Below are 50,183 nucleotides of genomic sequence, written 5' to 3'. Positions count from 1 at the left end.
GGCGACGCAGGCGCAGACGATACCGGAAGCGTTCGTCAATGTCCTCTGATGCGAAACTTGAGTTCTGCTAAGCGGGACAATAGCGTCTGGTGATGTGGAGTGGATGTAACACCAGCGCTGAGAGCTGAGCACTCCTGTCGAGGACCGGTGAGCCGGTCGGATATGTGGAACCAGCCCTTGGTCGGGGTGAGGAGGACCTGTGTGACAGAGCGGCAGCTTTCGTCCGAGCCGCAACCTCGGGCTCCTACTTCCCTCACCGTGCTGACCCCTTCCGCTCCCGTGTCCGCGGCGGCGATGACCTCTTCGTCATGGGTGGATCGGAGGCACTTCCTGCTGACGCCGGGTGTCGTGGCGGCGGCCCGCTTTCGCCGAGGCGGGGGAAGCAGGCCGCGCCCGGTCAGGCGCATGCGTGTTTCTCCGTCAGGAGGTCACCCCTCACCTGTGTGTCTCGGTCGCCGACCGGTCAACGGTTCAGCAGGCTTGATGTCGTTGTCCCGACAGGGCCAGGGGCGTGCTCCCTGCGGTGTCCAAAGCAAAAGTCCTGTATCAGCGCTGTTTGGGAAGTAGGTATCCGCATGCCTTACCGGTGGAAGGTCGCCCCCGAGGACCTGTTCGTCGAGCGGTACTGGCAGATGGTGAACAACGGTTTGCCTTCCGCGGACGTCGACACCGTCCGATCGACGGTCACTGACATGTGGCTCGACGAGCCGGGCGGCTGGGTGTACGAGTGGTCGCGACTGGCCGCCGGATATGCGGAGCTTGGTGAGCATCAGCTTGCGGCGCTGGCCTACGGATGGGCGAAGTTTCCCACGCTGGCCGACGACGCCAAGCGCACGGCGCTGGAGCGGCAGCTCAAGCAATACCTGCTTGCCGCTCCCGGTTTCAAGGTCGGGTTTCAGCGCCGGGCCGTCCAGGTGCCCTGCGGCGAGGGGGTCACCGCTGTACCCGCGCACTTTCTCACTCCGCCGGGCTGGTCAGGCGATGCCCCCGTCCTGCTCGCCAGCGGTGGAGTGGACACCTGGAAAATGGATCTCCACGGGCTCTTCGAGGCGGTCGCCCTGCGAACCGGTATGGGCGTGCTGGCCTTCGACATTCCGGGCACGGGTGAATGTGCCGGCCCCATGGACTCGGAGGACGGCGCTGACCTGGTGGGCGCCCTGGCCATCGAGGCACGGGCGCTGGGCAACGGGCGCGTCCTGCATCTCGGCATATCGATGGGCGGTCACTTCTCGGCCTGCTCGGGCCTGGCGGGGGATGTCGACGCGGCGATCGTCATCGGCGGTCCCATCGAAGCGGCATTCGCCCGGGATCGGACCTTCGCGTATGGCATGGAAGGCAGCGTCGGCAATGCGTTGGGGTTCGACCATGAACCGAATGATGCGCAACTGGCCCGGATCTGGCCGCCGTTCGACCTGCGCCCGCTGCTCAACCTGAACACGAACGTGCCGATGCTGGTCATCAATGGTGCCGGTGATGTCCATGTTCCACGGCAGGACACCCTTGTCTTCGTCGGCCGCCGGGACACGGAAGTCCACTTGCTTCCGGACACCGGACACTGCGCCGCTTCCAAGATGCCCCAGGTGCTTGAGTTGATGTTCGAATGGATCGACCGCTACCACCTGTCGTCTGCGGGCAGGTGACGTGTTGGACCTCGACCTGGCCGTGCGTCCATAGCCCCTGTTTGCGGTTGCCCGCAGTGTTGCGAGTAGTTGTCCTGCTTCATTGACGGCGCGGAGCGGGGCTCCAAGTCAGCTTGTCGGCTGAGCCGTGACAGATGGCCTCGCCGGCCCCTAGATGGAACGAGTTGCACAGTGACAAAGGTTGTACTGATCCATGGAGCTTGGCACGGAGCTTGGTGCTGGGACGGCGTCGTCGCCGAGTTGCAGCATCGCGGTGTCGAGGCGGCAGCCGTCGAACTGCCACTGACCGGCTTTGCCGAGGATGTTGCCGCAGCCCGCTCAGCGATCCAGGCTGCGGGAGGCGACGCGATCGTCGTCGGGCACTCCTACGGTGGGCGGGTGATCACCCAGGCTGCGACCGGCCTTCCTGTGGCCCGGCTCGTCTATGTCGCGGCGTTTCTCGGCGATCCGCGCGATGAGGACGTGCCGGCCACAAGCAGTCTCCTCGGCGCGTCACTCCTCATCGACGGACTGGAGCTGAGGGTGGATCCGCAGGCGGCCGCCGCCGTGTTTTACGGCGACGCCGACGCGCAGGCGGCCACCGCCTGGGCCGCGCGCCTGCGTCCCATGCCGCTGGAGGGCCCCAGCGTGTCGGACGCCGAAGCTGCGTGGCGCTCGATTCCGAGCACCTACCTAGTGTGCACGAACGACCAGGCTCTGCCGCCGGTGTCGCAGCGCAAGATGGCAGCGAACGCATCCGAGGTCATCGAGTGGCCCACGGACCACTCGCCGTTCCTGACACGTCCGGCTGAACTCGCGGAACTGATCGTCGGAGGTACGCCTGACGGTCGCGGCCGCCGCTGAAAGCAGCGTGGTGGCACAACGGAGTGGTGGGGGGCGATTGCCGAGGTAGGGACTTCCCCGCGGTTGTGGCCACACGAACGTCCCCAGCTGTCCTGCGGCTTCGGTCTCCCGCTAGAGGCCGACGCCGTTCCCGGCACGCGTCGTGGTGTGCTTCGTGCTCGCCCTGGCCTTCTTCGGGCGATCCTCCTGCCAGGCGGCGTCGGCCAAGATCGCGGCCAGTCCTGTGGGTCGTACCGTCCACGGCGACCAGGTGTAGGCCCCGATAGAAGACGACAGAAGGCGCGAGAAGGCGCCTACCTGGCACTTTCGCAAACAGAGCGGAAGGGTCTGCACGTTCGGCCGCCCCTTGGTTCGCACGGTGGCCCTCGTGGAGTGCGGGCACACGGGCTCTGGTGGACGCGGTCTTCGGAGCCGAGGACGTCGATGAACTCACTTACGCGCTAGGTCTGTTGGTACACCTGCATGCATCGATGATGCTCCTGCCGACCGACGCCGACCACTACGCGCCCGACTTCTTTCGGGCCGTGCAGGACACTGGGGCCCGTTCCGTGCCGCGCTCCAGCCGCAAGCGGCGCCCGACTGTACGCCGCCCGCTGCCCGACGGCTCCTACTTCACCGCGGTCCTGCCGCGCCGCCACCGAGCCACGGGCGATGGGTACGGTCGGCGCCCACGCGGACAACGCGGCCTGTGAGAGATCCACGCGTCCCTGTAACGCGAGACGCTCCCGGGCACCCGCGCCTACGGCGAAGCCGACACAAGCCACGAACGCCGACGCCTGCCTCCCCAGCCGCAAGCGGTGACCTACGCACTGTGCACTTCCAGCGGTGCTGTCCTGGGTGTGGGCGGCTGTGGCGAGGGACCGGAGCATCGCGGTGGCCCGCTCGGTGATCTTGTTTCGGCGTCGCCGCCAGCCTGTGAGGCGGGTTCCGTGTACGTGGCGCTGGGGGCACTCATCAACGAGATGACCGCCGTGCGGGACGCACCTGTCCCGCTTAACGGTCATACGCCCTTGACTTGCCGGCTCCCCTCGGCTTCACTTGTCCTATCGAGCAACATTACAGTTCTACTATTCAGGACATGATGGGGTGCTTGGTGAGGAGGCCATGCACGATGAGAGATGTTGCAGGCAAGGTCGCGTTCGTTACCGGAGCGGCCAGTGGCATCGGTCTGGGAATAGCCCAAGCCTTCGCGGAGAGCCGTATGAAGGTCATCGTCACTGACGTCAGTGACGATCACCTGGCCAAGGCCCGCGACCTGCTGACGCAGGCTGGCGGCTCCTTCCACTTCATCCCTCTGGACGTAACCGATCGCATCGATTGGCAGCGGGCGGCGGATGAGGCTGAGCATGTGTTCGGGCACGTCTATGTCCTGGTGAACAATGCGGGGATCAGTTCGCTCGGGCGGATCGCGGATGCGGGTTACGACGACTGGGACCGGATTCTCGGGGTCGACCTGGGTGGGGTCGTGAACGGCGTGCAGGCTTTCCTGGGCAGGATGCTCGCGCACGGCGAGGGCGGCCACATCATCTCTACGGCGTCCATGGCGGCGCTGACGCCCTTGAGCATCTCCGGCATCTACTCGGTGGCCAAGCGTGGAGTGCTGGGCATGATGGAGGCCCTGCGCGCCGAACTGCTCGATGCAGGCATCGGCGTATCGGTTCTCTGTCCGGGCCTGACACGCAACAACACCTGGGGAGCCCGCTCCCCACTACCGTCAAACAGCCCATGTGGCCCGCCGCTACCGCCGCGGGGCTCGCCGATGGATGCGGGGATGGAGGCCGTCGAGGTCGGGCGCCGAGTGCTCGAAGGAATGCGTCGGAACGACATGTACGTACTCACCCACGCCGAGTTCCGCGAGGATATCGCGGTATTTCGATCCTCTGCTTACGGCCTGTGAGGCAGCGCCCGACCGCGCGCTGCCGGGCGGCGGTCCGCCGCCTGACCTGTGGGGCGCTGTCTACACAGCGCAGGGACGGACCGGAAACCGCGGTCCGGTCGGGGAGGGAGGCTGAGATGCGGGACCTTTCGGGAAAGGTCGCGTTCATCACCGGGGGTGCCTCCGGTATCGGGCTCGGCATGGCGAAGGCGTTCTCCCGAGCTGGCATGAAAGTAGTCGTCGTCGATATCAGGGACGACCATCGGGCGGCGGCCGAGGAGACTCTGGCGAGAGGTGGAGCGGAGTTCCACCTCATCAAATTGGACGTGGCCGACCGCGAGGCCTGGTCCAGGGCGGCCGATGAGGCCGAGCGGGTCTTCTCCCGTATCCACGTGTTGTGCAACAACGCGGGAATCGGTGTCCTCACCCCCATCGCACAGGCCACCTGGGAGGACTGGGACTGGTTGCTGGGGGTTAATCTCGGCGGCGTCATCATTGGTGTCACCACTGTTCTGCCGCGAATTCGTGCGCATGGGGAAGGCGGCCATGTGATGGCAACGGCCTCGCTCGGCGGTATCACGGTCGCTGGTAACGGCGGAGTCTATTCCACCGCCAAATTCGGTGTCGTCGCGATGATGGAGTGCCTGCGCGAGGACCTGGCGGCCGAGGACATCGGGGTCACGGTCCTCTGCCCTTCGGCGGTCAACACGAACATCCACGATCACGGCGACAGGCGCCCGGAGCGATACCGGGTCGACAGTTCCGACCTCGGACCGCACGACGCCGGCCTGGACCCCGAGATGTTGAAGGGCATGCTCGCGTCGTTCGGCAGCGATCCGTTGGAGGTTGGCCGTCAGGTACTGCACGCCATCCGCCACGACCAGCCCTACGTGTTCACCGAACGGATGGCCAAAGGCCTGATCGAACTCCGGCGGGAGGCGCTCCTCGTCCTGATACCGGATGAAGAACCCGATCTCGAACGCCTCGCGGCCGACAGGGCGATGCGCCGCGCCCTCACCGAATTGTTTGGCTGAAGCACCGGTCCGTTCTTGCCGACCCTGCTCTCAGTCTTCTCGCGTCGGGCTTACACGCGCGACAACCAGTAATCGATTTCTCGGAGGCAGCAGCATGCACATAGGAATAGCCACAGGTCTTCAGCACTATGGTCCGGACGGCGAGGAGGCCGACTACCCGGACGGCCAGTTCGTACGCGAGGAGGTCGAACGGTGGGTGCTCGCGGAGGAGCTGGGTCTGGACTCGATCTGGCTCACTGAGCATCACTTCACCCGCCACTCCCTCGCTCCGGACCCTCTGATGTTCCTGTCCTACCTCGCCGGCCGCACGCGGCGGATCCGGTTGGGTACCCAGGTGCTCGTCCTGCCCTGGCACGACCCGGTCCGCCTGGCCGAACAGATCATCACCCTCGACGAGGTGTCCAACGGCCGGGCGATCATCGGACTCGGGCGTGGCATGGCGCCGCGCGAGTACAAGGGCCTGCGCATTGACCCGGAGGCGGCGCGACAGCGCTACGACGAGATGCTGCAGCTCCTCGTGGACGGACTGGAGACGGGCGTGATGGAGGGCGGCGAGTTCTTCCAGCAGCCGCGGGTGGAGCTGCGACCGCGACCGGGCCGTTCCTTCAAGGGGCGGCTGTTCGCGGCCCTCGGCTCCCCCGACAGCCAGCGCCAGGCCGGCCGGCTGGGACTGGGGCAGCTGACGACCACCACACTTCCGTTCAAGGTGCCCGAAGGTGGGCTGCCTATCGACAGCTACCTGAACGCATGGCGGGAAGCGCACGGCCCCGACAACAAGCCTCCGGCGCCTTTCGCCTCAAGCATCATCGTGGTGGACGAGAGTGCGGACCGTGCGCAGGAGATCGCCCGCCTGTACGGGGGCAACGCGCAGCGCGTCGGCATCTGGCACTACCAGATGCGGGGCCGTCCCGCCTACGGGCCCATCCCGGCGATCGAGACCGACGAGGACGTGGAGCGCATGGTGGACGGCTTCGTCTCGCAGATCATCGCGGGCACCCCGGACCAGGTGCTGAAACGCCTGGAGGAGACGCGCGACCAGATCCATCCGCAGGGAATGTTCCCGCAGCTGTTCTTCGGCGGGATGCCTCACGATGAGGCGGTGCGCAACATGCGGTGCTTCGCCGAGCACTGCATGCCGGAGATCAAGAGCTGGCCGGCGTCCAGCAGCATCGACGGGGACGCCACGGAATCCGCGGCGGGCGCCAGTGAGGCCGGTCCGCGATGACGACATCCGAACCGGTCCAGGTGAGCGGGCTTGACGGGACGTTGTTCCGAGCGGAAGCCATCGCGCCCGAAACAGCCGAGTTCAACCTGCGACTTCGCGAGCTGGTGAAGGGCCTGCCCGGTCCAGAAGCGGGCGGCGGCATCCCGATGCCTCCCACACAGCCTTCGGAGCGGGCACGCACCATCCGGATAGAGGGACGGGACGGTCACGAACTGGCTTTGCGGGTCATCGCTCCGGACCGCCCCAAGGGCGTCTACCTGAACTTCCACGGCGGCGGTTTCGTCAGTGGCAGCGCGGCGCAGTCGGATCAGGAGCTGGAACGGATCGCGCGGAACACCGGGCTCGCCTGCATCGACGTGGACTACCGGCTGGCGCCCGCGCACCCTCACCCCGCGGCATGGGATGACGCCGAATCCGCGGCGCTGTGGCTGATCGAGAATGCGAAGTCGGAGTTCGGCACCGATGCGCTCGCGATCGGTGGCCTGTCGGCGGGCGCGACACTCGCGGCCTCCGTCCTGGTCCGGCTGCGCGAGCGACTTGGGTCCACCGGGTTCCAGGCGGCGAACCTGGTCTTCGGGAATTTCGACCTCTCGATGACCCCGAGCCAGACCCTGCTCGGCGCCGACGCGGTGCCGGTTTCGGTGGACATGATCCGAGCATGTACGAACGCGGTCGCGCCCCTGAGCGAACAACGCCAGGATCCGGATCTGTCGCCTCTGTTCGCGGATCTGCGGGATCTTCCGACGGCGTTGTTCACGGTGGGCACTCTGGATCCGTTCCTGGACGACTCGTTGTTCATGCACGCCCGCTGGATCGCGGCCGGCAACGAGGCCGAAATAGCTGTCTATCCCGGCGGCGGGCATGTCTTCACCGGAGCCCCCATCCCCCTCGCGGACCAGGCGAACGACCGCATCGATGCCCTCCTCCGCCAGGTCGGGCGCGGGCCGCAGGCGCCTCCCACCGAAGTCCGTCGGCAGTGACCACCTCGCTGTTGACGAGCCCAGGGCAGCCAACGACGAGCGCCCTGGGCAGGCTGTTCGGGCGAAGTCGCCCTTCTGCTCATCGAAGTGAGAGTGGAGAGCGGCAGTGGCTGCCTGGCCCGGCCGCTGACGCGGGGACCGGCCCCGCGCTCAGTTGCAGGGCGCGGCCCTCATGGGAGCCCGCGACAGGGCGGGGAAACGAGCACTCGGAGGTGTAGTGATGACGGCGATTTCCACGACGAGCAGCTCTGAGAGCAGCTTGGATTCGGGCGACCTGTCACGGATGTTCCGCGACGCGATGGCCCAAGTCGTCACGCCGGTAACGGTCGTGACGGGAATCCAGGAGGGATTTCCGCACGGTACAACGGTCAGCGCGTTCGCGTCCCTGTCGCTTTCCCCTCCGATGGTTCTCGTCTCCCTGGACCGGACGAGTGAGCTGTTGAGCATCGTGGGTCGGTCCGGCCGGTTCGGCGTCAACGTGCTGGGCTCGGCGCACTCGGATGTCGCCCTGCGCTTCGCCCGCAAGGGCGGGGCCGCCAAGTTCGCGGACACCCGATGGCTGCTCGACCATGGACTGCCGCGACTACCGAACGCGCTCGGCTGGCTGGCGTGTGAGATCGAGTCGATGGTCGACGGCGGGGACCATATGGTGCTGCTGGGCAAGGTCCTGCACGCCGACCATCGCGACGGCGCGCCCTTGACTTACCACGCGCGAAGCTTCGGCACCCACACGGTGCCGGACGGCGACCCGTAATCGTGGAGGAACCGAAGTGAACTCCGCCCAGACGGCGCTGAAGGCGGCTCACTCCGGAGTTCAAGGCCGAGATCGTCGAGCTGTGCCGACGCGGTGACCGCTCGGTGGGCCAGGTCGCCAAGGACTTCGACCTGACCGAGACCGCGGTGCGGCTGTGGGTCAGCCAGGCCGAGGTCGACGCGGGCGAGCGTGACGGGCTGACCAGCAGCGAACGCGAGGAGCTGGCCGCGCTGCGGCGGGAGAATCGCCGGCTGCGGGAGGACGTCTGGGTCCTCAAGCGGGCCAGGGCTTTCTTCGCGAAGGAGACCCGGTGACGGTGCACCCGTTCATCGAGGCGGAGAAGCGAGACGGTCACAGCGTCAAGCGCGCGTGTGAACTGCTGCAGGTCTCCCGAGCCGCCTTCTTTGCCCGCCGCACCGGCAGGCCCGGTCCACGGGCGGTCCGCGATGCCGAGCTGACCGAGAAGATCACCGAGGTTCACGAGCACTCCCGCGGGACCTACGGCGCCCCACGAGTCCATGCCGTCCTGCAACGACAGGGCGAGAAGTGCGGACGGCGCAGCATCGTCCGGCTGATGCGCAACGCCGGCCTGCAAGGGCGGCACCGCAGGCGACGGCAGTTGACGACGATCCCCGACCCGCGGGCCGCATCCCGGCCCGATCTCATCGTCCGGGACTTCGCTCCCGTCCCGGGCGGACTCGACACCCGCTGGTGCGGTGACATCACCTACATCCCGACCGAGGAGGGCTGGCTCTATCTGGCCACCGTCATCGACATCGCCTCCCGCCGCGTGGTCGGCTGGTCCACCGCCGACCACCTGCGCACCGAACTTGTCGCGGACGCACTCCGGTCCGCATGCCGCCGACGTCGTCCCGCTCGGCAGGTGGTCCTTCACTCGGATCGCGGCTGTCAGGGCGGATTCAACTGGTCGTCGCAACACCTTGATCTCGGAGGTGTGCGGCGTGGCCACGGCGGACTGGAGTTTGAAGACCAGCGATGTTCCTGAAGGGGCGCGTCGGCAGTGGCGTGCTGATCGAGCACTTCGGCCAGCGATGCGCTCGCCTGGCCGGCCGGACCCGTCACGGGTGGTGCAGCGCCAGTTCTGGCGGCTGATCGCCACGGGGGGCACGACGGTGGAGGCGTCGTTGGCGGTCGGCGTGTCCTGGCCGGTGGGTTCCCGGTGGTTTCGTCACGCTGGCGGCATGCCACCGATCTCGCTGGCTGGGCCCACAGGCCGCTACCTGTCGTTCGAGGAGCGCGAGGACATCGCGATCCTGCGCGCGAAGGGCGCCCGGGTGCGCCAGATCGCCCGCGCCCTGGGGCGTGATGCCGGGACGATCTCTCGTGAGCTGCGCCGCAACGCCGCCACGCGCGGCGGCAAGCAGGAGTACCGCGCGACGGTCGCTCAGTGGAAGGCGCAGCAGGCTGCCAAGCGCCCCAAGGTCGCAAAGCTCGTCACCAACGACCGCCTGCGCGAGTATGTCCAAGAGCGCTTGGACGGCACCGTGCGGCTCGCTGACAGCACAGCCGTAGCGGGGCCGGACGCTGCCGAGTGGAAAGGTCGCAAGATGAAGCCCCACCGAGCAGATCGGCGATGGGTGACGGCCTGGAGCCCGCAGCAGATCAGCTACCGTGTCAGGCTCGACTTCCCCGATGATGAGTCCATGCGGATCAGCCACGAGGCGATCTACCAGGCATTGTTCATCCAGGGCCGCGGAGCCCTCAAGCGTGAGCTCGTCGCGTGCTTGCGCACCGGACGTGCGCTGCGGGAACCACGAGCCCGGACGCGGAACAGGCCGCAGGGTCACGTCACCGCCGATGTGGTCCTCAGCGAGCGGCCCGCCGAAGCCGCGGACCGAGCCGTTCCCGGGCACTGGGAGGGCGATCTGATCATCGGCACCGGCCGGTCTGCGATCGGCACGCTCGTCGAGCGTTCGAGCCGCTCGACGCTCTTGGTCCGCCTCCCGCAGCTGGAGGGCTGGGGCGAGAGACCACCCGTGAAGAACGGCCCGTCGCTCGGCGGATACGGCGCAGCCGCGATGAACGCCGCCCTGACGGCGTCGATGACGCGCCTGCCCGAGCAACTGCGCAAGACCCTGACCTGGGACCGCGGCAAGGAGCTGTCCGGACATGCCCAGTTCGCGCTCGAGACCGGGACGAAGGTGTTCTTCGCCGATCCGCACTCGCCCTGGCAGCGCCCGACGAACGAGAACACCAACGGGCTGCTGCGCCAGTACTTCCCGAAGGGGACCGACCTGGCCAGGTGGTCCGCCGAGGAACTCGAGGCCGTCGCCTTGGCGATCAACAACCGCCCCCGCAAGGTCCTCGGCTGGAAGACCCCAGCCGAGGTCTTCGCCGAGCAACTACGCTTGATCCGACAACCCGATGTTGCAACGACTGATTGAACCCACCCAGTTCACCTCCTGGGTCTTCGGGGAAAGGATCCGCTCCGCCGGGCTCCTGCCATCGTTCGGCACCGTCGGGGACGGCCTCCATTGCCAGGGCATTCCCATCGGAGCAACCTCTTGACCACGGCATTCACGAGATCGCTGACAGAACCGCTTTCAACGAGCGCCATCAGCATTTCGTGGATTGCCCCCCACTACCCGAGAAGTGCAACAGCACTGTTGCTGCCACCTGCGGAACCGATGCCCTCCTGGCCTGGGGCGTCACAGTGAACTTGACGGAGCGCATCAGCTCTGATTTTGCGGCAGAACCGGCAGCTTGTAGGCGATCGCCCAGCGTGGGGCGCGCGTCCCGGATCCGGCGGCCTGCTGGTCGGCGGCCAGGTCGGCCTTGATGACGATCCCGTCGATCCCGAACGGCAACTCGGCCCGTAGCGCGGCGATCTCCTTCACCCGGGCCATGACCTGCTCGGCCGTCTCGGCGGTGACGCCGGGCACGGGGGTCGTGGCGGTGGTGTTCACCCCGTACGCGGCGACCTGGGCCATGAGGTCGCTGTGCGCGAGCTCGCCCAGTTGCCCGGCCAGGGCGGGCTCGGTGTCGGCAAGGGGCAGCAGGCCGTAGCCGAAGAACGTCATCGGCACGGTGTAGGCGCGATCCCTGGCACGCAGGCTGCCGGCCGCGGCGCTGCGCGGGTTGGCGAACAACTGCCCGCCGTGCGCGGTGCGCACCTCATTGGCGTGCTCGAACTGGGCGGTGGTCATGAGGACTTCGCCGCGCACTTCCACCGTGACCGGTTCCGCCAGCTCCTGCGGCAGGCCCTCGACCGTGCCCATGGCGTGCGAGACGTCCTCCCCGGCCGTCCCGTCACCTCGTGTGATCAGCCGTCTCAGGCGGCCACGGGTGTAGCGGGCTGCTATCGCGAGGCCGTCCAGCTTCGGCTCGACACTGAACCGCTCCACCTCGTGGCCGATCCGCCGGGCCAGCGACGCCGTCCACGCGGTGAACTCCTCCGGCGAGAACACGTTGTCCAGGCTCAGCATCGCCACCGTGTGCGGGACGTCGCCTTCCACGGCTCCACCGGCGACCTTCCCCGTGGGGAGTCGGGCAGCACCAGGTCGGGGTGCTCGGACTCCCACGCCGCGATGCCGCGCACCAGCCGGTCGTAGGCGTCGTCGTCCAGTGCCGACGTGCCGCCCCCGTAGTAGGCGGCCGACGCCTTCACCGCGTCCTCGACCGCCTGCGCGTAGGCGGCGGCATCCACGATCATTGTGGTAGGTGTTGTCATGCCTGTCATCCTGCACCCCACCACTGACAACGCCCCTGGCACGCGGGCGACGACGTCACACCCACGACCGCGCCGGGCCGCACTCCGGCGTTCTGCAGGGGGTAGAGGGGCACCGCTCTCGCGTCACGTGGGCTGTTGCAAGCTGCTCTGTGCGTGCAGGGCTTGTTCGGCAGTGCCGTGGGAGGACCCGGTGAAGTAGTTCGCGTCCTTGGGGCGAGCGGTGTCGTGGCTGGTGGGCCGGGGGGCCGGCTCCAGGTGGGGTATGTACTTGGAGCAGTGGATGTAGGCCTCTTCGACGCTCAGGTGGACCCACATCTCAGGGCTTCGCCCAGGAGCGACATCGGTGGGCAGGCCAGGATGGACGGAGCGCAGACCCGCGTCGGTGTAGAGCCGGGCCGTGCCGTTGACATGAAGTCCCACGTGGTGGTGCGTGAAGTCCACGAAAAGCATGCCGAGGTGGGGGTTCTCCGCCATGTTTCCGGCACTGGCGAGCACACCGTTCCCGCGGAATTCGGGGTACGCGAGCGTGTGGTCGTCGATCACGTGGACAAAACCCGGCGGCCCGGCGCGGAAGCTGGCATCACATTCCCCATGGGAGTCGGCGGTGGCCAGGAAGACCATTGCCTGGCGACCGATGAAGTCCCGCATCTCGGGCGTGAGGCAGGGACGTACCTGTTGATCGTAGAACCGGGCCGCGCGGTTGGCGGTGCCCAGTTCCTGCTGCAGCCGGTGTTCACCTGCTGATCCGAAGTGCGGCGGGGGGAAGGTCACGGGGCGTTCTCCTGGCAGGACGGGCAAGCGCTTGGCTCAGGGAATGGACAGGACGGGCGTCTCGAACGGGTCGTGATGGATGCGGTCGAGCGAGGTGCCGCCCAGCCTGAGCGTCTTGGTGGCGGCGACGACCATCGGGGCCGGGCCGCTGAGAAAGGCGTCGTGCTGGTACCACGGTCCGTACTCGGCCAGAACCTCCGGCAGGGACCCTCTGATGCCAGGGATGTACTCCTGGGAGACCGCACCCCTGATGGTCAGCCAGTGGTGCCGCTGGGCCATCCGGAGCATGTCGTCGACCCCGTACAGCTCGGCGCCGGTTCGGGCACCGAGGAACAGGTCGACCCGGTGGCGCTCGCCGCGACGGGCTACCTCTTCGACGAGCGCGCGGATCGGGGCGAGACCGGTGCCGCCGGCCACACAGAGCAGGTCACTGTGGGCCGCGGCGTCCAGAACCATGTCGCCCAGCGGGGGCCCCAGCTGGATCATGTCGCCCACCGCGGCGCGGTGCACCAGCGCGCCGCTGACGGAGCCGCCGGCCACCGCGCGTACGTGAAAGGTGAGCGTGCCGTCCTCACGGGGCGCGTTGGCGGGCGAGTAGTAACGCCACTGCTTCGGCCACCAGGGGGTCTCGACGCTTACGTACTGGCCGGCGGCGTACTCGTAGGGCATGTGGGGGCGCACGGTGATTTCGACGATGCCGTGTCCCCGCGAGACACGGTGTACGACCGTGGCGGGCCACACGGCCGGCCGCACCGCCTCGTCCTGCTCGGCAGCACTGATCATGAGGTCGGCGATCGCGCCGTACGCTTTGGTCCAGGCGGCGGCGAGGTCCGGGGTCCACGCGGGGCCGGCGTAGCGGGCCAGGGAGGCGAGGAGGCACTCGCCCACGGCTGGGAAGTGGGCACTGAGCGTTCCGAACTTACGGTGATCGCGTCCGAGGTGTCCGCAGAAGCGGGCCAGGCCCTCCGGGTCGTCGATCAGCTCCACGATGCGCAGCAGCGCGCGCAGCAGGCGGTCGCGCTGGGTGTCCATTCCCGGCGGGAACAGGGGACGGACCTCGGGGTACCGGGCGAAGAGGATCGCGTAGAAGTAGACCGTCATTTCTGTGGCGTACGGCTCGACCACCGAGACGGAGGCGCGAACGAGGTCCTGCTCGTGAGCCGACAGAGGAGCCTCGACGACCTCAGGCTCCGTCTTGTGCCCCGCCGGGGTGGGCGCTGAGGGCTCCACAGGCGGGTGCGGGGATTCACTGCTTGAGCGGTTGATCCGGAATTTCAAGGGACCAGAGCTCCCTCGTCCGGTATTCGAGGTTGCCTCCCGCCCCCGGGCCACCGGACGGCGTCACTCACGGGGCCACGTCCCCGACCAGGGCTACAGGTGGGGTCTTCACGTCGTCTTCGTCTCAGGAGAGCGGCGTTCGGGGCGGCGACTTCGGCGAGCATGGGTCCTCATCGGGGCGGCAGCGTTGAAACGGATCGATGGGTTCCGGACGCTACAGGACCGCATGGGTGACTCAAAAGTAGCTCTCGTCACACGATCTTGTCGAAGTGCCCGCCGTTCGTCGGAGTGTGAGCACTCGGCCGTGGATTGTGGACGACTTGTGGGCGCCGGCTGAGCCGCTGCCGCCACTGCTGCTGCCCTGGCCGGAGCGGTCGCCCGGGGTTCGTGGCCGGTACCGGTGCCGGGACGGTTGTGTCCGCAGGGCATCCTGTACGTCCTGCCTTGGCAAAATCTGTCTCACTGGAGCCGGGATCCGGCTCCGGACCCACATCCACCGGCGGAGGCTGGAGCGGTGGCAGCGGGCCGGCGCCTCCGACGAACCACCGCATGCACACGATGCGGGCCGTGGCGTCAGTGCTCAAAGCGGCGGTGATAGGCCTTGTTGGCGATGCGCCAACAGCCGTCGACACGGACCAGCAGGAAGATGTCGGTGAACGTGTCCGTGCCGTGCAGGAGCGTCATGGTCGCGGTCGCGACGGTGCCGTGGACGTCGATGGCGTCGATGCGGCGGGACCGGGTCGGCTCGTCCGAGGCCGGCCGGCCCTGGAAGAGAGCGCAGTACTCGTCCAGGGGCCACGAGACGAATGCGCCGTCCCGGATTCCCTCGATATGGGCGGTGGGCAGGAACGCGTCGCGGAAGTGAGCGGGGTCGCCAGTGGCGTGTCCCCGGATGTAGGCGCGGAGCGGCTCGAGCACGGTGTCGTCCACGGCGGGGGCCGTGGCGGCGACAGCGATATCGGCCTCGGGGGAGGCAGGGGTGTCGGCCAGGTTGGCCGCGCTGCGCAGGGGAGTGTCTGATGCGGCGGCCAGCAGAGCCATGTCCTTGGCCAGCGCACCGACTGTGAATTCGGCCGTGGCGGTGAGCGACTCGCCGACGAGGAAAGGTCGCTTGCGGGCCACGAGCCCGCCGAGCTGGCCGAGTTCGAGAACGTCCAGCACCTGGGCACGCGCCAGGCCGAGGGCGTCGGCCTGCCGCAGCGAGTCGCGCAGCGCGAGAATCGCGCCGGTCAGGCTGTTGTTGGCGATCAGCTTGAGCGCGGCGGCGGTGGAGGCGTCGTCGACGCGCCGCACGGTACCCAGGGTCTCCAGAACCGCTCGGACTCGGTCAAGCCCGTCCTGGTCGCCGGCGGCGAGAATCTGCAGGGCGCCGGCGGCGACCGCCGGCACAGAGCCGAGCACGGGCGCGTGCACGTAGGACGAGCCGAGTCGCCGGGCCAGTCTCGAGGCTTCGGCTGGGGCGACGGTGCTGGTGTTCAGCACGATCGTGTCCGCTCGCAGCGAGTCACGGACGTCGTCGAGGACCTGCCGGCAGGCCGGACCGTCGAACAACGCCAGGACCACGAGGTCGGCCTTCGCCACGGCCTCGTTCGGATCGCCGGTCGTCCTGACGGCGCCTGATGCGCGGCCGGAGCGTGTCCATCCGACAACGTCCCAGTCCTGGGCGGTGAGTCGTGTCGCGATCGCGTCGCCCATGCGCCCCAGTCCGAGGACGGCGATCGTGTGCGGGTTGGTCATGTCCGCCAGCGTGGTGGACCACGATGGTTGCGACAAGCGCAGATCTGGAAGGCCGGCTCCGCGACTTACGCATACCAGCTGGATAATGCCGTCATGGAACTGATGGTGTGGCGGGCCTTCGTGACCGTGTGCCGGCTCGGGTCGCTGTCGGCTGCGGCCGCCGAGCTCAATCACACGCAGTCGGCCGTCTCCCGGCAGATCGCCGGGCTGGAGCGGCAACTCGGCGTTCCCCTGGTGGAGCGCCATGCGCGCGGTGTGCGTCCGACACCTGCCGGCGAGGTGTTCCGGCACCACGCTCTGGCCACACTCAACGAGGCCGACCGCGCCGTTCGCGCCGTACGGGACATTCGTGACGGGGCGTTCGACCGGCCGCTGGCCGTCGGTGCGACACCCGCTCTGGCCGCAGGGATCGTCCCCGAGGCCATCCGTGCCCTGCTGAAACAAGCCGGATCCATCCGGTGGAGCCTGCTCCCCGGCCTGAGCGTACAACTGCACCACCGTGTGACCGTCGGCGATCTCGACATCGCCGTCGTCACCGACGCACCGCCAGGACTGCCCAACGACCCGCGTGTCGAACGCCGGTTCCTCGGGCTGGACGCCATGGTCGTCGCACTGCCCGTCGACCATCCACAGGCCGGCCGCGGCCCCGTGCACATGCGGACGCTGGCCGAACAGACCTGGGTGGAGGACAACGACGGCTCGGCCGCACTTCTGCGCCAGCATGCCGCCCGCGCCGGAACCAGCGCCCGCATCGACCTCACCGCGGCCGATCTGCTCGGCAAGCTGGCCCTTGTCGCAACCGGCCACGCCATCGCGCTGATCCCCGGAGTCCTGACGTGCGCACTGCGCAACGACATCACCACAGTGGCCCTCGTCGACCCTCCGACCCGCGGCATCTACACGATCACACCACGTCGTGACCCCCACCCCTCCGCGGCGCCCCTGATCGACCAACTCGCCAAAGCCTTCGCCTCGGTCCACCCGGACCAGGCCGCTCACCAGCCGTCAGAGAGGGGAACACGCCTGCGGGCGGAGCCCCGGCCGCGGGCGTCAAGGCCGTGCTGCGCGATCAGCAGTCCAGGTGATGTTGAGAATCCCGACGCGGCAGCGGGGGAGGGTATGCGGTGACTCGTCCCCGACCTTCCGACCCGGCCGAAGGTGTTCGCCCATGTCCCAGACCGCACCCGCGCTGCCCTCCGTCGACAAGCCGCTCCTGTCGCAGAGCCCCGTCGACATCCGCCCACAGGACACCGACTGCTCGGCCCTGCCTGCCTTGCGTTTCCACCACCCGACGGAACTCGCCCTGCGACTGCACTTCGACGCCCCGGACCGGCACCGGCCCGACGGCACCCGGTCCGACTGCACGCGGGACGACGAGGGCACCGTGAAGGCCGAGCCGCTCCCCGGACAGGAGTGTCTGCTGACAGTGGGTGCCGACACCTACCGACTGATCGACGTGCACTGGCACACGCCGTCCGAACACACCGTCGGCGGGGTGGCGTTCCCGATGGAACAACACATGAAGTACGCACGTGTGGTCCAGGACGCCGGCACGGCCGTAGGGGGAGTGGGCGAGTACGCGGTCATCGGCGTGTTCGTTCACCCGGGGCAGGCCAACGACTCCCTGGACCGGCTGCTGGGGTCGGCCCGCCGGTCCGAGGACTCCTGGGAGGTACCCGCGGTGGAGCTTGACGCACTGCTGCCGCCCTGCACCGAGTCCTACCGCTATCTCGGTTCCACCACCGTCTGTCCCTACACCCCGGGCGTGCGCTGGATTCTGCTGACCCATCCCGTGCAGGCGTCCGCCGCCGCGCTGGGCCACTATCGGGAGGTCTTCCCCAAGGGCAACGCCCGGGCGGTGCAGCCGCTCGGCGACCGGCGGATCACCAGTGACCGCCATCGCTGGTGGTAGTGCCCGAAGGGAGTGGCGGAGTCGAGCCGTAACCGCGTTGAGGTGACGGGTGGACGCTGTACCGTCGTCAGGGGGAAGGGCGTCGGACTCCGGGCCTTGCCCGTACGAGAGGGGAATGTGGAGACAACCACGCAGGCCGGCAGCCCCGCGCAGCCTCGCGCACCCTTGAGCAAGGAGCGGGTTCTGAGCGCCGCCGTCGCTCTGGCCGACGAAGGCGGAGTCGACGCGCTCAGCATGCGCAAGATCGCGCAGGCGCTCGGCGTCGTACCCATGGCGCTCTACAAGCACGTGGCCAACAAGAACGAGTTGTTGGACGGCATGATCGACGTCCTCGTCGGTGAGATCGATCCGCCGGCCGGCAACACCGACTGGAAGACCGCCATTCGCCGACGGGTGCTGTCGGCCCGCCGTATGCTGCTGCGCCACACGTGGGCGACTGAGGTCATCGAGTCGAGGATGAAGGCGCGCGCCACCCCGACGCCCGCGGTCATGGAGTACCTGGACTCGATGATCGGGATCTTCCGGGCCGGAGGGTTCTCGGTCGACCTGGTCCACCACGCGATGCACGTCATGGGCAGCCGCCTGCTGGGCTTCTCCCAGGAGCTGTTCGAGGACTCCTCCGGCCGCGAGCCGGATCCGGATGCGATGCCGCCCGAGGAGATGGCCGCACGCTTTCCCCACATCACCGAACTGGCCATGGCGGTCGCTCATGACCCGGATTCCGTCGTCGGATCGGGCTGCGACGACCAGTTCGAGTTCGAGTTCGCACTGGACCTGACGCTGGACGGCCTCGAGCGGCTCCTGCGTAGGAACTGACCCGCCGACGCGGGACCCCGGCGGCCCTTCTCCGCTCCCCTCCGCCTTCACCCCTTGACGGGTGTACGGCGTACACCTACCTTGCCATCAGTGAGGTGTACGCAGTACACCTCCATCGTCGGTCACGGTCGGCCGATGCCGTATCCGGCGAATACGGCGAGCGGCAATCGACTACGAGGTGATGGGGGAGACCCAATGAAGGCGATTGTTCAGGAACGGTTCGGCCCGCCGGACATCCTGCGGCTGGCGGACACCGACCGGCCCGAGGTCGGGGCCGATCAGGTGCTGGTACGGGTGCGCGCCGCCGCGCTCAACCCCTACGACTGGCACATGCTGCGCGGCGACCCGTTCGTGGCGCGGCTGATGGGAGGCGTGGGGCTGACCCGGCCGAAGTCGCGGGTGGCCGGCATCGACGCGGCCGGGCAGGTGGAGGCGGTCGGCGTCGACGTACGAGGGCTCCAGCCCGGTGACGAGGTGCTGGGCTTCTGCCAGGGCTCCTTCGCCCAGTACGCGCGCACCACCGCGGATCTGCTGGTGCCCAAGCCCGCGAGCCTGACCTTCGAGCAGGCCGCGGCCGTGCCGATGGGGGCGGTGACCGCTCTGCGCGGCATCCGGACGGTTGGCCAAGTGCAGGCCGGGCAACGGGTGCTGGTCAACGGGGCCGGCGGTGGTGTGGGCACCTTCGCCGTACAGATCGCCGTGGCCCTGGGCGCGGAGGTCACCGGGGTGTGCAGCGCCCGCAACGTCGATTTGGTGCGCTCACTGGGTGCCGCGCACGTCGTCGACTACACCAGGGAGGACTTCACCGGCGGGCGGGTGCGCTACGACATGATCCTGGACAACGTGGGCAACCACCCGCTGAGTCGGCTGCGCCGGGCGCTCACCCCGACGGGGACCCTGGTGGCCAACGGCGGCGGCTCGCCCGGCCGCCTGTTCGGGGCGGTGGGCTCCATGCTGCGGCTGAGCGCGGTCAACGCGTTCGTCCGGCAGCGGCTCCGCCTGATCCTCCCGTCGGCCCCGGCCGGACCGACCCACGAGGACCTGCTCGCCGTCACCGCGCTCATCGAGTCCGGCAAGCTCACCCCGGTTGTCGACCGGACCTACCCCTTGGCCGACACGGGCAAGGGCGTGCGCCACGTGGAGCAGGGCCACGCCCGTGGCAAGGCTGTGGTCACGGTGCCGTGAGCACACGTGGCGGCCATGGGCACCGGGTCGAGCACACCGCGGCCCCGCCACGGCGTCGGCCCGGGCATACCCGTTGCGGTGCGGAGGCCGGGCGTGTAAACCATGAGCATGGTTACGTACGACCGGCCTCGGCTGTTCATCGACGGGGCGTGGACGCCGCCACGTGACGGTGAGCCGCTGGAGATCCGGAACCCCGCTGACCAGAGTCTGGTCGGCCTGACCGTACTCGCCGGACCGGCGGACGCGGCGCACGCGGTGACCTCCGCGCGCACGTCCTTCGATGACGGCCGGTGGAGCGGGCTCACCGGAGCCGAACGGGCGCGGGTGCTCAGTCGCGCCGCGGACCTGCTGCAGGCGCGCTCGGCCCACCTGGTCGCCCTGCTCACCAGCGAGCTGGGCTGCCCCCGGTGGTTCAGCGAGCGGGCCCACGTGCCCAACCCGATCCGGCACCTGCGGTACTACGCGGACCTGGTCGCGGGCGACGACACGGACGAGGAGCGTACGGACGGCGTCAACCGCAGCCTGGTCGTTCGCGAACCCGTCGGCGTGGTCGCGGCCATCACCCCCTGGAACGGGCCGCTCAGCTCCCCGATGCTGAAGATCGCCCCGGCGCTAGCCGCCGGCTGTTCGGTGATCGCCAAGCCCGCCCCCGAAGCACCGCTGACCCTGTTCGACCTGACCGAGGTCCTGCACGAGGCGGGCCTGCCGCCAGGTGTGTTCAACGTCCTGCCGGCCGGCCGCGAGACCGGCGAACGGCTGGTCGCCGACGCGGGCGTGGACAAGGTGGCGTTCACCGGCAGTACCGCGGCGGGCAAACGGATCATGGCGGTCTGCGCCGAACGCATCGCCCGGGTCACCCTCGAACTCGGCGGCAAGTCAGCGGCGATCCTGCTGCCCGACGCCGACCTCGACGATTTCGTCACGCGGATCCTGCCGATGGCCCTGCTGGTCAACGGACAGGCGTGCATCGCCCAGACCCGCATCCTCGTGCCCGCCGAGCGGCACGACGAGGTGGTGGAGGCACTCGCCGCCGCGTTCCGCGCCGTACCCGTCGGCGATCCGCTGGCGCCGGAGACGGTGGTCGGCCCGCTGATCAGCGGCCGTCAGCGGGACCGCGTCGAGGGATACATCGCGGTCGGCCGGGCCGAGGGGGCCAGGGTGGTCACCGGCGGCGGCCGGCCCGTCGGCATGGAGGCGGGCTGGTATGTCGAGCCGACGCTCTTCGACCACGTCGACAACGGCATGCGCATCGCCCGTGAGGAGATCTTCGGCCCCGTCGTCGCCGTCATCCCCTACCGGGACACCGATGACGCGGTCGCGATCACCAACGACTCCCCGTACGGGCTGTCCGGCTCGGTGTGGAGCGCCGACCCGCGGGCAGCGCTGGCGGTCGCCCGCCGGCTGCGGACCGGCATGGTCAGCGTCAACGGCCGCCCCCAGGCGTACGGGAGCCCTTTCGGCGGGTACAAGCAGTCGGGGATCGGCCGGGAGATGGGACCGGAGGGGCTGCGCGCGTATCAGGAGATCAAGTCCATCGCCGTCTAGCGCGCTCGCGACCGACTCCAGGTTCTGACGTTCCGCGGTGGTGACCCGGTGGGTTCACCGGGCCCGGGTGTGCTGTCGGTGAGCCGTGCCCGTGTGTCCTCAACGGGACAGCGCGGTGTCCTCATCGGGGCAGCGCGACCGGGACGGCCTCGCCACCCTCCGGCCGTTCGAAGCCGATGCGTACCTGATATCCCTCGTGCAGGGCGGTCGGAGCGACGCCGCGCACGGCGACGGTGAGCCACGGCCCTTCAGCCAGTTCGACCAGCGCCACCACGTCGCCGCCGGGTGGCAGGACCGTCCAGGTGACGATCTCCCCGGTGCCCGCGACGGGGCGCCACTCCAGCGGGCTCAGCGGCGCGCTCGGGTCGATGTGCGCTGTCGGTGGCAGATACGCGCCGGTGGCGGGGGACCAGCGCAGGAGCAGGGTGCCCTGCGCCGCCGCGTCGAAGAACGCCGCCGAGCGCTCGTCGCGGCTGATGGGCAGCGGTGCCATCCGGACTCCTTCCTCAGGTGGCGGCGTGCGGGCTGAGCAGCAGCGTCGCGTGATGGTCGAGCACCCCGCCGTTGCCGCTGACCAGCACCACGTCGGCCTTGGGCGCCTGCCGGACACCACCGTCGCCACGGGCCTGGATGACGCCCTCGGACAGCGGCGTCATGCCCCACATGTAGTACGACGAGAGCTGCCCGCCGCCGGTGTTGGTCGGGTGGCTCCCGCCCGGCGCGATGGCGCCCGAGGCGACGAACTCGCCGCCCTCGCCCTTGGCGCAGAAGCCGTAGTCCTCCAGCGTCACCAGGGTGGTGTAGGTGAAACAGTCGTAGATCTCCCGCACATCGACGTCCGCGAGGGTGAGCCCGGCCATCTTCAGCGCCGCGGGTCCCGAGATCGCCGCACCGGTGACGAGACCGAAGGTGCTGCCCCTGGACATCGGGTAACCGGGGTGGCCCTGTCCCCAGCCGAGGACGTACACGGGCGGGCGGCGCAGCGCACGGGCGCGTTCGGCGCTGGTGACGACGACGGCGATGCCGCCGTTGCTGACCAGGCAGCAGTCGTACAGCCGCAGCGGGTCGGCGACCATGCGCGAGGACTGGTGGTCCTCCAGGGTCAGCGGCCGGTCCTTCATCTGGGCACGGTCGTTGAGCGCGGCCCACTGCCGGGCCGCCAGCGCCACCGCGCCCAACTGCTCGCTCGTCGTGCCGTACCGCTCCATGTGGCGCCGGGCGGCGAGCGCGTACTTGGCGGGTGCGCTGCGGAGCCCGGCGGCGGCCGGCAGCGCGTCGACGCCGGTGGCCCGCCGCCCCGCCCCGGTGTACGTGGCGCCCGCGCCCCGGTCCTCGCGCAGCGGGGCGTCGGCGTAGACGCATACGACGACGTCGGCCATGCCGGCGTGGACCGCGAGAGCGGCGTACTGCACCATCCCGTCGGCCGACGACCCGAAGCCCTGCATCTCCGTGAGCAGCCGCAACTCTCGCAGGCCCAGCGCGGTGTGCAGCGGCAGGCCGATGTCCCCGCCGACCCCGGGGTTGATCAGCAGGCCGTCGATGTCGGCCAGGTCGAGGCCCGCGTCCGCGGCCGCCAGCGTCACCGCCTCGACGGCGAACTCGGCGGCGCTGCGGCCGTACACCTTGCCCATCTCGGTGATGCCGAGCCCGGCGATCGCGGCCCGTCCCGACAGCTCGCCGGTCACGGGGCCGCCTCCCGCAGCGGCAGGGTCACCCGAACCGTACCCGGCCCGACGGTGACTCCTGCCGAGTTCTCGCAGTACACCTCGATGTCGACGGTGCCGGGGCCGGCGTCGGTCTCGGTGGACAGCACCCGGCCGCGCACCCACGTCGTGTCGCCCACCGTGTTGAACGCCCGCATCCGGAACCCCCTGATCGCGGTGATCGTGCCCGCCGGCCCCATCCAGTCCCGGACCAGCCGCTCCCACATGCCCAGCAGCAGCGAGGTGTTGGCGTACATCTCCGGGGCGCCGGTGGCCCGCGCGTAATCGGTGTTGTGGTGGATGGAGTTGAAGTCGCGGTTCGCCCCGGCGGCCATCACCAGCCGGTAGACCGGCAGCGGGTAGGCGACCGGAGGTAGCTCCTCGTCCGTCTTCACGTCCTCGAAGAAGCGGCTGACGGCGGTCATTCAGGACGCTCCCTCGGCTCGTAGGCGTAGGTGCCGGTGCGGATCCGCGCCACGACCTCACCGGTGTCGGTCACGATGTCGCTCTCCCAGGTCAGGAAGGCGCCGCGGCCCACCGAGGTCTCCTTCGGCGAGCAGCTCACCAGCCGCCGTCCCCGGCGGCCCACCCGTTCCCCGGCGGTGACCGGGCGGAGGAAGTCGAACTCGACGTCGGTGGCGAAGAAACCGGTGGTGCGCGGGCCGAGCGGCATGTCCTGGTTGTTGATCGGGCTGTGCTCCGGCTGCGCGTCGCGGTCGGCGGAGCCGAACAGCGACCTCCCCGGCTGCCACATGGGCGGCAGCGTCCACGCGATGACACCCGTGTACGGCATGGTCACGTCCGCGAAGCCGTGGTCCCGTGCGGCCCGCGGGTCGGTGTGCAGGGGGCAGTCCAGTTCCAGCGGCTCCAGATAGCGGCGGATGGCGCCGCGTTCGACCCTGTCGGCTCCGAGGGTGACGGCGCCGTCGGAGAAGTCCCGGCCGACGGCGTCGATCACGGGCTGCCAGGCGGACCGCCAGTCCCCGGCATCCTGGTTGACGGTCATGTCAGCACCTTCCGTTCGGTGAGCCGCTCGATGCGCCGCGCGGAGTAGCCGAGCAGTTCGCGCAGCACGTACTCGTTGTCCTGGCCGAGGACCGGGGCGGCCCGCCGTACGACGCCGGGTGTGTCCGACAGCAGGGCGCGCGGCCCCTCGACGACGGCCTCGCCGTGCAGCGGATGCGGCAGCCGGACGAAGTGCCCCCGGTGCCGCAGCGCCGGGTCGTCGGCCAGATCCGCGCTGGACGCCGAGACGTGCGCGGCGATGCCTGCGGCCAGCAGCAGCGCCTCGGCCTCGTCGGCCTTGCGCATCCCGGTCCACGCGGAGAGCGCGGCGTCGAGTTCGGCCTGCCGGGCCCGGCGTCCCGCGGCGTCGGCCAGGTCGGGGTCGGCCGCCAGGTCCGTTCGCCCGACGGCTCGGGCCAGCCGGGGCCACTCCGCGTCGTCGCGCACCGCCACCGCGACGAACCGGTCCCGGCCGCCCTCGGCCAGGCACGGGTACACGCCGTGCGGCGCGAACACCTCGTCGGCGTTGCCCCGGCGCCGCGCGATCGTGCCGTCGGCGGCGTACTGGGCGCAGTAGGGCGACAGGAAGTAGATGCCGGACTCGACCTGGGACACATCGAGGACGCACCCCCGCCCCGAACGTTCCCGCTGTTCGAGGGCGCCGAGCACCGCGACCAGGGCGAGCCGCGGCCCGACGTAGTCGGTGTACGGGCCGAAGGTGCCGAACGGCAGGTCGTCGGGCCGGCCGACCAGGTTCTGGAATCCGCTGAGCGAGGCGCCGGTGCTGCCGAAGCCCGCGAGGCCCGCGTGCGGACCGGTCTGGCCCATCAGTGAGCTGCTGACGACGATCAGCCGGGGATCGTGGTCCAGCAGGTCTCGCGGGGCCAGGCCCCACCGGGCCATCCGGCCGGGCGAGAAGGCTTCGATGACGATGTCCGAGCGGGCGATCAGGTCGAGGGCGACCTCACGGCCCTCCTCGGTGCCGAGGTCGAGGCTCAGTCCGTACTTCCCGGCGTTGGAGTTGCCGAACAGCGCCGAGTTCTCCGGCCCCGGCACACCTCTGTAGAAGGGCGGCATGAAGCGGGACGTCTCGATCCGCCGGGTCGACTCGACGCGGACGACCTCGGCGCCGAAGTCGGCCAGTGCCCGGCCGATCAGTGGGCCGGCCACCACCCATGACAGGTCCAGCACCCGCAGCCCGGCCAGGGGCGGCCCGGGACGCGGTTCGCGGTCACGGTGCCGGGGTGCCGGGGCTCCTGCCCCGGCACCGGGTTCCGCCGGTGCCGTCCACTCGGCCCGTACCTCGGCGTCGTGTTCGCCGGGCAGCGGCGCGGAGCGCCGGACGTTCGGGAACGGCGAGCCGGAGACCTGGGCGAAGCAGCCCGGCAGGGTGGTCGCGCGCGGGCCTTCGCCGACCTCGCTCCAGTAGTCGCGGAAGGCCAGTTGAGGGCTGGCGGCGATGTCGGCCATGTCCGCGATGCCTACGCACAGCAGCCGGTGTTCGAGCGCCGCGTCCAGTACTTCGGCCTTGGTCGTGCCGGCGAAGAAGGCGCTTACGTCGGCGCGGGCGGCGGCGATGTCGTCCGGGGTGATCTCGCCCGACTCGATCCGGCCGGGCACCAGCCGCCAGTCCCAGGCCGCGAACCTCGGATCGCAGGCGCCGCGCTCGTTCAGCCAGGCGAAGAAGTTGTTGGTGAAACCGCCCGAGGCGGGGCCCATCGCGAGGTGGAACTCGATGACCCCGTCCCGGCACCGCCACTTCTTCATCGCGCTCGTCGTGGCCGCGCCGCTGCCACTCTGGTCGGTGCGGGCGGTGGGCACGCGCTGCCATTCGGGGCTCTCGTCGCCGACCGCGTGTGCCAGAGCCCTGCCCAGCGTGGTGAGCCCCAGACAGGCCTGGACGGAGACGTCCACCACCTGGCCGCGACCGGTGCGCCGACGCGCGAGGTGGGCGAGCAGCGCTCCGCCGGCCGCGTCGGCCGCCGCGTGGAGATACGCCTGAGGGACGCTGATGCGCACCGGGGGCCGGCCGTCCTCCCGGTGCGGGTCGAGCGGTCCGCCGGCCGCCCACAGCACCAGATCGCTGTCCGGTCGGTCGGACTTGGGGCCGGTAAGACCGAACGGCGTGATCGCGGTGTGGACCAGATGAGGGAAGGCGCGCACCACCCGCTCCGGCTCCAGGCCCTGTGCTCGCAGCCGTCCGGGCGGCTGGGAAGTGATCAGGATGTCGGCGGCGGCGAACAGGTCCGCGAGCGTGGCCGGGACGTCGGGGGAGTCGAGGTCGGCGCTGACACCGCGTTTGTTCGCGGCGTACGCGTCCCAGTAGAACGAGCGCCCGCCCGACAGCGGCGGGTGCGCGCGGGCGGTCGAACCGCCGGCCGGTTCGACCTGGACGACATCGGCGCCGAGGTCGGCCAGGAGCCTGCCGCACAGCAGACCGCGCTCGTCGGACAGGTCCAGCACCCTGACGTGCTCAAGCATCGGACTCCTCCGGCTTCTCCCGGCGTGGGGTGCGCCGTCCGCCCTCGAAGATCGCCGAGGTGCCGGCGAAACGTTCGGCCAGGAAGGGCGAGGCGCCGGGTGCGCTGGTCATGCCGCCGTCGACGCTGATCGTTTCGCCGGTGACGAACCGCGACGCGTCGTCGGCGAGGAACAGCATCGTCTCGGCCACGTCCTGCGGCCGGACCGGTTCGCCCATCCACGCCGTACGGGTCATCGCGGCCGCGGCGCCGCCCAGGTCGGCGGCGTCGCCGGTGGTGAGGTCGGCCATCATCGGCGTGACCGTCGCTCCGGGCACCACGACGTTGACCCGGATCAGGTCGGCCCTCAACTCGGCGGCCACCGACCGGGTCAGTCCGATCACCGCGGCCTTGGTGGCACTGTAGACGTGGGGGCCCTGGCCGCCGGACAGGCCGGCAGGGCTGGACGTGGAGATGATCGATCCGCTGCGGCGGGGCCGCATCACGCGTGCGGCGTGCTTCATGCCGAGGAGGACTCCGCGCAGGTTGACGGCGATGGTCCGGTCCGCCTCCGCCAGGTCGCTGTCGGCGATCGGGCCGATCGCCCCGAGCACGGCGGCGTTGTTGACCATCACGTCCAGGTGCCCGAACCGCCGCACGGCGGTGTCGACCACATCGCGTACGTCGTCCTCGTCGGCGACGTCGGCGGTCAGCACCATGAGCCGCTCGGCCTGGTCCGCCGGAACGTCGAACGGACGGTCGGTCCTCAGGTCGGCGGCCGCAACGGCGGCGCCCTCGTCAAGGAAGCGGCGCACCGTCGCGGCGCCGATGCCCGACAGCCCGCCGGTCACGACGGCGACCCGGCCGTCGAGCCGGCCGTTCACGACGGCCGGCTCCGACCGGCGGACGGCGCGGAGGACCGCAGCACCCGGACCGCCCTCTCCGGGCAGGCCTGTTCGGCCTCGTCGGCCTGCCCGAGCAGGCCGGCGGGTACGTCGACCTCGTCGCTGCCGCGCTGGGCGACGAAGCCCTCCTCGTCGTCGCTGAGCAGGTCGGGCGCCATGGCGTAGCAGCGTCCGTGCCCGGTGCACCGGGCCGCGTCGATCACCAGTCGCGTGCTCACAGGTCCCACTCCAGGGGCAGGCTGGTCAGGGTCAGCTGGCCACCGCGCTCGACGAGGTCCGCGTCGGGCGCGATGCGGTAGTCGGGGATGCGGGCATGCCATTCGCGCAGCACGATGGCGAGTTCGACGCGTGCCAGATGCATGCCGAGACAGCGGTGGCGTCCGGCGCCGAAGCCGAGATGCTGGTTGACGCCCTTGCGGCCGAGGACGAACCGGTCCGGATCGGGGAACTTGCGCGGGTCGCGGTTGGCCGAGCCGATGCCCAGCCACACCACGTCGCCCGCCTCCATCGTCAGACCGTCGATGTCCACCTGCCGGGAGACCTCCCGCCCGGCCTGGATGACCAGCGGATACAGCCGGATGAACTCCTCGACGGCAGCCGGGATCAGGCCGGGGTCGGCGATCAGGGCGCGGCGGTCCTCGTCGTGCCGGGCCAGGTGCCAGAACATGTAGCCGAGGGCGCTGCGGGTGGTGTCGAGACCGGCCAGCAGCAGCGTCATGCAGACGGTGAGGATGTCGCGGTCCGGCATCGGCTCCTCGTCGATGCGTGCCTCGACCAGCCGCGACACCAGGTCCTCGCGTGGATCGAGCGGTCTGGCCCGGCGTTCGGCGACCAGATCGGCGAAGTAGTCCATGATCCGGTCGGAGGCGGCTCGTGCCTTGTTCTGGGCGCCCCCGAAGAACCCGCCGAAGACGTCCTCGACCCACGGCACGAAGAACTCCCCGTCGCTGGGCGGCAGGCCCAGCGATACCAGGAACACGTCGGTGGGGTAGCGCAGAGCGAACCTGGCGACGAAGTCGCAGGCTCCCCGGGGAGCGAGTTCCTCGACCAGTTCGGCGCAGCGGTCGACGGCGAAGCGTTCCATGCGGCGGACGGCGGTGGGGGAGAAGTACGGGTTGATGACCCGGCGCAGCTTGGCGTGTTCCTCACCGCCGAGCCGCTGCGGCAGCAGGTCGATGCCCCGCTGGGGGTTGAGCGCGCTGGTGATGTCGTTGGTGAAGGTCTCCGGGTTCTGGAAGCCCTGCAGCACGTCGTCGTAGCGGGTCAGCATCCAGAATCCGGTGTCGGCCCCGTCGTTCCACAGGAACCGGCTCTCCTCGCGTTCCCGGTCCAGGAACGCGTAGTGTCCGGCGGGAGGGGTGGCGAGACGGTAGTCGGTGTGGCTGACGGGGCACCGCCCAACGGATTCACGCATAGGGAGACTCCTCACCTGTCGCGGCCACCTCGCCCTCTCACACACTCCGGGAGGGCGGATCACGATGTCAATAACCATGCGCATGTTTTAGAGTGTGCTGGTGGTTCCGTTACGGACCCCGCGCCAGGCCGTCGTCCCGCCGTCGATCGTGTACACCCCGCCGGTGATGAACGCGGCGTTGTCGGACGCCAGGAAGCACACCAGTGCCGCGACCTCCTCGGGCCGGCCGGCCCGAGGGATCAGGTGGTTTCCGGTCATCTGCCGGAGCTGCGCCTCCGGGTCGGGGGCGGAGTCGAGGCGTGCGCGGGCCATGGGGGTGTCGATCGAACCGGGGCAGAAGCAGTTGCACCGCACCTGCGGCGCGAGACCGATCGCCATCGCCCGGGTCAGCTGGATCACCCCGCCCTTGCTGGCCGAGTAGGCCACCGCCGGATAGCCGGTGAGCCCGGCCACCGAGGCGGCGTTGACCACCGAGGGGCCCCGGCCGGAGCCGCGCAACCAGGGTGCGGCGAACTTGGTGGTCAGCCACATCGCCTTGAGGTTGATCCCGAGGACCGCGTCCCACACCTGCTCAGGGAGCGTCTCCAGAGTGGCGTCGGGGGCGAACGCCGAGTCGATCACCCCGGCGTTGTTCACCAGCGTGTCGAGCCCGCCCATCTCCCGCGCCGCGTCCGCGACCATGGCCTCGACCTGCTCGGACACCCCCAGGTCGACGTGGAGGGGCACCACGCCCGCACCCTGGGCGCGCACTTCGGCGGCCGTCTCGCGCAACCCGTCGGGGTCGATGTCGGCCACGGCGACGCATTCGGCTCCGGCCGCCGACGCCGCGAGGGCGATGGCGCGACCCATGCCCTGCGCGGCGCCGGTGACCAGGACCCGTTTGCCGTCCACTACGCCTGCTCGGAAGCCGGCTGCGGACGGATGCCGAGCGCACACAGCCCTCCGGCCACGGCCAGGCCCGCGCCGATCCACCAGCCCAGCTGGAAACTGTGCTCGGTGGGTATGGCCGCCTGGCCCACGACGACGACCTGCGCGGTGAGGACGGCGGTGATCCCGGCGCCCGAGACGGCGGCACCGATCGGGCCCGCGGTCTGGCCGATGCCGGCCGCGGTGGACACCTGCTCGGGACGGAGCGCCCCCATGAAGGTGACATAGGCGCCGGCCACCCCGATCCCGTAGCTCAGGCCGAACAGCCCCGGCCAGACCCACAGTTGCCAGGACGAGCCGTGAGCCACCGCCAGCAGCACCATGCTCAGCGTCGCGACACCGAACGCCACCAGACACAGCACCCGTACCGGGACCCGTCGGGCCAGCGCTCCCGCGCAGACTCCGCCGACGGTGATGCCGAGGCACATCAGCACCATGACCATGCCGCCGACCAGCGCGTCGTATCCGAAGCCGAACCCGGTGGAGGTGGGGGCCGAGACGAACGACGGAATGGTGAAGTCCATGATCCACACCAGCATCGCGGTCACCAGGAACACCCCGGCGCCGAGCAGGAAGTTGCGCTCCCGCAGCGCCCTGGTGTTCACCATGGGCTCCTCCGTGCGGTCCTCCACCATCCACCAGACGACGGCCAGCGCGACGCCGACGGCCAGCTCGATCCAGACCAGCGGTGAACTCCAGCCCCAGTGCGGGCCCATGCTCAGTGGCACCAGCATCATGACCAGGGCGGCGCCCAGCAGCGCGCCGCCGAGCCAGTCCACCCGGCGCACGACGCGCTTGCCGGCCTTGGGGACGGTGGCCACCACGGCGAGCGTGGCCAGCAGCGCCGCGACGGCGATGATCCAGAAGATGGCGCGCCAGCCGACGTGCACGGTCTCCCGCAGCAGCCCGCCGAAAACGAAGGCGAGGCCGGCGCCGATGCCCTCCGCTGCGGCGATGCACCCCAAGGCCAGGCTCAGAGCCTTCCCCGAGAGGTTGGTGCGGACGATCGCCAGCGACATCGCGATCGCGCCGAGGCCCAGGGCGCTGACCGCCCGGCCGATGAGCAGCACGGTCATGTTCGGGGCGATCGCGTCGAGTACGCTTCCGGCCGCGACCGCGCCCATGGCGAGGGCCTGGATCGCCCGCTGGCCGAAGATCGACGCCAGCGGGGGGAAGATGCCGGAGGCCGCCGCGCCGACCACCGAGCTGCTGATGAGGGTCCAGTTGAGAAGGGCGCCGGTGGCCTTGAGCTCGACGCTGATCTGTCCCAGAGCGGACAACGGGACGATCACCGACAGGGTGGCGAGGACTACGCACACCGCGATGGTGCCGACGAGAGCGGCGGCCGCGGCCGCGCGGCGGGCGCCCGTCGCCAGCCCTGGCGCCGGAGCGGATGGGGCGGAAGAGACTGCCATGGTCTTCCCTCTCTGGGAACAGAACCTCGGACGCACCGCGTCACGCCGGCGGCCCGGTCTGCTGGGCCACTGCCGTGCGGGAGACGGACGGATGTGAAGGAGCCCGTGGACCGTGCCGTGTGCCGTACCCGGTACGGCTGTGGCGTCCGTGCGGGGAGCCGTAAATTGCGCATATCATGCGACTGGTTTCAGGGCGAGTCAAGACTAGGTGCCACACCTCGAATGAGCCCCCATGGAAGGAGTCCTCATGGACCTCGTGGACCTGGAAGCGCGACTGCGGGCGGTGGAGGCGCGCCTGGCGCTCGGCGACCTCGTCGCCCGGTACTGCATCGCCATCGACGACCAGGACTACGAAGGGCTGGCCGAGCTCTTCGCCGCCGACGCGACCTGGCCGTTCCCGGACGGCGAGGCCCGGGGCCGCACCGCCGTCGTCGCCGCCCTGCGCGAACGGCGCTCCGGAAACGCCGGGTCCGTGCACACCCCGCACGCCTGCGTCGTGACCGACCTGGGAGAGCGGCACGCGTCGGGAACGGTGCTGGCGCACGTCGAGATGGGAATCGGCGGCACCACGCACATGGGGGCGCTGCGCTACACCGACCGCTACGCACGCGGCGACGACGGGCGATGGCGATTCCTGCGGCGCGAGATGACGGTCGTGCACATGGGGCCGTGGGCCGACATCGAGCGGTCACTCGTCTGAGGGTGATCCCGTGAGGGTGATCCTGCAATCCTCACCATCCACCCTCTAAAACATGCGCAGGTTTTATGGTTGACTTGACGCGTTGAGGTACGCGATGGCGCGCCGCGCGAACAGGAGTCCCGATGGCCAACCCTCAGGAACGCCCCTCTTCCCTCGACCTGGACGTCCTGATCGTCGGCGCCGGTTTCGCCGGCCTCTACGCCCTCCACCGGCTCCGGGAGATGGGCTACACCGTCCGCTGCTGCGACCGGGCGGAGGGCGTCGGCGGCACCTGGTTCTGGAACCGCTACCCGGGCGCCCGGTGTGACGTCGAGAGCATGGACTACTCCTACTCCTTCTCCCCGGAACTGGAACAGGAATGGCAATGGACGGAGCGCTATCCGGCCCAGCCAGAGATCCTGCGCTACCTCAACCACGTCGCCGACCGCTTCGCGCTGCGCCCCGACATACGGCTCGGCACCCGGGTCGCCGCGGCCGTCCTCGACGAATCCCAGCAGATCTGGCGGGTACGGCTCGAACAGGGAACCCGGGCGGAGACCGTACGGACCCGGTTCCTGGTCATGGCGTCCGGATGCCTGTCGGCCGCCCGACTCCCGGACATCCCCGGCCTCGGCTCCTTCACCGGGACGACGTACCACACCGCCGACTGGCCCCACGAGGGCGTGGACTTCACCGGACGCCGCGTGGGCGTCATCGGCACCGGCTCCTCGGGCACCCAGGCCATCCCGCTCATCGCCCGGCAGGCCGCGCACACCACCGTGTTCCAGCGCACCGCCAACTTCAGCCTGCCCGCCCGCAACCGGCCACTCGATCCCGACGCCGTACGCGAACTCAAGGCCCGCTACCGGGAGCACCGGCAGTTCGTCCGCTACACACCGAACGGCACGGCCCGCCGCAACAACGACGTGTCGGCCCTGACCGTGCCGCCACGGGAGCGCACGGCCGAGTACGAGGCACGCTGGCAGGAGGGCGGCGGTGGGTTCATCGGCGCCTTCAACGACCTGCTCAAGGACGAGGCGGCCAACGACACCGCCGCCGAATTCCTGCGCGGCAAGATCCGCGAGATCGTCCACGACCCCGCCGTGGCCGACGCGTTGACCCCCCGCGGCTTCCCCGTGGGATCAAAACGCGTGACGGTCGACACCGACTACTACGCCACGTTCAACCGCCCCGACGTCACCCTCGTCGACGTCCGCGCCGACCCCGTCCAGCGGATCACCGCGCCCGGCATCCGCACCGGGAGTGCCGACCACCACCTCGACAGCATCGTCTTCGCGACCGGATTCGACGCGATCACCGGCGCCGTCCTCGCCGTGGACATCCGGGGCCGTGACGGCCTCGCGCTGCGGGAGAAATGGGCCGCCGGACCGCGCGCCTACCTGGGGCTGGCCACCGCGGGCTTCCCCAACCTGTTCCTGATCACCGGACCAGGCAGCCCGTCGGTCATCAGCAACATGGTCGTCTCCATCGAACAGCACGTGGAGTGGATCTCCGACCACCTCGGCTGGCTGGACAAGAACGGCCTGTGGAGCACCGAGGCCGACCGGCGGGCCGAGGACGACTGGGTACGGCACGTGGCCGAGGTCGCCGACACCACCCTGTTCCCCCGCGGCGCTTCCTGGTACGTCGGCGCCAACGTCCCCGGCAAGCCCCGCGTCTTCATGCCGTACGTCGGCGGCGTCGGCACCTACCGGCGCGTCTGCGAGGACATCGCCGCCGGTGACTACCCGGGCTTCGTCACCCGGCCGCTGTGAAGTGCGGCAGCACCTCGTCACGGAAGAGCCGCAGCGTGGTCAGCACCTGCCGCTGCGGCAGGTCGAACCACTGGGCACGAAGGATCACCTGGCCCACGCCCAGCCGCTCCAACCGGGTCAGCCGCTCCACGGCGAGCCGCGGCGTGCCGAAGATGTACGACTCGTCGGCGACCTCGGCCGCCGCCCAGGTGCCGGTACGAGGCCGAGCTGTCCGGGGCGTTGTAGGCGCTGTAGGCACGAGTGAGGGCGCCACGGGCGCGCAGCCCGGTCTCGCGGGCCCGCTCGCCGTCGGTGTCGAGCACCAGCTCCCGGCGCACCACGTACTCGTGCCGCCGTCCGTCGCCGATCCGTTCGGCCTCCGCCCGGTGCCAGCCGAGCACGGTCGCCAGCCGTTCTTCGGAGACATGCGGAGGGACGATCCATCCGTCGCCCAACCGCGCGGCCCGCCGGGCGCCCGTACGGTGCGCCCCGGCGCCGACCATGATGGGCGGGCCGCCCGGACGTACCGGCGGCAGACTGATCCGCTCGCCGTCGAGCCGGAAGTGCACGCCGTCGTGGTGCACGGTGCGGCCCGACCACAGTGCCCTGATGACCTGGACGGACTCCTCGTACCTCGCCACGCGCTCGTCCATCGGGACGCCGAAGGAAGCGAACTCGTTCTCCCGGTATCCCATGCCGAAGCCCGCGATGACATGACCACCCGTCAGATGATCGAGGGTGGCGTAGGTCTCCGCGACCTCCACCGGATGCCGCAGCGGGAGGATGAGCATGTTCGTGCCGACGTCCATACCGCGAGCCTCCGCCGACAGCGCGGCCAGCGTCGGGACGGGCTGCAGCGTCGGCATGGAGCCCAGGTAGTGCTGGAGCATCCAGATGGACGACAAGCCCGCCTCGGCGGCCACGGCGACCTGCTCGCGCAGCTGGTCGAGCCTCTCGGCGGGCACGGTTCCGGGCGGGAAGTCGTTCATGACCGCGAGACCGAACTTCATGAGCACCCCTCCGCGAGCGTGCGGGCCTGCTCCCAGTCTCCGCCGGTGAGCAGCAGATCGCGGTACGGCGCGTGGGCCCGCGCCGCACCGAGGGCGACCACCGCCCGCAGCTCCTCACCGCGCCCGGTGACGGCGACGAAGGCGCCGTCGCCCGGATCGCCGTGCACCACCCGGACCCAGTCGTGCGGCCCGACCCGGCCGTGGATGTGCAGCCGGGTGCCGAGCTGGTCCGACCAGACGTACGGGACGGCCGTGTACGGCAGGTCCTCGCCGGTGAGGTTGGCGGCGACGACGTCTGCCTGCTCGACCGCGTTCGTCCAGTGCTCGCATCTGACCAGCGCGCGGTAGCGGGGGTGGTGCCAGCGGGCGACGTCACCGGCCGCGTAGACGTCCGGGAGCCCGGCGGCGCGCAGCCGGTCGTCGCAGACCACTCCGTCGTCCAGGGGGAGGCCGCTCCCGGTCAGCCAGCGGGTCTGCGGCACGCTGCCCGCCCCGACGACGACCAGGTCGGCCGGGAGGGTCCGGCCGTCCCGCAGCCGTACCGCCTCGACCCCGCTCCGGCCGCTCTCCACCCCGGTCACCTCGGCGCCCAGCAGCACCCGGACGCCGGCGCGGACATGCCGCCGGGTCAGTGCCGCGCCGAGTACGGGACCGAGCCCGCGCGGCATCAGCGCCCGCGCCGGCTCGACCACCGTCACCTCGCAGCCCAGGCCGCGGGCCGTCCACGCGACCTCCGCGCCGATGAACCCGCCACCCACCACGACCACCTTCGCGCCCGGCGCGCACCCGGCCCGGACGGCCGCCGCGTCGTGCTCCGTGCGCAGCACATGGACATCGGACCCCGGCGGCAGACCGGGCAGCACCCGGGGCGCCGAACCGGTCGTGACCACCAGGGCGTCGTACGGCAGCCGGTCGCCGTCGTCCAGGACGACCGTCCGCTCGCGCGGGTCGAGGGCCACCGCGGCCGTCCCCAGCCGCAGGGCGACGTCGAGTGCGGCGAGCCGGTCCGGAGCGATCACCGGGGCGGCGGGCGCGTCGCGGTCGGCGGCGGCCAGGAACGACTTGGACAGCGGCGGCCGGTCGCAGGCAATGGCGGGCTCGGCACCGACCAGGGTCACCCGCGCGTCGCAGCCCCGGCGGCGCAGGGCCTGCACGGTCCGCACCCCGGCGAGCGAGGCCCCCACGACGACGACTCGCACGTCAGGTCCCCCGGGCTCGTCGGGGCCGGGGAAACGCGGCGGCCGCTTGTCCAGGAACGCTCGCGCGCCCTCGGTCATGTCGGCGCTGCCGATCGCCTGGACGAGCATGCCGAGCCCGGTGGCGAACGAGTCGCGGGCGGCGTTCCACCACACGTTGGAGCTGATCTTGGTGATCTCCAGATACCGCGGGCTGAGCCGCGCGAGTTCGGCGATCCACGCCTCGACGGTCGCCGTCAACTCCGCGTCGGGAACGACCGCGTTGACCAGACCGAGGCCGAGCGCCTCGGTGGCGCTGTAGCGGCGGCACAGCATCGCCATCTCCTTCGCCCGCTTCTCGCCGATCTGCACGCCCATGACATTGGTGGCCCCGGTCACCGGCGCGCTGCCCACCCGCGGACCGGTCTGCCCGAAGGTCGCCGACTCGGCGGCGATCGCCAGGTCGCAGGCGACGACCAGCTCGTTCCCGCCGCCCGCCGCAGCCCCGTTGACGGCCGCGATGACCGGCCGGGGGCAGGACCGTACGGCGTCGAACATCCGCAGCGAGCCGCGGTACAGCCCCCGCATCCCCGTCACGTCCGGCTCCGCCAGGCCGCTCAGCGCCCCGCCGGCGCAGAAACTGCCGCCGGATCCGGTGATCACCACCGCCCGGGAGCGGCTGGCGTCGTCGATCGCGGCGCTGATCGTCTCGGCCATGACCGGGTCGTACGCGTTGCGCCGCTCGGGCCGGTTCAGGGTGATCCACGTGGCGTCTCCCCGCCGGGTCACGATCACGCCGGCGCTGTCCGGGGCAGTCATGACAGCCCCATCAGCCGGGCGAAGTTGCCGCCCAGCACGGCTTCGGTGTCGGCGTCCGGCAGGCCCAGCGCCCTGATCGCGGCGATCTCGGCGGCGGGATCGGCCATCGGCCAGTCCGAGCCGAAGACGACCCGGTCCGCGCCGTGTCTGCGGATGATGGCGCGCACCCGTTCCGGCGCGAGGGCCGCCATCGTCGGCGGCCAGGACGTCTCCAGGTGGACGTTCTCACCGAGCAGCGATTCCTCGGCCTCCTCCAGCCGGTGGTAGCCACCGAAGTGACAGGCGATCAGGCGCAGGCCCGGAATCCCGCGCACCAGGTCCCGGATCATGCCCGGAGTGGCCCGCTCGTTGCTCTCCCGGTCGCCGCCCGCGCCGACGTGCGCGATGACCGTGACCTGCGGGGAAATCGCCTCCAGCAGCTCCCACACGCGAGGGTCGGAGTAGGCGAACCCCTGGAACAGCGAGTGCAGTTTGATCCCGGTGATGCCGTTCCGCTTCAGGCTCGCCACGTTCTCCTCCAGCGGCAGATCCGGGTGCACCGTTCCGAAGCCCAGCAGCGCGGGCCCGCGCTGCCGGGCCACGAAGCGGTTCACGGAGTCCACGTGCCGGGCCGAGTCCGCGATCCCGAGCAGCACCCCCCGGTCCACGCCACTGCGCGCCAGCACACCGGGCAGCGTCGAGATCCTGCCGTCACCATGACGCTTCAGCTGTGGGACACGGCCTGCCAGCGCGCGTTCGGCGATGGCGTCGGGCCAGGCGTGGCAGTGCACGTCGATGATCACCTTGCGCTCCTTTCACGACGCTTCACGACGGCCCCCGCGTCACGGCTGGCCGCCGTCGACGGTGATCACGGAGCCGGTCGTGTAGGACGACAGCCCACCGGCCAGGTACAGGGCGGTGCCGACGATCTCGCGTGGATCGCCACCGCGGCGCAGGGCGAACCCCGCCGCGCGGCGGGCGAAGACGCTCGGGTCCCAGCTCGCGCTGACGTCGGTCAGGAAGGTGCCGGCCATGATGGCGTTGACCCGTACGGTGGGGCCGAAGGCGTGGGCGAAGGCGATGGTGACGGCATTGAGACCGGCCTTGGCGGCCGCGTAGGGGACGATGTCCGCGCGCGGTCTGACCGCCGCGGTGCTGCTGATGTTGATGATCGAACCGCCACCGGCCTCGGCCATGCGGGTGCCCACCAGGGCGGCCAGCCGGAAGGGCCCCTTGAGGTTGACCCCGACCACCTTGTCGAACAGCTCCTCGCCGACGTCGGCGACGGTGTCGTAACGCGGCGACATCCCGGCGTTGTTGACGAGGACGTCGACGTGCCCGAAGCGCTCGTACGCCGCCTCCGTGAGGCGGCCGACCTCGTTCCAGCGGCCGACGTGGCAGGCGTACGGCATCACCTTCCGCCCGGTGGCCTCGCCGATCTCGGCTGCGGCCCGCTCGCAGGACGCGAGGTCGCGGGACGCGATCACCAGGTCCGCCCCCGCCTCCGCCAGCCCCTGCGCGATCCGGCGTCCCAGGCCCCGGCTGCCGCCGGTGACCAGGGCCGTGCGCCCCCGCAGGTCGGCCGCCTCCATCACGACGCCTTGGCGCGGGCCGGGCTCACCACGGCCGCCGCGCACAGCTCGGACAACTCGGCGGGGTCCAGCGCGAGGAATTCCCGCAGCGCCCGCTCGGTGTGCTCCCCGATGTCCGGCACACCGTCGTACACCGGCCCCGGGCAACTGCCCAGATGGGCCACGGGGCCTGGCACGAGCGCCGGACCCAGCACGGTGCCGGCCAGATCGACCAGGGTGCGTTCGCGGAAGTGCGGGTCCTCCACGATGTCCTTGGCGTCGTTGACCGGCGCGGCCACCACCTCGTGCGCCTCCAGAACGGCCAGCACCTCGTCCCGGGGCCTTCGGGCGACCCACTCGTCGACCAGGCGCTGCAGCTCCTCGTTGTTGGCCATCCGCGCGGGATTCGTGGCGAACCTCGGGTCGTCGCGGAACTCGGGATGTCCCATCGCGGTGAACAGCCGGAGCGCGATGTTCTGCGAGGAGGCCGCGATGGACAGCCATCCGCCGTCGGCGGCGCGGTAGATGCCGCGCGGCGACGCCGACCCGGAGCCGTTGCCCACCCGTTGCTGGATCTCGCCGCTGCTGGTGTACCACAGCACGATGTCGCCCAGAATGAACATCAGCGGCTCGTAGAGGGCCACGTCCACGACGTCGCCCAGGCCGCAGCGGGAACGGGCGACGAGCGCCGTGACGGTCCCGTACGCGGCGGCCAGCCCGGCGATCGAGTCGGCGAAGCCGAAGGGCGGTGAGGTGGGCGGTGTGTCCGGCCAGCCGTTGGTGAAGGCATAGCCGCTGGCCGTCTCGGCCACCGTGCCGAAGCCGGGTCGTCGCCGGTAGGGCCCGGTCTGCCCGAAGCCCGATACCCGGGTCAGCACCAGCCCGGGATTGGCGGCCGACAGCACCTCGTACCCCAGGCCCCAGTCCTCCAGGCGGCCGGGCCGGAAGGACTCCAGTACCACGTCCACCCGGGCCGCCAGGCGGCGTACGAGGTCGCGCCCCGCCGCGTGCCGCAGGTCGATGCCGATCGACTCCTTGCCCGCGTTGAGCCGGGCGAAGCCCAGCGACAGGCCCTCGTGCTGCGGGGTCCAGTGCCGGGCGTAGTCCCCGGTCGCCGGGTCCTCGACCTTGACGACCCGGGCGCCGAAGTCGCGCAGCATCCGGCCGGCGGTCGGCGCGGCGTACATGGTGCCCAGTTCGAGAACGGTGACCCCGTGCAGGGGCGCGGTGGCCGGGCGGTCGATACGGCTCATACCGGGGGCTCCTCGTTCGACGCGGCGTGGGTGGCGGCCGGGCCGCGCCTGGTGAACGCCCCTTGCGCGGCGGCGTTTTCGAGCCACACGCGAGCGGTCTCGGCGTGTGCCCTGTCGATGTGCAGTCCGCGGTAGCGCACGGCGCCGTCGCCCGCCGCCGCGGCGCGCTCGTACGCGTCGATCAGCCCCTCGTGGAAGGCGACCTCCGCCGCCGACGGCCGGAACACCTCGTTGACCAAGGCGACATGTCCGGGATGGATGACGATCATGCCCCGGAAGCCCAGCCGGCGGCCCGCCTCGGCGAAGGACCGCAGCCCTTCGACGTCGTCGACCCGTTCCCACAGGGCGGTGAGCGGATGGATGCCGGCCTCCCGGCAGGCCAGCAGGACCCGGCTGCGCAGGTACAGCGTCTCCTCGCCGCCGGGCGTCCACTCGTAGCCGACCGCCCGCGCGATGTCCGCGTGTTCGGCGGTCGGGCCGATCATCGCCCCCACGCGGGGGGAGGCGTGCGCGATGCGCCGGGCGTTGTGGATCGCCCCGATCGTCTCCACCGGCACGACGTACTCGACCCCGCTGACGCCGTTGCGGTGCTCGAAGTGGTCCAGCAGCGCGTCGTAGCGGATCACATCGGACGCGTCGGAGATCTTGGGGGCGAAGATCCCGGTGAGGCCCGGCAGGATCGTCGCCTCCAGGTCGGTGCCGGTCAGCCGGGTGTCCAGGGCGTTGGGCCGCACCAGGATCCCGGCGTCGGGCCGCTTTTCGCGCAGCGCCGCCAGCGTCTTCGCGACCGTGGCGCGGGCCTCGGCCTTGCGGTCCTCCGGTACGGAGTCCTCCAGGTCGAGGACGATGGCGTCGGCGCCCGCGGCGAGCGCCTTGAGCGCCCACTCCGGCTTGTGGCCGGGCACGAACAGCAACGTACGGTAGGGCTTCATAGGCCGGTCCCGGCGGGTGCGGCGAGTCGGTCGTGGGTGTCCGCGGTGACGCCGTCGGCGCGCAGCGCGGCCTTGCGCACGCGCTCCGAGGGGGTCTTGGGCAGCCGGTCGGCGAACCTGATGTAACGGGGGACGGCGAAGGCCGGGACCCGTCCCTCACACCACTCCCACAGCTGCCGTGGATCGAGCTTCCGGGAGGCCACGACGTACGCCATGACCTCGTCCTCACCGGCCTCCGCCTCGGCGGCCACCCCGATCACCGCGCATTCGACGACCGGCTCGAAGGCGAGCAGGGCCTGTTCGACCTCGTACGAGCTGATGTTCTCGCCGCGGCGGCGCAGCGCGTCCTTGTAGCGGTCGACGAAGTAGAACCAGCCCTCGGCGTCCTGACGCAGCGCGTCGCCGGTGTGGAACCACAGGTTGCGCCAGGCCTCGGCGGTGCGCTCGGGCATGCCGTAGTAGCCGAGGCTGCACGTCCATGGATGGCGGGGCCGTACGACGAGTTCGCCGATCTCGCCGGTCGGCACCTCGGCGTCGGTCTCGGGATCGACCAGGCGGACGTCGAACCAGTCGGCCGCGCACAGCCCGGCGGCCCCGGGCGGGCGTTCCTCGCCGTACGGGGAGAGGATCGGTGCGCTGGTCTCGGTCAGGCCGAAGACCTCGACGAACGCCTCGATTCCGAAGCGCTCGCGGAACCCGGTGAGGACGGAGGCGGCGGTGGGCGCCGCGAAAACGGAGCGAAGCCGGTTGTCGGCGTCGTCGGGCCGGGGCGGCTGCTTCCAGATGAAGTCCATCATCACCCCGATGAGATTGGTGACGGTCACCCCCGAGGCGCGCAGCTGGTCCACCCAGCGGCTCGCGCTGAAACGGCGGCGCAGCACCAGCCGGGCACCGGCGATCAGTACCGGGTAGGCCGCCATGAACTGGGCGTTGCCGTGGAACAGCGGCGTACAGGTGAGATAGACGTCGTCGGCGGTGAGCCGTTGGAGGCTGACGACCTCCTGCCCGAAGAAGTACATCTGCGCGTGCGGCATGGCCACGCCCTTCGACGGGCCGGTGGTGCCCGAGGTGAAGAAGATCGCGGCGAGCGACCGGGCCACGGGCGGGGCCGGGCGGTCCCGGCCCGGGAGAGGCGCCCCGGGCAGGAGCAGGTCCTCCCACGGCTCGGCGGCCCACCCGGCGGCGCGCAGCAGGGCGATGGCCTCGGCCCGCCGTCCGTTGTCCACCACCCAGAAGCGCTCGACGACCCGGGCGGCGGCGTCGAGCGCCGGGAACCGGTCGGCGAACGTGTCGTCGATCACCGCCCACCGGGGCGCGGCGGTGGCGAGCTGGTGCTCCAGGAAGGCGCCCTCGTACGCGGTGTTGACCGGGACCTCGACATATCCCGCGACCCCGGTGCCCAGCCAGGTGCGGATGAACTGTGTGGAGTTCGCCGCCATGACCAGCACCCGGTCGCCGGCCACGGCGCCGGCCGCGGCCAGTCGTCCGGCGACCGATTCGGCGTCGGTCAGGGTCTGGGCGTAGGTCAGGGTGACCCCCTCCTCGGGGGAGTCGAGGAACACCGAGTCCGGGCGGACCCTTGCCTGGTGGCGCAGCACGGTCGCCACCGTCCAGTCGCTCTGGTCCGGAAAGGCGGGAACAAGATCCGTGTAGGTCCTCATGTCACCCCATCCGAGGTAGGCGGTCCAACCCGGTGCGGAAACACAATAAACATAATCATGGTTTCGGCGCCAGAGGCCGGGTGAGGGTCTTGGCCAGCTGCGCTGTCAGCACCTCGTTGCCGCCCTCGTAGATCCGCATCGGCCGGGCATTGCGATACAGCCGCTCGATGGTCGAACCCGCCACGAGACCGAACCGGCCCATCATCTGCACACAGCGGTCCACCACCCGGCCCGCCGTCTCCGTCGCCGCGACCTTCGCCATCGACGACCAGTGCAGGGCGGCCTTCGGATCGGCGGCGGCCCTGGTCGCCGCCGCGTAGGTCAGCAGCCGCGCCGACTCGACCTCCGTCCACGAGGTCCCGAGCAGATGGGGGAGGGGCCCGAGCCGGTCCAGCGTCGTGCCGAACTGCCGCCGGGAGGTGGTGTGTCGAACGGCCTCCTCCAGCGCGGCCTGCGCCAGGCCGACGGCGGCGCCCGCGACGGAGACCCGGAAGGTCGCCAGGGTCGCCAGCACGAGGGGGAAGGCGCCGCCCGCCGCGCCGATCCGGTGGTCCTGCGGCACGCGTACGTCGTCCAGATCCACCGTCCCGAGCACATGCGGCGCGATGATGTCCGGCCCCGGCTCGACCCGCAGACCGGGGGTGTCGGCGGGAATCAGTACGAGGCTGTGGCCGTCGCCCTCGCGGCAGAGCACCGTGAAGCAGTCGGCCGCCCCGGCGTTGGTGATCCAGGACTTGCGGCCGGACACCACGAGCGCCCCGCCGCGCTCCTGCGCGCGGGTGCTGACGGCTCGCAGGTCGGAGCCGATCTCCGGCTCGGTCAGCGCCAGCGCCGCGATGGCGTCGAGCGCCGCGATCCTCGGCAGCCACCTGCCCCGCACATCGGGGCTCCCCGCTGCCGCGAGGGCGTAGCTGCCCACCCCCTGCATGGCGAACATCGAGTCCAGGTGCGCGGAGACCCCCATCAGTGCCTCGCGGACCACGGTGACGGCCACCGGATCGACCGCCCCCTTCCCGTTCCCGGCGGGCACGGCGAGCTCCACCAGCCTGCTCGCCCGCAGTGCCTCCCGTACGACCGGGTCGAGTTCCGTCGCGGCGTCGGCCTCCTCGGCCCGGTGCCGCAGCCGCTCGGCGAGTACCCGCGCGCGCTCCCGTGCGGCCAGATGCTCCGCGGACAGTTCGAAGGACACCTGGGCCCCTTTCAGCTTTCAGCGCCGCTGGTCGAAGGCGCGCCCCAGCAGTTCGGAGACGATCCGGGTGCGCTGCATGGTGGGTGTGCCCCCGGCCAGGGCCCAGCCGTGGGCGTCGCGGTGCAGCCGCTCCAGGCCGTACTCCTCGGTGTAGCCGTTGCCGCCGTGGAGCTGGATCGCCAGGTCGGTGACGCGTTTGGCGGTCTCGTTGGCGGTGCACTTCGCAAGCGACACCTCCAGCGGCGAGGGCAGGCCGTGCCCCGCGGTGCGGGCCGCGCGATGGACGAGCAGCCGGGCCGCCTCGACCTGGAGCACCATGTCGGCCACGGTCATCTGGGTGGCCTGGAAGTCGATCAGCGGCTTTCCGAACGCCCGGCGCTCCACCACGTAGCCGAGCGTCCGGTCCAGCGCGGCCTGCGCGATGGCCAGGCTCATCGTGGCGTTCCCGAGCCGCTCCAGGGAGAAGCCGGTGAACAGATCGCGGAAGCGGCCCGCCGGTACCAGCAGATTGGCGGCCGGCACCGGTACGTCGTCCAGGTGGATGTCGCAGGACGGAATGCCCCGGAAGCCCATCAGCTTCTCCTGCGCGCCGAAGCTGATGCCCGGGGTGTCCGCGTCGACGACCAGCGCGCCGATGCCACGGGCGCCCGGCACGTCGGCCATGCGCGCGTACAGCAGGTACTGGTCGGCGTGGCCGCCGCCGGAGATCCACCGCTTGGTTCCGGTGACCCGGTAGACGTCGCCGTCGAGGACCGCGCGGGTGGTCATGTCGGTGGCCGCGGACCCGGCGTCGGGCTCGGAGATGGCGACGGCCATGGTCGCCTGGCCGCGGATGATCGGCGGCAGGTACCTGGCCCGCAGCTCGTCGCCGCCGAGCAGGTTGACCACGGTGGCGGGGCCGGTGGTGCACTCGAAGACCTGGAAGGCAGCGGGGCGGCACTCCTTGGCCAGTTCCTCGATGACCAGCAGGGCGTCGAGCACCGGCGCGGCGGAGCCGCCGAACTCCTCGGGCAGCGTGATGCCGAGCAGGCCGAGGTCGCCGAGTCTGCGGCGCTCCTCGGCGGGGAGAGGGACCCGCCCAGCGTCCCACTCGGCGGCGAGAGGGGCGTAGTGCTCGCGAGCCAGTTGGCGAGCCATCGCGCGGATCTCCCGTTGGTGCTCGGAGAGACCGTCTGCGGGTGCGTGTGCTGTGGCAACGGACACAAAACCATGATACTGATATGCATTATTCACATGTCAAGGTGCCGCCCATCAGCAGAGACCCGGAGCCGCCATGCCAGGCACAGGCAGAACGGATGCCGTCATCGTCGACGCGGTCCGCTCCCCGATGGGCCGCGGCAGAGCCGGCGGCATGCTCAGCACCGTCCACCCCGTGGATCTGCTCGCGCAGGTTCTGGTGGCGCTGCTCGAACGCACCGGCGTCGACCCGGGCGCCGTGGACGACATCCTCGTCGGCTGTGTGGGCCAGAGCGGCGAACAGTCCGCGAACCCGGGCCGGATGGCATGGCTGGCGGCCGGCCTGCCCGAGCACGTCCCCGCGGTGACCATCGAGCGGAAGTGCGGCTCGGGTCAGCAGGCCCTCGACTTCGCCGCCCAGGGCGTCGTCGCCGGCGCGTACGACATCGCCATCGCCGCCGGAGTCGAATCCATGAGCCGCGTCCCGATGGGCTCCGCCCGCGGCGACGCGGACCCCTACGGCGCCGGCGTCACCGCCCGCTACGCCCCGGGCCTGCTGCCACAGGGCATCAGCGCCGAACTCGTCGCCCACGACAGGAAGCTGAGCCGCGCGGCACTGGACGAGTACGCCGCCCGCTCACACGCGCTAGCCGCCCACGCGGCGGCATCGGGAGCCTTCGCGCGCGAGACCGTGCCGATCCGCACAGCGAAGGGCGTGGTGACCGCCGACGAGACGATCCGCCCCGGCACCACCACCGCGCGGCTGGCCGGCCTGCCGCCCGTGTTCGCCGACTCCGCGCACACCGCTCGTTTCCCCGCCCTGGACTGGAAGATCACGGCCGGAAACGCCTCACAACTCGCCGACGGCGCCGCCGCCATGCTGGTGATGAGCGCACGCCGCGCGGCGGCCCTCGGGCTACGGCCACGAGCCCGCGTGGTCGCCTCGGCCGTGTGCGGCGACGACCCGCTGCTGATGCTGACCGCCCCGGTCCCCGCCACCCGTCTGGTGCTGCGGCACGCCGGCCTCGTGCGCGCCGACATCGCGGCGTTCGAGGTCAATGAGGCGTTCGCGTCCGTACCGCTGGCCTGGCAGCTCGAGTTCGGCGTGCCCGACGACCGGCTCAACCCGCGCGGCGGCGCCATCGCGCTCGGCCACCCGCTCGGGGCCTCCGGCATACGGCTGGCCACGACCCTGATCGCCCACCTGGAGGACATCGGCGGCCGGTACGGGATGCAGACGATGTGCGAGGCCGGAGGCATGGCCAACGCGATGATCCTGGAAAACCTCGGCGCGACCTGAGCGCCCGTCCCACCTTCGAGGAGGCGGTCGGACAGATGGACATCAGAGCACGGACAGCGGCAGGACGGCCCAGGCTGTCGGCAGTGGTGACCGGCGGGGCCTCGGGCCTCGGCCTGGCCACCGCCTCACGGCTGGTCGGCGCCGGGGTCCCCACCGTACTGCTCGACCTGCCCACGTCCGACGGGGCCGCGGCGGCCAAGGAACTGGGTGAGCCGGCGCGCTTTGCTCCTGCCGATGTGACCGACCCGGCGGCAGTCGAAGCGGCCCTCGACCTCGCTGAGGAGACGGGACCGTTGCGGATCCTCGTGCACTGCGCGGGGCGCGGGGGAGCGATGCGGGTGGTGGAACGCGACGGTTCCCCCGGCTCGCTCGAACTCTACGAGTCGGTGGTGCGCACCAACCTCACCGGCACCTTCAACATGCTGCGCCTCGCGGCCGCCCGCATGGCCCGCGCCGAACCCGTCGACGGCGAGCGCGGCGTCTGCGTCCTCACCGCCTCGGTCGCCGCCTGGGAGGGCCAGATCGGTCAACTGCCCTACGCCTCGGCGAAGGCCGGTGTCGTCGGACTGACCGTGGTGGCCGCCCGCGACCTCGCCGGGAAGCTGATCCGGGTGTGCACCATCGCCCCCGGCCTGTTCGACACGCCCCTCCTGGCCCGGCTGCCGCAGCAGGTTCGCGACTCGCTCGCGACCATGGCCCCGCATCCGCGGAGGCTCGGCATCCCGGACGAGTACGCCAGACTGGCCCTGCACATCATCGACAACCCGATGCTCAACGGCGAGACCATCCGGCTCGACGGCGCAATCCGGATGCAGCCCCGATGAGCGCGGACCCCGGCCCGGTCGTACGCACGCAGCGCCGAGGAGCGGTACTCGTGGTGACCCTCGACCGGCCCGAAGCGCGCAACGCCGTCAATACGGCGGTCGCGGTCGCTGTCGGTGCGGCCATGGAACGGCTCGACGCGGACGACTCGCTGCGCGCCGGTGTGCTGACCGGCGCCGGCGGGGTCTTCTGCGCCGGCATGGACCTCAAGGCGTTTCTCGCCGGGGAGCGCCCGGCTGTGCCGGGGCGCGGCTTCGCCGGGCTGGTCGAACGGCCGCCCGACAAGCCGCTGATCGCCGCCGTCGAGGGCTTCGCGCTCGCCGGTGGCTTCGAGATGGTGCTCGCCTGCGACCTCATCACGGCCGCCGACGATGCGTGCTTCGGCCTGCCAGAGGTACGGCGCGGGCTGATGGCCGGCGGCGGGGGACTGCTGCGGCTGCCCCGACGGGTCCCGCGGGGCAAGGCCGCCGAATGGGCGCTCACCGGCGACCGGATCAGCGCCGCCGACGCCCACGCGGCGGGCCTGCTCAACCGGCTCACCCCACCCGGTGGAGCGTTGGACGCGGCGCTGGAGTTGGCCGAGCGGATCGCGGCCAACGGCCCGCCCGCCGTACGTGCGACGAAACGGGTTCTGGCGGAAGGCGGGCAGTGGCCGGAGGCGGAGGCATTCGCCCGGCAGAACGCGATCTACGAACCCGTACGCTCCTCCGAGGACGCGCGCGAAGGCGCCGCCGCGTTCACAGAGAAACGGTCGCCGCTCTGGCAGGGGCGATGAGCGGGTGATGTCCCTCCAGCAGGCCGGCGAGCGGGCCAGGAAGGGAATGACGAACGTCATGCGTGCCGACGACGGCCCGTGCGTTCATCGCCAGTCGACGACCTCGTTGATCAGATGCGGGTGCCGGCGGCGGACGAAGTCGGCATATTCCTGCATGTGCTGACGCATGAGCCGCTCGGCCTCGGCCGCCTTGCCCCGCGCGATCGCCTTCGCGATCGCGTCGTGCGCCCGAATGACCTCCTCGCGCCGCTCGGTCGGGAACAGCAGACCGCTGATCTGGTCGTGGAAGATGTGCTCGAGCGAGGTGACCACGAGGTTGAGGATCGGGTTGTCCGACAGCGACGCGACCGTCCGGTGGAAGTCGTGCGTCGCGGCGAAGTAGGCCCGGTCGTCATAGAGATCGGACAGTTCCCCGCTCCGCGTCAGCCGGTCCGCGAGTGACGGGTCGCCGCGCTGGGCGGCGAGCCGCGCCATCAGCGGTTCCAGCACCAGCCGGGCGTCCATCAGCTCCCCGAAGGTGGCGCCGCCGAGGTGGTAGAAGAGCGTCGACATGCGCCCGTAGTCGCTCGTGCCCACCTCGATCACGATCGGGCCGCCATGACGGCCCGGCTTCATGGTGATCAGGCCGTGGATCTCCAGAATGCGGAGCGCCTCGCGCAGTGAGCCGCGACCGACTCCGTACTCCTCGATCATCTCCGTCTCGGACGGCAGCAGCGTGCCGGGTGGCAACTTCCGTGCCACGATCTCGCGGACGATCTCCTGAGCCAGTGATTCGGCGACCTTGAGCCCGCGTTTGATCGGTTTGCGGGGGGAGGAGCCGGTGCCGGACCCCGAAGCCATCATCATGATGATGAGGATATGGCACGCCCACCCCGCCGGTGTGTGCGGTTCGGCTCCTTACCGCGGGCATCACCGTGCGGACCGGTTGGGCCCATTACGGCCCGGACCGGCTTGTTGGAAGCGGGATCGGATGCCTTGGGGCGTACGGCGTCCTCCCTGTCGGCCCGGGTGCTGGTGACGCACGAGAACGACGCCACCATTGCGGCCTGTTACAGCAGCCCGCCCAGCGGCAGGATGCGCTCGGTGAGCTGTCCGAGCAGCCGTTCCCCGGCGATGTCGGCTTCGGCGAGCCAGTCGGCGGTGACCAGGAGCCCGGCGTGTTCGGCGACGTGGTCGGGTGGCAGGGTGCAGAACGCGGCGACCTGATCCAGGTGGAGTCCGCCGTCCTCGGCGGGTCCAAGGCGTCCGTCGGGGCGGGTGTGGGCAGCGGTGTACAGGGCCAGTAGCCGGGTGGCGGCACCCAGCTTCTTCTTGCGGATCTTCCGGTCACCCACCGCTTTCTGTGCCCAGCCGGAGACCCTTGAGCGGGTGGTCTTGCCGAAGGCGAACGGGGAGGGCTGCTCGGGCAACAGCGTGGGGACGGTGAACGCGGTGGGGTTCTCGGGAGCGGAGGCCATCACATCGGCGACGGTGCCGGGCAGGCGCAGCCAGTCGGCGGCGACCAACTGCTGAAGGACCCGCTCGGCATCGCCCTGGAGCCAGCCGGTGAGGTCCTGTCCGGTGACGTTCCCGGTGCCGGCGCGTGCGGCCCGCAGGGTGAGCATGAGCACCGCCAGGCGCACCTCGGCCTCCGGGTGCGGGGCGTGGGCGGTGACGTAGTCCAGGACGGTGCGGGCGTGCACGGCCTGCTGCCGGGTCAGCAGCCGTTCCACCACCAACTGGTCGTCGCCGGCGGGCTGACCGCCACGGTTGGCGTGCATCTCGAGGGTGGTCTGCGCGGCCTTCTCGGCGCGGTCCGCCTCGTGGCGCAGGGAGGCGTCGCCACTCACATCGGCCCACAGGCGGAAGGCGCGGGCCTTGCGCTCGTGGAGAGTGGCGAGGAGGGCGAGGTCGGGCTCGGGGCTCCGCTGATAGGTGCGAAACGCGTCCCCGAGCTCGATGAGCTCGAGGCGCAGGACGTCGGGCTCCAGGTCGTGCGGCACGATCCGCTGCGCGATCTTCCCCCATCGCTTCGGGCGCCGGGACGCTGTGGTCCGTGAGGCGGCGCGGGCACGAGAGCCCGAATCCGGTGTGGCGGCCGCGGAAGACGAAGCACCGGCTGCGGAGGAGAGAGGGGCGTGGTCGGAGAACACCGCCGCCATGCCATCTGTGGGCGTGCCGCCTGCGGGCCGCCGCTTCTCATCCGCCTTCACCGCCGCGTGGTTCGCCCCGGACGGGGCCGTGCGAGCCGGGGGCAGGGCGGTGTCCAGGACACGGCAGTCGGCCGTCGCGGCCGCGCACCGGGCGCACATCTCCGCGATCCGCCACAGCCTTCCGGCCCGGTCCGCGTACACCGTCAGTACCACCGGACCGCCGCACCACACCGCCCCCGCCGACTGCGCCTCGCCGCGCGGTCCGGCGGCGACGGGGGCGGGGGTGTGCCAGGCGCAGTCGGCGGCACGGCATGCGCACCACGCCTCGCCGCGCGGCCCGCCGCCTGAACGGATGTGGGCGAGGTGCAGATTGACGTGTTCGACCGCGGCCTTGCGTCCCGCGGCGGAGCCGCCGGGAAAGCGCTGATCAGCGCAGGCCGCGCGGGAGCAGGAGAGCCGGACCGTCCCGGCAGAGGGGCGACCGTAGGGATCCAGACGCACCGTCCACACCCGCCCCGCGACGCGCTCGGTCTGCGTGCCGGCCTCCACCGCCATGTTGCGTCCTTTCAGCGTTGCTCGATCCGTTGCCCCGGGTGGTCCCCATCATCGGCGATCACCGCGCCATTTGGGTCCCGACATAACCCGTTTGGGTGAGGTCGATCCAAGACGGTGTGGCAGCGCGAATCAGCGCCGATTGCGTTTCGGGGCCGTAGCCGAGGGCCTTGCGCAGGCTCTTCCACCGTTCGGGCTGGATGCCGCAGCGGGCGAGGAGGCGGGGCAGGGCGAGGCTGGTCTCGGTGATGACGTCGTCTGCGGGCAGCCGGCGCGGGTGGTGCGGGGC

General features: G+C 70.8%; 45 protein-coding genes and 2 pseudogenes. 21 read left to right on the top strand and 26 right to left on the bottom strand.

What is annotated here, in order from left to right:
- The first annotated feature begins 575 nt into the window (after window positions 1-575).
- The 11 genes and pseudogenes from FNH08_RS04910 (at window position 576) to FNH08_RS04860 (ending at window position 10,757) form a co-directional block, all read left to right on the top strand.
- Window positions 576-1,640, top strand: coding sequence for an alpha/beta hydrolase family protein (locus FNH08_RS04910; protein ID WP_152769994.1), 1,065 nt, complete (start codon window positions 576-578; stop codon window positions 1,638-1,640).
- Between the two features lie 171 nt (window positions 1,641-1,811).
- Window positions 1,812-2,483 carry an alpha/beta hydrolase gene (locus FNH08_RS04905; RefSeq protein ID WP_194238378.1) on the top strand — a complete coding sequence of 224 codons (672 nt, stop codon included), beginning with the start codon at window positions 1,812-1,814 and terminating at the stop codon, window positions 2,481-2,483.
- 470 nt (window positions 2,484-2,953) lie between these two features.
- Entirely contained in the window at window positions 2,954-3,175 is a 222-nt protein-coding gene (locus FNH08_RS04900) for a hypothetical protein (protein ID WP_194238377.1), read from the top strand.
- Between the two features lie 419 nt (window positions 3,176-3,594).
- Entirely contained in the window at window positions 3,595-4,380 is a 786-nt protein-coding gene (locus tag FNH08_RS04895; protein WP_194238376.1) for an SDR family NAD(P)-dependent oxidoreductase, read from the top strand.
- Window positions 4,381-4,496: 116 nt separating this feature from the next.
- A complete protein-coding gene (locus FNH08_RS04890; RefSeq protein ID WP_194238375.1) occupies window positions 4,497-5,393 on the top strand; it encodes an SDR family NAD(P)-dependent oxidoreductase in 897 nt (298 codons plus the stop codon).
- Between the two features lie 94 nt (window positions 5,394-5,487).
- Window positions 5,488-6,618, top strand: coding sequence for an LLM class flavin-dependent oxidoreductase (locus tag FNH08_RS04885; RefSeq protein ID WP_194238374.1), 1,131 nt, complete (start codon window positions 5,488-5,490; stop codon window positions 6,616-6,618).
- The gene (locus FNH08_RS04880; protein ID WP_152769988.1) at window positions 6,615-7,598 is read left to right on the top strand and encodes an alpha/beta hydrolase; all 984 of its coding nucleotides are present in this window, start codon (window positions 6,615-6,617) and stop codon (window positions 7,596-7,598) included. The genes FNH08_RS04885 and FNH08_RS04880 overlap by 4 nt, the downstream gene beginning before the upstream one ends.
- Window positions 7,599-7,818: 220 nt before the next feature.
- Window positions 7,819-8,352: a flavin reductase family protein gene (locus FNH08_RS04875; protein WP_228033900.1), complete on the top strand. Its 534-nt coding sequence runs from the start codon at window positions 7,819-7,821 to the stop codon at window positions 8,350-8,352.
- Between the two features lie 53 nt (window positions 8,353-8,405).
- Window positions 8,406-8,666: pseudogene (locus FNH08_RS04870) on the top strand (transposase); the annotation flags it as partial.
- Window positions 8,663-9,358, top strand: a complete 696-nt coding sequence (locus tag FNH08_RS04865) for an IS3 family transposase (protein WP_194238373.1) — start codon at window positions 8,663-8,665, stop codon at window positions 9,356-9,358. The pseudogene FNH08_RS04870 and the gene FNH08_RS04865, both read left to right, overlap by 4 nt.
- Entirely contained in the window at window positions 9,336-10,757 is a 1,422-nt protein-coding gene (locus tag FNH08_RS04860) for an IS30 family transposase (protein ID WP_152770002.1), read from the top strand. Before FNH08_RS04865 ends, FNH08_RS04860 begins: the two co-directional genes overlap by 23 nt.
- A gap of 306 nt (window positions 10,758-11,063) precedes the next feature.
- Here the strand turns inward: FNH08_RS04860 and FNH08_RS04855 are convergent.
- The 4 genes and pseudogenes from FNH08_RS04855 to FNH08_RS04840 all read right to left on the bottom strand — a co-directional run.
- Window positions 11,064-12,025, bottom strand: a pseudogene (locus tag FNH08_RS04855) (NAD-dependent DNA ligase LigA); the annotation flags it as partial.
- A 141-nt stretch (window positions 12,026-12,166) separates the two neighbouring features.
- Window positions 12,167-12,814: a pyridoxamine 5'-phosphate oxidase family protein gene (locus tag FNH08_RS04850; protein WP_322723709.1), complete on the bottom strand. Its 648-nt coding sequence runs from the start codon at window positions 12,812-12,814 to the stop codon at window positions 12,167-12,169.
- A 36-nt stretch (window positions 12,815-12,850) separates the two neighbouring features.
- Window positions 12,851-14,092 (bottom strand): globin domain-containing protein, encoded by a 1,242-nt coding sequence (locus FNH08_RS04845; protein WP_152769985.1) that lies wholly within the window; start codon window positions 14,090-14,092, stop codon window positions 12,851-12,853.
- Between the two features lie 573 nt (window positions 14,093-14,665).
- On the bottom strand, window positions 14,666-15,829 hold the full coding sequence (locus tag FNH08_RS04840; protein WP_265579740.1) for a nuclear transport factor 2 family protein: 1,164 nt from the start codon (window positions 15,827-15,829) through the stop codon (window positions 14,666-14,668).
- Between the two features lie 93 nt (window positions 15,830-15,922).
- On the opposite strand from FNH08_RS04840, the gene FNH08_RS04835 reads away from it, so the two are divergent.
- The 5 genes from FNH08_RS04835 (at window position 15,923) to FNH08_RS04815 (ending at window position 21,287) form a co-directional block, all read left to right on the top strand.
- The gene (locus FNH08_RS04835) at window positions 15,923-16,957 is read left to right on the top strand and encodes a LysR family transcriptional regulator (protein ID WP_152769984.1); all 1,035 of its coding nucleotides are present in this window, start codon (window positions 15,923-15,925) and stop codon (window positions 16,955-16,957) included.
- A 40-nt stretch (window positions 16,958-16,997) separates the two neighbouring features.
- A complete protein-coding gene (locus FNH08_RS04830) occupies window positions 16,998-17,741 on the top strand; it encodes a carbonic anhydrase family protein (protein WP_194238372.1) in 744 nt (247 codons plus the stop codon).
- A 165-nt stretch (window positions 17,742-17,906) separates the two neighbouring features.
- The gene (locus FNH08_RS04825; protein WP_228033898.1) at window positions 17,907-18,557 is read left to right on the top strand and encodes a TetR/AcrR family transcriptional regulator C-terminal domain-containing protein; all 651 of its coding nucleotides are present in this window, start codon (window positions 17,907-17,909) and stop codon (window positions 18,555-18,557) included.
- 195 nt (window positions 18,558-18,752) lie between these two features.
- Complete coding sequence (locus FNH08_RS04820; protein ID WP_152769981.1) at window positions 18,753-19,742, top strand: NAD(P)-dependent alcohol dehydrogenase; 990 nt, start codon at window positions 18,753-18,755, stop codon at window positions 19,740-19,742.
- 102 nt (window positions 19,743-19,844) lie between these two features.
- Window positions 19,845-21,287 carry an aldehyde dehydrogenase gene (locus FNH08_RS04815; protein WP_228033897.1) on the top strand — a complete coding sequence of 481 codons (1,443 nt, stop codon included), beginning with the start codon at window positions 19,845-19,847 and terminating at the stop codon, window positions 21,285-21,287.
- Between the two features lie 121 nt (window positions 21,288-21,408).
- Here the strand turns inward: FNH08_RS04815 and FNH08_RS04810 are convergent, their stop codons facing one another.
- The 10 genes from FNH08_RS04810 to FNH08_RS04765 all read right to left on the bottom strand — a co-directional run bounded on the left by FNH08_RS04810 (window position 21,409) and on the right by FNH08_RS04765 (window position 31,115).
- Window positions 21,409-21,780 (bottom strand): Zn-ribbon domain-containing OB-fold protein, encoded by a 372-nt coding sequence (locus FNH08_RS04810; protein WP_152769980.1) that lies wholly within the window; start codon window positions 21,778-21,780, stop codon window positions 21,409-21,411.
- A 13-nt stretch (window positions 21,781-21,793) separates the two neighbouring features.
- The gene (locus FNH08_RS04805; protein ID WP_322723708.1) at window positions 21,794-22,972 is read right to left on the bottom strand and encodes a thiolase C-terminal domain-containing protein; all 1,179 of its coding nucleotides are present in this window, start codon (window positions 22,970-22,972) and stop codon (window positions 21,794-21,796) included.
- Complete coding sequence (locus FNH08_RS04800; RefSeq protein WP_152769979.1) at window positions 22,969-23,415, bottom strand: hotdog family protein; 447 nt, start codon at window positions 23,413-23,415, stop codon at window positions 22,969-22,971. Before FNH08_RS04800 ends, FNH08_RS04805 begins: the two co-directional genes overlap by 4 nt.
- Window positions 23,412-23,996: an FAS1-like dehydratase domain-containing protein gene (locus FNH08_RS04795; protein WP_152769978.1), complete on the bottom strand. Its 585-nt coding sequence runs from the start codon at window positions 23,994-23,996 to the stop codon at window positions 23,412-23,414. Before FNH08_RS04795 ends, FNH08_RS04800 begins: the two co-directional genes overlap by 4 nt.
- Window positions 23,993-26,476, bottom strand: a complete 2,484-nt coding sequence (locus FNH08_RS04790) for a CaiB/BaiF CoA-transferase family protein (RefSeq protein WP_152769977.1) — start codon at window positions 26,474-26,476, stop codon at window positions 23,993-23,995. The genes FNH08_RS04795 and FNH08_RS04790 overlap by 4 nt, the downstream gene beginning before the upstream one ends.
- Window positions 26,469-27,338, bottom strand: coding sequence for an SDR family oxidoreductase (locus FNH08_RS04785; protein ID WP_322723707.1), 870 nt, complete (start codon window positions 27,336-27,338; stop codon window positions 26,469-26,471). The genes FNH08_RS04790 and FNH08_RS04785 overlap by 8 nt, the downstream gene beginning before the upstream one ends.
- Complete coding sequence (locus FNH08_RS04780; protein WP_322723706.1) at window positions 27,335-27,577, bottom strand: ferredoxin; 243 nt, start codon at window positions 27,575-27,577, stop codon at window positions 27,335-27,337. The genes FNH08_RS04785 and FNH08_RS04780 overlap by 4 nt, the downstream gene beginning before the upstream one ends.
- Window positions 27,574-28,773, bottom strand: coding sequence for a cytochrome P450 (locus tag FNH08_RS04775; protein WP_152769975.1), 1,200 nt, complete (start codon window positions 28,771-28,773; stop codon window positions 27,574-27,576). The genes FNH08_RS04780 and FNH08_RS04775 overlap by 4 nt, the downstream gene beginning before the upstream one ends.
- An 87-nt stretch (window positions 28,774-28,860) precedes the next feature.
- Complete coding sequence (locus tag FNH08_RS04770; protein ID WP_322723704.1) at window positions 28,861-29,664, bottom strand: SDR family NAD(P)-dependent oxidoreductase; 804 nt, start codon at window positions 29,662-29,664, stop codon at window positions 28,861-28,863.
- Window positions 29,664-31,115 (bottom strand): MFS transporter, encoded by a 1,452-nt coding sequence (locus FNH08_RS04765; protein ID WP_152769974.1) that lies wholly within the window; start codon window positions 31,113-31,115, stop codon window positions 29,664-29,666. Before FNH08_RS04765 ends, FNH08_RS04770 begins: the two co-directional genes overlap by 1 nt.
- A 247-nt stretch (window positions 31,116-31,362) precedes the next feature.
- On the opposite strand from FNH08_RS04765, the gene FNH08_RS04760 reads away from it, so the two are divergent.
- The gene (locus FNH08_RS04760; RefSeq protein ID WP_194238371.1) at window positions 31,363-31,815 is read left to right on the top strand and encodes a nuclear transport factor 2 family protein; all 453 of its coding nucleotides are present in this window, start codon (window positions 31,363-31,365) and stop codon (window positions 31,813-31,815) included.
- 122 nt (window positions 31,816-31,937) lie between these two features.
- Window positions 31,938-33,569, top strand: a complete 1,632-nt coding sequence (locus tag FNH08_RS04755) for a flavin-containing monooxygenase (RefSeq protein ID WP_152769972.1) — start codon at window positions 31,938-31,940, stop codon at window positions 33,567-33,569.
- Between the two features lie 17 nt (window positions 33,570-33,586).
- Here the strand turns inward: FNH08_RS04755 and FNH08_RS04750 are convergent, their stop codons facing one another.
- From FNH08_RS04750 to FNH08_RS04710, 9 genes are read right to left on the bottom strand one after another with little or no spacing between them, the layout of a single operon-like run.
- Window positions 33,587-34,558, bottom strand: coding sequence for an LLM class flavin-dependent oxidoreductase (locus FNH08_RS04750; RefSeq protein ID WP_228033896.1), 972 nt, complete (start codon window positions 34,556-34,558; stop codon window positions 33,587-33,589).
- Window positions 34,555-36,552: an FAD-dependent oxidoreductase gene (locus tag FNH08_RS04745; RefSeq protein ID WP_152769971.1), complete on the bottom strand. Its 1,998-nt coding sequence runs from the start codon at window positions 36,550-36,552 to the stop codon at window positions 34,555-34,557. Before FNH08_RS04745 ends, FNH08_RS04750 begins: the two co-directional genes overlap by 4 nt.
- Window positions 36,549-37,334, bottom strand: a complete 786-nt coding sequence (locus FNH08_RS04740; protein WP_322723703.1) for an amidohydrolase family protein — start codon at window positions 37,332-37,334, stop codon at window positions 36,549-36,551. Before FNH08_RS04740 ends, FNH08_RS04745 begins: the two co-directional genes overlap by 4 nt.
- Window positions 37,335-37,373: 39 nt before the next feature.
- Window positions 37,374-38,123 (bottom strand): SDR family NAD(P)-dependent oxidoreductase, encoded by a 750-nt coding sequence (locus FNH08_RS04735; protein WP_152769970.1) that lies wholly within the window; start codon window positions 38,121-38,123, stop codon window positions 37,374-37,376.
- Window positions 38,123-39,355, bottom strand: coding sequence for a CaiB/BaiF CoA transferase family protein (locus FNH08_RS04730; RefSeq protein WP_152769969.1), 1,233 nt, complete (start codon window positions 39,353-39,355; stop codon window positions 38,123-38,125). Before FNH08_RS04730 ends, FNH08_RS04735 begins: the two co-directional genes overlap by 1 nt.
- Window positions 39,352-40,287, bottom strand: coding sequence for an HpcH/HpaI aldolase/citrate lyase family protein (locus FNH08_RS04725; protein WP_152769968.1), 936 nt, complete (start codon window positions 40,285-40,287; stop codon window positions 39,352-39,354). The genes FNH08_RS04730 and FNH08_RS04725 overlap by 4 nt, the downstream gene beginning before the upstream one ends.
- Window positions 40,284-41,948 carry an AMP-binding protein gene (locus FNH08_RS04720; RefSeq protein WP_152769967.1) on the bottom strand — a complete coding sequence of 555 codons (1,665 nt, stop codon included), beginning with the start codon at window positions 41,946-41,948 and terminating at the stop codon, window positions 40,284-40,286. The genes FNH08_RS04725 and FNH08_RS04720 overlap by 4 nt, the downstream gene beginning before the upstream one ends.
- A 55-nt stretch (window positions 41,949-42,003) precedes the next feature.
- Window positions 42,004-43,137, bottom strand: coding sequence for an acyl-CoA dehydrogenase family protein (locus FNH08_RS04715; protein ID WP_322723700.1), 1,134 nt, complete (start codon window positions 43,135-43,137; stop codon window positions 42,004-42,006).
- Between the two features lie 18 nt (window positions 43,138-43,155).
- Window positions 43,156-44,340, bottom strand: coding sequence for an acyl-CoA dehydrogenase family protein (locus tag FNH08_RS04710; RefSeq protein WP_322723699.1), 1,185 nt, complete (start codon window positions 44,338-44,340; stop codon window positions 43,156-43,158).
- Between the two features lie 70 nt (window positions 44,341-44,410).
- Between FNH08_RS04710 and FNH08_RS04705 the strand changes: the two genes are divergently transcribed.
- Genes FNH08_RS04705 through FNH08_RS04695 form a run of 3 tightly spaced genes read left to right on the top strand, consistent with a single transcriptional unit; the run spans window position 44,411 to window position 47,210 of the window.
- Window positions 44,411-45,613 carry a thiolase family protein gene (locus tag FNH08_RS04705; RefSeq protein ID WP_152769965.1) on the top strand — a complete coding sequence of 401 codons (1,203 nt, stop codon included), beginning with the start codon at window positions 44,411-44,413 and terminating at the stop codon, window positions 45,611-45,613.
- A gap of 35 nt (window positions 45,614-45,648) precedes the next feature.
- On the top strand, window positions 45,649-46,437 hold the full coding sequence (locus FNH08_RS04700) for an SDR family NAD(P)-dependent oxidoreductase (protein WP_152769964.1): 789 nt from the start codon (window positions 45,649-45,651) through the stop codon (window positions 46,435-46,437).
- Window positions 46,434-47,210 carry a crotonase/enoyl-CoA hydratase family protein gene (locus FNH08_RS04695; RefSeq protein ID WP_152769963.1) on the top strand — a complete coding sequence of 259 codons (777 nt, stop codon included), beginning with the start codon at window positions 46,434-46,436 and terminating at the stop codon, window positions 47,208-47,210. The genes FNH08_RS04700 and FNH08_RS04695 overlap by 4 nt, the downstream gene beginning before the upstream one ends.
- An 84-nt stretch (window positions 47,211-47,294) precedes the next feature.
- Here the strand turns inward: FNH08_RS04695 and FNH08_RS04690 are convergent, their stop codons facing one another.
- From FNH08_RS04690 to FNH08_RS50590, 3 genes are all read right to left on the bottom strand, one after another.
- The gene (locus FNH08_RS04690) at window positions 47,295-48,056 is read right to left on the bottom strand and encodes a FadR/GntR family transcriptional regulator (RefSeq protein ID WP_152769962.1); all 762 of its coding nucleotides are present in this window, start codon (window positions 48,054-48,056) and stop codon (window positions 47,295-47,297) included.
- A 203-nt stretch (window positions 48,057-48,259) separates the two neighbouring features.
- Complete coding sequence (locus FNH08_RS04685; RefSeq protein ID WP_152769961.1) at window positions 48,260-49,897, bottom strand: hypothetical protein; 1,638 nt, start codon at window positions 49,895-49,897, stop codon at window positions 48,260-48,262.
- Between the two features lie 58 nt (window positions 49,898-49,955).
- On the bottom strand, window positions 49,956-50,183 hold a 228-nt coding region (locus FNH08_RS50590), incomplete at its 5' end, for a hypothetical protein (protein WP_194238370.1).

Source organism: Streptomyces spongiae (assembly GCF_009377185.1).
GTDB lineage: Bacteria > Actinomycetota > Actinomycetes > Streptomycetales > Streptomycetaceae > Streptomyces > Streptomyces spongiae.
The sequence above is the reverse complement of the archived record's forward strand: the minus strand, read 5'-3'. Positions and strand labels throughout refer to the sequence as shown.

Coding starts and splice junctions, on each gene's coding strand:
- FNH08_RS04910 (WP_152769994.1), top strand. CDS start 576: ATGCCTTACCGGTGGAAGGTCGCCCCCGAGGACCTGTTCGTCGAGCGG.
- FNH08_RS04900 (WP_194238377.1), top strand. CDS start 2,954: ATGATGCTCCTGCCGACCGACGCCGACCACTACGCGCCCGACTTCTTT.
- FNH08_RS04895 (WP_194238376.1), top strand. CDS start 3,595: ATGAGAGATGTTGCAGGCAAGGTCGCGTTCGTTACCGGAGCGGCCAGT.
- FNH08_RS04890 (WP_194238375.1), top strand. CDS start 4,497: ATGCGGGACCTTTCGGGAAAGGTCGCGTTCATCACCGGGGGTGCCTCC.
- FNH08_RS04885 (WP_194238374.1), top strand. CDS start 5,488: ATGCACATAGGAATAGCCACAGGTCTTCAGCACTATGGTCCGGACGGC.
- FNH08_RS04880 (WP_152769988.1), top strand. CDS start 6,615: ATGACGACATCCGAACCGGTCCAGGTGAGCGGGCTTGACGGGACGTTG.
- FNH08_RS04875 (WP_228033900.1), top strand. CDS start 7,819: ATGACGGCGATTTCCACGACGAGCAGCTCTGAGAGCAGCTTGGATTCG.
- FNH08_RS04840 (WP_265579740.1), bottom strand. CDS start 15,829: ATGACCAACCCGCACACGATCGCCGTCCTCGGACTGGGGCGCATGGGC.
- FNH08_RS04835 (WP_152769984.1), top strand. CDS start 15,923: ATGGAACTGATGGTGTGGCGGGCCTTCGTGACCGTGTGCCGGCTCGGG.
- FNH08_RS04830 (WP_194238372.1), top strand. CDS start 16,998: ATGTCCCAGACCGCACCCGCGCTGCCCTCCGTCGACAAGCCGCTCCTG.
- FNH08_RS04820 (WP_152769981.1), top strand. CDS start 18,753: ATGAAGGCGATTGTTCAGGAACGGTTCGGCCCGCCGGACATCCTGCGG.
- FNH08_RS04815 (WP_228033897.1), top strand. CDS start 19,845: ATGAGCATGGTTACGTACGACCGGCCTCGGCTGTTCATCGACGGGGCG.
- FNH08_RS04810 (WP_152769980.1), bottom strand. CDS start 21,780: ATGGCACCGCTGCCCATCAGCCGCGACGAGCGCTCGGCGGCGTTCTTC.
- FNH08_RS04800 (WP_152769979.1), bottom strand. CDS start 23,415: ATGACCGCCGTCAGCCGCTTCTTCGAGGACGTGAAGACGGACGAGGAG.
- FNH08_RS04795 (WP_152769978.1), bottom strand. CDS start 23,996: ATGACCGTCAACCAGGATGCCGGGGACTGGCGGTCCGCCTGGCAGCCC.
- FNH08_RS04790 (WP_152769977.1), bottom strand. CDS start 26,476: ATGCTTGAGCACGTCAGGGTGCTGGACCTGTCCGACGAGCGCGGTCTG.
- FNH08_RS04775 (WP_152769975.1), bottom strand. CDS start 28,773: ATGCGTGAATCCGTTGGGCGGTGCCCCGTCAGCCACACCGACTACCGT.
- FNH08_RS04765 (WP_152769974.1), bottom strand. CDS start 31,115: ATGGCAGTCTCTTCCGCCCCATCCGCTCCGGCGCCAGGGCTGGCGACG.
- FNH08_RS04760 (WP_194238371.1), top strand. CDS start 31,363: ATGGACCTCGTGGACCTGGAAGCGCGACTGCGGGCGGTGGAGGCGCGC.
- FNH08_RS04755 (WP_152769972.1), top strand. CDS start 31,938: ATGGCCAACCCTCAGGAACGCCCCTCTTCCCTCGACCTGGACGTCCTG.
- FNH08_RS04750 (WP_228033896.1), bottom strand. CDS start 34,558: ATGAAGTTCGGTCTCGCGGTCATGAACGACTTCCCGCCCGGAACCGTG.
- FNH08_RS04745 (WP_152769971.1), bottom strand. CDS start 36,552: ATGACTGCCCCGGACAGCGCCGGCGTGATCGTGACCCGGCGGGGAGAC.
- FNH08_RS04735 (WP_152769970.1), bottom strand. CDS start 38,123: ATGGAGGCGGCCGACCTGCGGGGGCGCACGGCCCTGGTCACCGGCGGC.
- FNH08_RS04730 (WP_152769969.1), bottom strand. CDS start 39,355: ATGAGCCGTATCGACCGCCCGGCCACCGCGCCCCTGCACGGGGTCACC.
- FNH08_RS04725 (WP_152769968.1), bottom strand. CDS start 40,287: ATGAAGCCCTACCGTACGTTGCTGTTCGTGCCCGGCCACAAGCCGGAG.
- FNH08_RS04720 (WP_152769967.1), bottom strand. CDS start 41,948: ATGAGGACCTACACGGATCTTGTTCCCGCCTTTCCGGACCAGAGCGAC.
- FNH08_RS04705 (WP_152769965.1), top strand. CDS start 44,411: ATGCCAGGCACAGGCAGAACGGATGCCGTCATCGTCGACGCGGTCCGC.
- FNH08_RS04700 (WP_152769964.1), top strand. CDS start 45,649: ATGGACATCAGAGCACGGACAGCGGCAGGACGGCCCAGGCTGTCGGCA.
- FNH08_RS04695 (WP_152769963.1), top strand. CDS start 46,434: ATGAGCGCGGACCCCGGCCCGGTCGTACGCACGCAGCGCCGAGGAGCG.
- FNH08_RS04690 (WP_152769962.1), bottom strand. CDS start 48,056: ATGATGATGGCTTCGGGGTCCGGCACCGGCTCCTCCCCCCGCAAACCG.
- FNH08_RS04685 (WP_152769961.1), bottom strand. CDS start 49,897: ATGGCGGTGGAGGCCGGCACGCAGACCGAGCGCGTCGCGGGGCGGGTG.